Source organism: Candidatus Allofournierella excrementavium (genome assembly GCF_048526665.1).
Classification (GTDB): domain Bacteria; phylum Bacillota; class Clostridia; order Oscillospirales; family Ruminococcaceae; genus Allofournierella_A; species Allofournierella_A excrementavium.
Window position 1 is genome coordinate 1 of sequence record NZ_DBGFPE010000009.1, and the last position, 52,901, is coordinate 52,901.

Genomic DNA, 52,901 nt, shown 5'->3' on the forward strand with positions numbered 1-52,901 from the left:
TTCCTTGTTTTTTGTGCACCCCGGAACAGCAAAAGCCCCGTCTGGCGCAAACCAGATGGGGCTTTTGCTGAGGTTTATTTTTGAGATTCTTTTTCCCCGGGTGCCGGCAGCTGCTCCGGCAGGTCGATGTCCTCCAGTTCCCGCGCGCTTTCTGCCTGCACCCGCAGGCATTTATCCCCCAGGGCGCAAAGCACCGCCCGTCCGCCGGAATCGCCTTTCAGGGCCCGCAGGTCTTGCGCCAGCGACGCGGAGAAAAGGGTGGGGCTGCCCACCTTTTCGCCAAAGCAGAGGGTGGCCCCGCGGGTGGGCGGCGCGGCCTTTTCCAGCAGGGCCGCCACGCTGGCGGCGGTGAGGTACGGCTGGTCCGCCACCGCGAAGAGCAGATAATCGCCCTCGGCCAGCGGCTCCAATGCGTCCAGCGCCGCCTTGATGGTGAAGGAAAGGCCCTGCTCACTGAGCGGGCTCTCCACCGCCCTGGCCCCGGCGGCGCGGGCCGCCGCCAGAATTTCCGGCGTGCGGCTGACCACCGTCACGTCGGCAGCCGGGCGCATCTTTGCCGCCGCCAGCAGGGCGGCGAGGCCGTGGGCGTAGAGGGGTTTGCCGTTCAGCGGGCGCAGCAGCTTGTTGGAGCCGAAGCGGCGGGCGCTGCCCGCCGCCAGCAAAATCAGATGTTCAGCCATTTTTCTTCATGCCCAGCAGCACCTTTTCCGGGGTGATGGGCAGACTGCGGTGCCACGCGCCGGTGGCCCGGTAGACGGCATGGGCGATGGCCGGCGAGGGGGTGTTGATGACGATCTCGCCGATGGACTTTGCGCCGAAGGGGCCGCTGGGCTCGTAGCCGGCCTCGAAGGTCACGTCCAGCTTGCCCATGTCCAGTCGGGTGGGAATTTTGTACTGCATAAACGAGTTTTCCGCCAGATGGCCGGTCTCATTGTAGGTGATGCTCTCGAACAGGGCCATGCCGATGCCCTGCACAAGGCCGCCCTCGGTCTGCACCCGGGCGAGGTTCGGGTTGATGGGGGTGCCGCAGTCCACCACGGCGGTGTAGTCCAGCACCTTCACGCCGCCGGTCTTGGTGTCCACCTCCGCCTCGGCCATGCCCGCCATGAAGGGAGGCGGCGAGGTGGGCGAAGAGTGGGAGCAGGTGACCTGCAGGGTGGGGCCGCTGCCGCACATGGCACGGCCCGCCACGTCGGTGATGCTCACCTCGCCCTTGCCGTCCAGCCGGCGCACGGAGCGGCCGGCGAACTCCACCGCTTCGGGGGCGCAGTCCAGCATTTCGGCCGCCAGGGCGCAGATGCGTCTTTTGAGCTGGGCGCAGGCCTTTTCCACCGCCTTGCCGGTGACGTAGGTGGTGGAGGAGGCGTAGGAGCCGGAGTCGTAGGGGGAGGCGTCGGTGTCCGCGCCGAAGACGGCGATGTTGTCCACGTCGCAGTCCAGGCAGTCGGCGGCAATTTGCGCCAGGATGGTGTCGCAGCCGGTGCCCATGTCCGCCGCGCCGATGGTGAGGTTATAGCAGCCCTCGTCCCCCAGCTTGATGGTGGCGCTGCCCACGTCCACCCCGGAGATGCCGGAGCCCTGCATGGCGATGGCCACGCCGGCGGCGCGCACCCTGCCGTCGCCCATGTCCCGCACGGGGTACTTTTCCGCCCAGCCGAACCGCTCGGCGCATTGGGCAAGGCACCGGTCCAGGGCGCAGGCGGAGGCCGGCTCGTTATAGTAGGCGGGCATGGTCTGGCCCTCCCGCACGATGTTCTTCATCCGCAGTTCCACCGGGTCCAGCCCCAGCCGCTCGGCCAGCTCGTTCACCGCGCTTTCCACGGCGAAGATGCCTTGCGTTGCGCCGTAGCCCCGGTAGGCCCCGGAGGACTGGTGGTTGGTGTAGACCACGTCCCAGGCGAAGCGGAAGGCCTCCAGATTGCCGGTGTAAAGGGGGATGGACTTGTGGCCGGAGAGGCCCACGGTGGTGGGGCCGTGCTCGCCGTAGGCCCCGGTGTCGGACAGGGTGTACACATCCAGGGCTCGGATGACGCCCTCTTTGGTCGCGCCCAGGCGCACCTTCACCTCCATGGGGTGGCGGGGGCTGGAGGCGATGAGGCTCTCTTCCCGGGAGTAGATCATCCGGGCGGCGCGGCCGGTCTTCCAGGTGACGAAGGCGGGGTACACTTCCGCCACCACCGTCTGCTTTGCGCCGAAGCCGCCGCCGATGCGGGGCTTTTCCACGTGAATTTTGGATTTGGGGATGTCCAGGGCGTTGGCCAGGATGCGCCGCACATGGAACACGATCTGGGTGGAGGACACCACATGCAGCCGCCCGTAGGCGTCCAGCTCGGTGTAGGTGCGGAAGGTCTCCATCATGGCCTGGTTGCAGGCCTGGGTGTTATAGGTATGCTCCACCACCACATCGCAGTCCGCCAGCACCTGCTCCACGTCACCGTCGGCATCCGCGCCGGAGGCGCAGAGGTTACGGCGGTTATCCGCCCCCACGGGGCAGAGGGCCTTCCAGCTCTCCTCCGGGTGCACCAGCACCGGGCCGTCCAGCGCTTCGTGAACGTCCAGCACCGCGGGCAGCACCTGATACTTCACCTTGATGCGCTTCAGGGCCTGCCGGGCGGCCTCCTCGGTCTCGGCGGCCACGATGGCCACCGCGTCCCCCACAAAGCGGACGTGTTTATCCAGAATGAGCCGGTCATAAGGCGAAGGCTCGGGCCAGGTCTGGCCCGCCATGGTGAACCGCTTTTGGGGCACGTCCTGCCAAGTGTAGACGGCCACCACCCCCGGCGTGCGCAGGGCGGCGGCGGGGTCGATGGACTCGATGAGGGCGTTGGCGTGGGGGCTGCGCAGCACCTTGACCACAAGGCAGTCCGCCGGGGTCACGTCCTCGGTGTAGACGGGCTTGCCCAGCAGGAGGGCCATGGCGTCCTTTTTGCGCACGGGCGCGCCCACGGCGCGGCGTTCGGCTTCACTCACGGCCCTCACCCCCTTTGCGGCTGTTCAAAAAGGCGCGGATGCCCCGCAGCTGCCCCTCGTAGCCGGAGCAGCGGCAGAGGTTGCCCGCCAGGAAGGACCGGATGTCGTCGTCGGTGGGGTCGGGGTCCTCCCGCAGCAGGGCGATGGTGTTCATCACGAAGCCGGGGTTGCAGAAGCCGCACTGCTCCGCGCCCTGGGCGGCGATGAACTCGGCGAAGGGGCGGGCCTCCTCCTGCAAACCTTCCAGGGTGTCCACCCGGCGGCCGTCGGCCCGCGCCGCCAGCACCGAGCAGGAGAGCACCGGCGCGCCGTCCAAAAGGACGGTGCACAGGCCGCAGTTGGAGGTCTCACAGCCCCGCTTGACGCTGAGGCACCCTTTTTCCCGCACAAGGTCAATGAGCAGGGTGTCGGGCCGCACGGCGGCGGTGACCGGCCGGCCGTTCAAAACAAAATTTATCTCCATGGCTCACTTCTCCTCCAGTTTCAGCGCCACGCGGCGCACCAGCGCCCGGCAGACTTCTCTGCGGTACTCCGCCGAGCCCCGGGTGTTGGAGCCGAACACTGCCCGCCGGGCAACGTCCTCGGCAAAGGCGGCAGCGCTTTCCTCATTCACGCCGCCCGCCAGCAGCCCTGCCTCGTCGTCAAAGCGGGCCGCCCGGGCGGGGCGGGCCCCCACGGCGCAGGCCACCTTGCCCTCCCGGCGCACCACTGCGCAGGTGAGGACGGGGAAATCGGTGGCGGAATTGCGCTGGGAGAGGTACGCCGCTTCCAGCTTGCCGCCGGGGATGAAGATATGGGTCAGAATGTCCTTGCGGATGCCGGAGGCGGCAAAGTCTTTCAGGCTCATCCGCCCGGCTTCGGCCAGCTCAACGCGAGCGTCCAGCGCCAGCAGCAGAGTGAGCGGGTCGGAGAAGCCGAACCGCCCGAAAACGCTGCCGCCGATGGTGGCGAGGTTCCGGAACTGCACGCCCACGATGTGTTTGACGCTCTCGGCCATGGCCCCGCCGGTGAAGGCGGCAAGGCCTTCGTGGGTCTCCAGCTGCCGCAGGGTCACCATGGCCCCGATGCGCCAGCCCTCCTCCGTCTCCTCGATGGCGTCAAGGCCCAGACCGGAGAGATCCACGACGGTGTCCACATTTTTATCCTGCAGTTTCAGCCAGAGCATGCCCCCCAGGGCCGTGTTGCTCTTTTTCGCCCGAAGCAGGCCCAGAGCCTCCTCCACGGTGGCGGGCCGGGCGTAGTTTTTGATGGTCAGCGCAGCGTTTCCTCCCTGTGACGATTTTTCAGTTTCATTGTAGCACAACCTCCGGCCGCAAAAAAGCCCCCGGCTTTTGGCCGAGGGCTGTAAAAAACATTTTTACGCCTCTTTTTCCTTGGGCAGCAGCAGGTTCATCACGATGGCCACGAAGGCGGCGGGCACAATGCCGGAGCCGCCGAACACCAGCTGCACCCACTGGGGCAGGCCCACCAGCACGGCGCTGTTCGCGCCGAGGCCGTAGCCCAGGCCCAGAGCCACCGCCACGATGGACATGCTGCGGGGGGTGAGGGGCTTGCTGGTGATGAGCTGGATGCCGCTCATCACGATGGAGGAGAACATGATGACCGCCGCGCCGCCCAGCACGCTCTGGGGCATGATGGACACCAGCGCCGCCAGCTTGGGCAGCAGGCCGCAGAGCACCAGGAACACCGCGCCGCAGGCCAGGGCCATGCGGTTGACGATGCGGGTCATGGTGACAAGGCCCACGTTCTGGCTGAAGGAGGTGTTGGGCAGCACGCCGAAGAGCGCCGCGAAGGAGGAGCCCAGGCCGTCGCAGATGACGCCGCCGGAAAGCTCCGTGTCGGTGGCCTCCCGGCCCATGCCGCCCTCGGTGACGCCGGAGATGTCGCCCACTGTCTCCACGGCGGTGACGATGAACATCACCATCACCGGCAGGATGGCCCGCAGGTCAAACACCGGCTTCACCGGCATCAGCTGGGGCACGGCGAACCAGTCGGCCTGGAGCACTTTATCCCAGTTGAGCACCCAGGCCTTGGTGTACTCCACGCCATCGGCGGTCACGCCGGTGGTGGGCAGCACCAGACCCAGCACCCCGCAGATGACGTAGCCGCAGATGATGCCGATGAGGATGCAGGAAGAGCTGGCCATGCCCTTGGCCCCGTGCTTGAGGGCCAGCACGATGACCATGACCGCAAGGCCGATGAGCAGGTTTTCCAGCGAGCCGTAGTCCGCGGCGGAGGTGCCGCCGCCGAAGGAGCCCACGCCCACGCTGATGAGGGACAGGCCGATGGACAGCACCACCGTGCCGGTGACCACCGCGGGGAAGAAGCGGCGCAGGGGCTTGAGGAACGCGCCCAGCACCGTCTCGAACAGACCGCCCAGGATGGACGCGCCCATGATGGCCGCGTAGGCGGCCACGCCGCCGCCCATCACGTTGACCACGCTCTGGAACACGCCGATGAAGCCGGAGCTGGTGCCCATGATGATGGGCACCTTGCCGCCCACGGGGCCCACGGCGTACAGCTGCACCAGGGTGACGATGCCCGCCACCAGCATGGCGTTCTGCAGCAGGCTCACCTGGATGGCGGCAAAGTCCGCCCCGCCGCCCAGGGCGGCGCAGAGATTGGTGATGATGAGGATGGGGGTCAGGTTGCCCACGAACATGGCCAGCACATGCTGCAGGCCCAGAGGGATGGCCTGGGCCAGGGGCAGCCGGCCTTCAAAATCATAGGGGGTGACGTACTGTTTTGTCTTTTCCATCGTGCTCCTCCTCGCTGTTTTCAAAGCGAACAAAACAATTATACCGCCCGTTCACAAAAAAAACACATTTTCCGTGAGCGGGCGGCAAAAATCTCCCTTTTATTCAATTGTGCAGAGCAAATGCCCCGTCTCCTTGTCCTCTTTGACTCGGATGCCGGGGTAGAGAAGGCCCAGCGCCCGCTCCGTCTGCGGGGCCGTGCAGGCCCTTGGCTCGAGGCGCTCCACGATGCGGCCCTCCTTCAAAAGCAGCACCGGGCTGCAATAGCGCAGGGCCAGCGCCGGGTCGTGGAGCACCGCCGCGGCGCACCGCCCGCCCCGGGCCAGCTGTTCGCCCAGCAGGCGGAACAGCCGGTGGGTGTTGGAAAAATCCAGCGCGCTGCCCGGCTCGTCCAGCAGCAGCACCGGGGCGCTCTGCACCATGGCCCGGGCCAGATGCACCAGCTGCCGCTGGCCCTGGCTGAGGGCGGCGCAGTCGGCGTTCAAAAGTTCTTCCAGCCCGAAGGCCCGGGCCGCCTCGGCCACCGCCGCCTTCGCCCCCGGGTCGGCCCGCAGCGGCCCGCCCCAGGCATAGCGGCCCATCTCCAGAGCTTCTTCCACCCGCACGCCGGGCAGGAGGGGTATCTGCTGGCGCACCAGCGCCAGCCGCCTCGCCCGCTGCTTTGCCGCAAGAGGCAGGCAGTCCTGCCCCTTCACCAGCACCTGGCCGGAAGTTTTGCGCACCCCGCCGGCCATGGCGTTCAGCAGGGTGGATTTGCCCGCGCCGTTGGGGCCGAGGATGGCCGCCAGCTGGCCCTCCTTGATTTCAAAAGAGACGTTTCGCACCACCGGCGTTTGGTAGCCGGCACAGAGGTCCTTCACTTCAAGCGTCGTCCTCACCTCCCCTTCCCTGGCGCACCAGCAGCACCAGCAGCACCGGCACCGCCGCCGCCACCGTGAAGATGCTGAGGGGCAGGTTGAGCAGACGCGCGGGCAGGTCCGCCGCCAGCAGCACCGCCGCGCCGCAAAGGCCGCAGAGGGCGAGATAGGGCCCGCCCCGCCGCCCGCCCAGGAAGAAGGCGATGTGGGGGGCGATGAGGCCCACAAAGGCCACCGCGCCGCACACCGACACCACCGCCGCCACCATCAGGGTGGTGAGGCTGAGCACCAAAGCCCGCCAGAGGGCCGGGTCAAGCCCCAAGCCGCGGGCGGTGCTCTCCCCCAGGCTGAGCATCAAAATGGGCTTTCGCACCAGCCACAGCAAAAAGGCGCACCCCGCCGCCAGCAGGGCGGGCAGGGCGATCTTTTCCGCCGTGACGGCGGAAAGGCTGCCCATGGTCCAGCTTTCGATGGCCCCCAGCTGGCCCTCCGGGTCCGCCAGGGTCTTGAGCACCATCAGCCCCGCCTCGGCCAGGGAGGACACGATGACCCCCGCCAGCAGGTAGCTGCCGGTGCGGGCGAGGCGCGCCGCGCTCACCAGCCCCAGCACCGCCGCCAGGGCGGCCATGCCGAAGGCGAAGGAGAACAGCGTCACCGAGAGCCGCCCGCCCGCGCCCAGCACGATGGCCGCCGCCGCGCCGAGGCTCGCCCCGCTGGACACGCCGGTGAGGTCCGGGGAGGCCAGGGGGTTCGCGAACACCGTTTGATACACGCCGCCCGCCATGCCCAGCGCCCAGCCCCCCGCGAGGCCCATCAGGGTGCGGGGCAGGCGCAGCTGCCAGAACACCCGGGCGGAAAGGCCGCCGGGGTCCCGCAGAATTTCAGAAAAAGAAAGGGGAAAGCTGCCGGTGAGCAGCCCCGCGGCGGCCAGCGCGGCCACCGCCAGAAGGCATCCGGCCAGGGCGGCACGGGTGCGGGTGCTGTTCATGGCGCTCTCCCCTTTCAGTCTATTTTACGGGAAATTTACTTGGTGATGAGGCTCTCGTCCACGGCAAAGCCGTAGAAGGCCTGGTAGAAGCCTGCCGCGTCGGCCACGAACTCCTCAAAGGGATACTCCTCCGGGTGCAGCACGCTGGTCAGCCACAGGCAGCCCAGGATGCCGGAGGGGATGGGCGAATCCCACTCCTCGAGACCCGCGGGCATCTGGTACACAGCGCCGTTCTCCACGGCGGGCACGCCTGCCAGCTGGCTGTCCGCCAGCACGTCGGCGGCGGTGTACTCCGCGCCGGAGGGCACCACGATGACTTTGGGGGCCATGGCCAGGATGTCCTCATAGGACACTTCGGTCCAGTAATCCCCTTCCAGAGAGGCGGCGGCATTCACACCGCCGGCGGTCTCCACCAGATAGTTCTGGTACATGCCGGCGGGAGCGCAGCTCATGTAGCTGGAATTGGAGGCCATGTAGACGGTGGGCTTGTCCGCCCCTTCGGTGAGGGAGGCCATGCGCTCCAGCTGCTCGTCGTAGTAGCCGGTGAGGGCCGCGGCGGCGTCCTCCGCGCCCAGGGCCTTGCCCAGCAGCTCGATCATCTCCACCAGCGCCTCGTGGCTCTCAGGGGCCACCACCAGCGCGGGGATGCTCAAGCTCGCCAGGGTGTCGGCATAGTCGGTGAGGGCGGCGGGCAGGATGACCAGATCCGGCTCCAGGGCGGCCACGGCCTCCACGTCCATCTCCTTCATGGTGCCCACGCCGGGCTTTTCGATGAGCTCGGGGGCGGCCATCTGATAGAGGGAACGGGTGTCGGCCTTCTTTTCCAGGCCCACGATGGCGTCCGCCTTGCCCAGGGCCAGCACCGCGTAGGTGCTGATGTAGTAGCCGCTGACCACCGTCCCGGCGGGGGCGGCCAGCTCCACGGTGCGGCCCGCCTGGTCGGTGAGGGTCAGGCCCTCGGCCTCGCCGGCGGGCTCGCCGGCGGGCTGGGAGGCCGGCGCGGAGGCAGAGGCGGAACCGCTGCCGGACGCGGGCGCGGCGGCACAGCCGGCACAGCCCAGGGCCAGGGTCAGCGCCAGGGCCAGAGAGGTCAGGCGCAGAAACAGTTTCTTTTTCACGTTCATCCACTCCTTGTTGCGTGCGCGCCCGACGAGCGCTGCCCGCCGGCGTTCCGCTCCGCCGGGGCGGATGCAAAACAGTCGGCCATTCTTTTTAAGTATAGCGTGTCCGGCCGCCGTGCGCAATGCGCGGCGGCTTTTCTTTGATTTTATCCAAATTTCACCCTTGCACGATTGAGGCCCGGACGGGAATATAGTACAATCAGGCTGTATCCACCGGCACCGTGCCGGAAAAAAAGGAGCGAGGCCTCATGTTCACCGTCTATCACTTTGTCTGGCTGGCCATCTGCGCCGCCCTCATCGCCGGGGCGCTGGCCTTTTTGAAAAAGCGCCGCCCGCCGCTCAAAAACGTGCTCAGCGTCTGCTGCGTGCTGTGCGTCGCCTCGGAACTGGTGAAGGACCTGAGCGTCATCAAAATGGTCCCCTCCGCCGACGGCTCCATGCTGCTGCCCTACATGGAGATGCAGCATCTGCCCTTCCACCTTTGCAGCATCCAGATCCTGCTCATCTTCTTCGTGCGCTTCGCCCGGCCGGGCAAAGCGCGCACCACGGTGCTGGCCTTCATGTACCCCACCGCCCTCATCGGCGCGGCGCTGGCGCTGGCCATGCCCTCCATCTTTTCCTCCACCATCGAGGTGAGCCAGGCCTTCACCCATCCCCTGGCCTATCAGTTCTTCCTCTATCACTCCATGCTGGTGGTGCTGGGGGCCTACATCCCCCTTTGCGGCGAGGTGGAGCTGCGCCCGAAGCACTATTTCTCCACGCTGGGCATCCTGGGGGCGATGGCCATGGCCTCGCTCTATCTCAACTCCATGTTCGCCGCCGCCACCTATGTGGACGGCGAGCTCATCAGCGTGGAATACGCCACCAACTTCTTTTTCACCTACACCCCGCCCCTGCCCATCCCGCTGAACAGCGTGGGCCAGTGGCTGGCCTATCTCGCCGTCATCTGCCTGCTGGCGGCGGCGCTCATCGGCCTGTGCTATCTGCCGGTGCTGCGCAAAGCGCGCAAAAAGGCCGCCGCGGGGCGGTGAGCCCTCACGACGGCCAGCGCTGCCCCTGGGGCAGGCCCCAGACCTGCACCGTTTCCAAAAGGGGCGAGAGGGAGATGTCCCGGGGGGTGACCGGCCAGCCGCCATACCCGTCGATGTCCCAGCCGAAGGCGGCGCAGGCGCACCACACCAGATGGGCGCACTGGGTGGCGGGCGGGCCGGTGCTCTCCCCCAGCCATGCAAGGCCGGAAAAAAGCCCGTAGGGCAGGCCCACCAGATTTTCCCGCGCCCAGTCGGCCATCCGGGCCCGGCGCTCTTCGCTCACCCCTTTGAGGCGCAGCACCGCTACGGCGGCCTTGTCCTGCCAGGTGGAAAGGCTGCTCAGCTGGCTGGGGCAGCCCAGGCTGTAGGCCTCCAGCACCAGGCCCTCCTGCGCGTCCACCACCAGCGCCGCGTGGCCGTTGCGCCAGCCGCCGCACCGGCTGGAGGGGGTGAGCAGGATGTCCCCCTTTTCCAGCGGGGCGAATTCAAAGTCTTTTTCGGTGACCTCCAGCCGCACCACCGCCGCTCCCTTCACCGTTTTCCAGGCGCAGGGGGCAAAGTACCGGGCCTGAAAGTCCTCCAGTTCCCCGCCCCGGCCCTCTTCCAGCAGCGCGTCCACCGCCGGGGCCCCGAGGCCCGTCTGGGCGAAGAGCAGCCGGTAGTCGGCCTTTCCCTCCTCGGCCCGCTCCACCACGCCCGTCAGGTCCACCATGGGATAGTCCGGCGAGGCGTGGGCGAAGCGGGGCGCGCGGCCCACCCACACCGCCGCCGCTGCCGCCAGACCCAGGGCCAAAACGGATGCCGCCAGCCTCTTTTTCATGCCGCCGCCCCCCTTTTCTGCTGATAGCATACCGCCCCGGCGGCGAAAAAATGCGGCGGGCCTTGACAGGAAGCGGCGAAAGGGGTACACTGATTCCACAAAAGCTGTGAAAAAGAGCAGTACGCCGGCAAACGGCGGCCCAGCGAGCGGGGGACGGTGCGAGCCCCGCCCGGCGCCCGGCGGAAGGAACACTTTGGAGCTGCACGTCCCAACCCGTTTTGAAAACGGCAGTAGGGCGCGACGTGGGCGGCGCGTTAAGCCGCGACGCTTAATTTTGAGCGGAAAAGGGGCCGTGAAAACGGCAAGTTAGGTGGCACCGCGGATCCGGCAGCGATTCGTCCTAATGAAAGGGACGAACCAGGCTGCCGGTCTTTTTTTACCGTTTCACCGCAAAGCAAACGGGAACACACCTTAATAAAAAGGAGAGGGAACAATGGAACGCATCATCATCAAGAACCTGCTTTCCTGCCCCCCTGCCGACGGCACCGTGGTGACCGTTTGCGGCTGGGCAAAGACCGTGCGGGACTCCAAAAACATCGGCTTCATCGAGCTGAGCGACGGCTCCTGCTTCAAAAACCTGCAGGTGGTGTTCGAGGCCGCCAAGCTGGCCAACTACAAGGACGTGGCCAAGGCGGGCGTGGGCACCAGCATGCGGGTGGTGGGCCGCGTGGTGCTGACCCCCGGCGCGAAGCAACCCCTGGAAGTGAACGCCGACAGCGTGGAGCTGCTGGGCAGCTGCCCGCCGGAGTATCCGCTGCAGAAAAAACGCCACACCGTGGAATTCCTGCGCACCATGCCCCATCTGCGCCCCCGCACCAACACCTTCGCGGCGGCCTTCCGGGTGCGCAGCACCGCGGCCTGGGCCATCCACCGCTTCTTCCAGGAGCAGGGCTTCGTCTACGTGCACACCCCCCTCATCACCGGCTCTGACTGCGAGGGCGCGGGCGAGATGTTCCGGGTGACCACCCTGGACCTGAACGACCTGCCCCGCACCGAGGACGGCAAGGTGGACAGCTCCAAGGACTTCTTCGGCCGGCCCACCAACCTGACGGTCTCGGGCCAGTTGGAGGGCGAGGCCATGGCCATGGCCTTCGGCAACATCTACACCTTCGGCCCCACCTTCCGGGCGGAGAACTCCAACACCCCGCGCCACGCGGCGGAGTTCTGGATGATCGAGCCGGAGATGGCCTTCGCGGACCTTGGCGACTACATGGACAACGCCGAGGCGATGGTGAAGTACGTCATCGGCTATGTGCTGGAAAAGTGCCCCGACGAGCTGGCCTTCTTCAACCAGTTCTTCGACAAGGGCCTCTTGGAGCGGCTGAACGCCCTGGTGAAGGCCGACTTCGCCCGGGTGAGCTACACCGAGGCGGTGGAGATCCTGGAAAAGCACAACGACCAGTTCCAGTACAAGGTGGAGTGGGGCACCGACCTGCAGACCGAGCACGAGCGGTTCCTCACCGAGAAGGTGTACGGCAAGCCGGTGTTCGTGACCGACTACCCCGCCGCCATCAAGAGCTTCTACATGCGGGCCAACGACGACGGCCGCACCGTGGCCGCCGCCGACATGCTGGTGCCCGGCGTGGGCGAGCTGGTGGGCGGCAGCCAGCGTGAGGAGCGGCTGGACCTGCTGCTGGCCAAGATGGAGCAGCTGGGCATGCACATGGAGGACTACCAGCAGTATCTGGACCTGCGGCGCTTCGGCAGCGTGCAGCACGCGGGCTACGGCCTGGGGTTCGAGCGGCTCATCATGTACCTCACCGGCATCCCCAACATCCGGGACGTCATCCCCTACCCCCGCACCGCCGGCGGCTTCTGAGCAAAAACAAGAGCGGCCCTGCATTTTGCAGGGCCGCTCTTTTGTTTTGTTTTTTACTGCGCCACGGGAGTGATGGAGGCGATGGCGTCCACAAAGAACTGGCCCCAGTCGCCGGTCATGTCGGTGAAGGTGAAGGTATAGGCCCGGTCAGCGTTGATGCCCATCATCGTCTGGCCCATGACCACGTCGTTCAGCACCACGGTGTAGTCGATGCGGTAGTAGGGGCACACATCCCCCAGCTTGCCGGTCTCAAACACCGGGTTCAGCACTTCGACCTCCAAGCCCATCTGCTGCATGCTCTCCTCCAGCAGGGAAACAAGGTCCTCCTGCTTCACGTCGCTGGCCAGGGAGCCGTCGTTTTCGTAGATCACCAGGTTGATGCTGGAGCCGTCCGCCGCCTGGAACATGGCGCTCACGCCCTCGGGGGGTTCCTCCAGCTGGGCAAATTCCTCGGGCACGTCGAACTGCAGGGTATAAGCGGTGTAGTCCGCCTCTGCGGGCTCGGAGGCGGACTCTGAGGCGGGTTCCGAGCCGGGCTGGGAAGCCGGCTCCGAGGCAGGCTGCGAAGCCGAAGCGGGCTGGGATGCAGGCGCGGACCCGGAGGCAGGCGCGCTGCCGCAGGCGGCCAGCGCGAGGGCCAGCGTCACTGCGCAAACACCAAGAATTGCCTTTTTCATGATATTTCCCTCTTCCTTTTGCGCCCGGCCCGTCAGCCGGGCTTTTTTCATTATACTCCCCCGCGTGCCCCTGTACAGGCCGCGCGCCGCCTTTTACAGACGGTATTTCTTTTTCAGCTGCTGCAAAAACTCTTCCAGCTCCCGCGCGGCGGCGGGCGGCAGGTCTTTTATGTATAAAAAGGCCGCGCCCTGGCGCTCCTGCGGCTTCTGCCTGTCCGTAAGGCCCATCAGATAATCCATCGATACTTCAAACCGCCTTGCAAACAAAATTTTTGTCTCGTCGTCCGGGTCGGCAAGGCCCCGCTCCCAGCCGGACACGGTGTTCAGCGAAACGTGCAGCTGCTGCGCGAACTGGCGTTGGGTCAGCCCGGCGTCCTTTCGCAGCTCTGCCAAACGATCTCCGCGCATGGTTTCGTCTCTCCCTTCTCTCCCCCGCGGCATGCCGCGCACACTGTTTTTGTGTTCACTTCCTAAAAAACATAACATTATTTTGTTTTTATACTTGAAATACACATTATAACTGTGTATAATTTTGCTTGACACACATGATTATTGTGTGCTTGTATCAAACAAAAACTGCAAAAACGGGAGGAACTTATGAAACGGAAGCTTCTGACGCTGGCGCTGTGTGCGGCGCTGGCGCTCTGCGCGCTGCCCATGGCGGCGTTCGCGGAGGGAAAAGACCTGAATGACTCCGGCGCATGGATCACCGATCGCACCGAGCCGGAAAACTTCGCCGTGGAAAACGGCAGGATCAGCTTCGGCGTTGCCGAGCAGCCCGGGGCCGACAGCTGGTACGGCTGGCAGGGCCGCAAGGCCTACACCGAGGCCGGCCCCTCTTCCTACTGGAAGGTGAGCTACACCATGGACGTGACCGAGACCATGACCTCCACCGACAAGGTGAACGCCTCCGTCTGGGTCCAGGTGGACAAGGAGGGCGGCAATGGCGCCGCCAGCCAGCAGGACACCGTGGACTGGGCCATCGTTCAGTTCATCAACGACGGCGGCGCCAAGTGGCAGGCCTGGAACTCCACGGGCAGCGGCTCCTGGGCCGACCTTGCGGGCGTGAGCGCCGCGCCGGGCAGCTACACCATCGAGGTGGAGTTTTTCAACGGCACCCTCACCCAGTATGTCAACGGCGCGAAGGTCAACAGCTATACCCTGAGCGAGACCAAGACCGCCCCCGCCGCCCTCATCGCCCAGGGCCGCTCCTACGGCGCGGCCTTTGAGGTGAGCCTGGGCGTGCCCGCCGTCGCCACCACCGCCAGCGCCCTCACCGCCAACAGTGCCGAGGAGCTGCAGGCCGCGGTGAACGCCGTGGCCGACGGCGGCACCGTCACCCTGGGGGCGGACATCTCCCTGGCCGCCCCGGTGCAGGTGCCCGCGGGCAAGACCGTCATCGTGAACGGCGGCGGCCACGGCATCGCCCTGACCGCGGCGGGCGCGGCCTTCAACGAGTCCGCCAGCGTGGAGGGCCTCAAGGCCGGCACCAGCCTGACCGTGAACAACGTCAGCTTCACCGGCCACACCGCCGGCCAGGCGGACCACGCGGTGGTGGTGGGCAGCCAGGGCGGCGTAAACGTGGCGCTGAACGGCTGCTCCTTCACCAACATGTATGACGCTGTGTACTGCAACCAGGTCACCGACGCCGCGGCCCCGGTCAGCACCGTGACCATCAGCGGCTGCACCTTCAGCAACGTGGCCCACAGCTACGGCGTGGACGACGGCGCCACCGCCGGCGCCCGGGTGGACAAGCACGCCTTTGCCCTGAGCGGCAACACCGGCGAGCCCGCCCCTGAGACCTTTGCCGTGGCGGAAGTGGACGGCGTGGGCTACACCAGCCTGGAAGCCGCCGTGGCCGCCGCCGCGTCCTCGGCCTCCAAGACCGTGACCCTGCGCTGCGACGTGGCGCTGGACAAGATGCTCACCATCGACGCCGACGGTCTGGTGCTTGACCTGAACGGCAAGACCATCACCGCCTCGGACGCCTTCCAGTCCAGCTATCCCAACGACAGCCACCTCATCAACATCGGCAGCGAGACCGCCACCGTGACCGGCGTCACCGTGAAGAACGGCACCGTCAGGACCACCGCCGCCAACAAGCATGCGGTGAACGTCTACAAGAGCGCCCAGGTCACCCTGAAAGACCTGACCCTGGACCACACCACCGCCTCCACCGGCGCGCCGCTGGTGGTGAACTCCTCCTCCGTGAAGGTGGAAGGCAAGCTGGACCTGAAGCTGGGCTCCAAGTCCTGGTACGGCATCAACGTGGACGGCAAATACGGCGCCGCCGGCCTGGACTTTGCCGCCGGCTCCGCCGTGACCATGACCGGCCGGGAGGGCCTGCCGGTCATCACCACCGGCAACAACGGCTCGGTGACCGGCGCTGAGGCCGCCGGCCTGCAGGACAACGGCGACGGCACCTTCGGCTTCAAGCCCGCGCCCGAGTCCCCCGACGAGCCCTCCGGCAACGGCGGCTCCGCCCCTGCCGCCACCCCGGCCCCCGCACCGGTGCTGGACTCCACCCCCAAGACCGGGGCCGTGAGTCTGTCGCTGCTGCCCCTGGCGGGCTTCGGCTTTGCCGCCCTGGGCACCGTGAGCCGCAAGCGCCGCTGATGCGGCCCCCGGCCTGAATTCTTTGACCCGAGAGGGGCCGCCCGCCGGGCGGCCCCTCTTTCCATTTTCCCGTTTTTCACCCTGCAAAGGAGCGTTTTCATGGGTTTCGATCTCTCCAGGCTCAAAAGCCTTCTTTCCCGCCGCCTGCCGCTGGTGTGCTTTGCCGCGGCGCTGCTGCTGTTCCTTGTGTTTGGCGGCCTGCTGCTGCGCCAGGCCCTGGGCGGCGGCCAGCCCGAACCGCCCTCCCTGCCCGCCTCCTCCGCCTCTTTCCCCGCCGCCTCCGCCGCCTCCGCCGACCCCTGGGCGCTGAACGAGGAAGGCATCCTGAACGCCTACGCCCCCTACTACGAGCAGAACCCGGACATGATCGGCTGGCTCTCCATCGAGGGCACCGTCATCGACTACCCGGTGGTGCGCACCCCCGGCGACAACGAAAAATACCTGCGCCTGGGCTTTGACGGCGCCTACGCCACCGGCGGCACCCTGTTCCTGGACGAGCGGTGCGACCCCGGCGTGGAAAAGGTCACCGCCAACCAGATGATCTACGGCCACGACATGCACGACGGCACCATGTTCGGCAAGCTGCACCTTTATGCCGGCGAGGACTACGGCAAAGAGCACTCCCTCATCCGCTTCGACACCCTGCATGAGGTGGGGGAATACCAGCTTCTGGCCGCCTTTTACACCCAGGTCTACTACACCACCGACACCTGCTTCAAGTACTACCAGTTCTTCGACGCGGAAAACGAAGAGGAATTCAACGATTATGTGGAGAACGTGAAGGCGCTGGCGGAGTACGACACCGGGGTGAGCGCCGAGTTCGGCGACACCCTGCTCACCCTCTCCACCTGCTCCGACCACGTGGAAAACGGGCGGTTCGTGGTGGTGGCCAAAAAAGTGAACTGATGCCTGCGCAAGAAATCGGGCGGAACGCCAGCGCAAGAAAATACAAATTTTACCAAAAACCGCCCTTTTTCCAGCTTTTACTTGCAAAGAAATCCATCCGGTGTTACTTTATATACTAGATATTATACTAGGGTAGTTATCTGCAAAAAAGCCCCCGCGGGCGGAAAGGAGGGACCGCGCAACATGAAAGAAAAAGCCCTGTCGCTTTTGCTGGCTCTGGCCATGGCGCTGGCGGTCCTGCCCCTCTCTGCCTCGGCGGACGATGCGGCACAGGCGCCGGACGCCCGCGCCCGCTCCTGCGAGCGGGAAGAGAACGCGGCGGTGCGCAGCGCCGCCACCGGCCAGGACTTCGCGGACCTGGCCAGCGCCGCGGCGCAGGCCGCCGAGGGCGACACCCTCGTGCTGCAAAGCGACCTGCTTTTGTATGAGCCTCTGGTGCTGGAAAAAACCATCACCATCGACGGCGGCGGCCACGCCATTTACGGCACCGGCCTGCCCGCCGGCAGCGAGGCGGGCATCCAGGTGAAGGACGGCGCTGTCACCCTGAAAAACATGACCCTGACGGATTTCAGCTCCGCCAGCGTGGACTCGGTGGTCCGCATCGACAGCGGCTCCACCGGCGCGGTGCTGGTGGCCGACGGGCTGACCGTGCTGGACTTCTCCCGGGAGGCCTTCACCTTCAAGGCGGGCGCCTTTGAGGTGCGCAATTCCGTCATCGACTGCCGCGCGGACCGCTTTTCCGGCAGCTGGCTGACGAAGGGATTTCAGATCGGCTCCGGCGACGACCCGGTGACCGGCCGGATCGAGAACACCACCATTTACAACGACGCCTCTCTGGGCGGCTGGTCCGCCTTCTCCGTCGAAATCGGCAGCAACGCGGACGTCACCATGAAGGGCGGCCTCATCAGCGGTGGCGCCAACGGCATCCTGGTGGACACCTACTGGGCCGGAAACGGCGGCGACACCACGCTGGTGGTGGACGGCACCGTCATCGACTGCTTCGGCTACGCCCTGTCCACCTACGGCGGGGAGGACCCGTCCGTTTGCACCACCGTGACCATCGAGGACGGCCGCTTCATTGGCACCATCGCCCATTTCTCCCCCCTGGAAGGGGACAGTCTGGTCATCCGGGGCGGCAGCTTCGCCGCCGATGTGAGCGAATTTCTGGCCCCCGGCCTGATCCTGGTGCAGGGCGGGGACGGCATGTACACCGTGCAGTCCCGGACCCCGGCGGCCATGGTGGACGGCCGGGAATATTACAGCCTGGATGAGGCGCTGGCCGCCCTGCCCTCTGCCGCCGACAAGACCGTCACCCTGCTGGCGGACGCGAAACTGGAGCGGATGCTGGACCTGAACGTGGAGGGCATGACCCTGGACCTGAACGGCCGCACGGTCAGCGCCGCCGCCGGCTTCTCCTCTGACGACGAGCGGGCGGGCGCGCATCTCATCAACATCAGCGCCGACGATGTGACGCTGAAAAACGGCGTGGTGAAGACCGGCGCCGCCAACCGCCACGGGGTGAATCTCTACCAGGTGAGCGGCGCGGTGCTGCAGGACCTGACCCTGGACCACACCGACTCCGCCGCCGGCGCGCCGCTGACGGTGAACGCCTCGGCGGTGACGGTGAAGGGCGGGCTTGCCCTGATGACCGGCCCCGCCTCCTGGTACGGCATCGGCCTTGATCCGGGCGGCAAAAGCGCCGCCCTCACCTTTGCCGAAAACGCCGCCGTCACCATGACCGGCGAGAGCACCGCCGGGCTGGACGTCATCCGGCTGGACGGCGACAGAACGCTCATCACCGTTGCGGGCGCGGAGGAAGCCGGGCTGGTGCGCACCGGCGAAAACAGCTACGGCTTCGCCCCCGCTCCCACGCCCACCCCCTCTGCGACCCCCGCGCCTTCCGCGAGCCCTGCGCCTTCTCCCACGCCCAGCCCCTCGGCGACGGCAACGCCCCGGCCGGACACGGCCCCGGCCCCCTCGGCAAGCTCCGCGCCCGCGCCCGAAACAGCGGCAACGCCCCAGCCCACCGGCGCACCCCAACCCACGGCGGCTCCCGGCCCGGTGACCGCCTCGGTGGAGGCCCAGGTGGAGGACGGCAAGGCCGTGGCCCAGGTGGACCGGAAAGCCTTTGCCAGCGCGGTGAGCCGGGCGATCGCCCGGGCCGTGGAAGGCGAAGGCCCCGCCGTGACCCTGGAACTGGAGGCGGAAGGAGCCAGCGCCCTGGAGGTGAGCATGCCCTCCGGCCCGCTGGCCGAACTGGCGGCCCAGGAGGGCGCCAGCCTCACGGTGGCCAGCCCGGTGGCGGACGTCACCTTTGATTCCGCCGCCCTCAGCTCCATCGCGCAGCAGGCCGGCGAAGACCTGGTGCTGGCGGTGAGCCCGGTGGAAGGCGGCTCCATGAACAAGGCCCAGGCCGAGACCGCCGGCGACTTTGCGGTGACCGAACTGACCCTGGAAAGCGAGGGCGCGGCCATCTCCGATTTCAGCGGCGGCTGCGCCAGCGTCACCCTGCCCCACGACCTGGACTTCGGCCTCAACCCGGACTGCGTGGTGGTCTGGTATCTGGACGAAGAGGGCGGCGTGACCCCCTGCGACACCCTCTACAACGCGGCCACCGACGAGGTGACCTTCTCCACCGGCCACTTCTCCAAATACGTCGTCGCCTACGACGAATCCCTGCTGCCCGAAACGCCCCAGCGCCCCTCCTGCTCGCTGCCCGAGGACAAGACCCTTCGGCTCATGCCCTTCATCACCCTGGCCGGGGTGGCGGTGGTGGTGCTGGTGTTCCTTTCGCTGCTGGTGCAGCTGCTGCTCACCGGCCGCAGGGACAAATGGCGCCGCTGACCCCTTTTACTTATCATCATCGATCCTTATTTTACATATGTGCGGCGGCCTGCCCGGGTTTTCGGGCGGGCCGCTGTTTTTGTTTTTTCGGGCAGGGCGCGGAGATTTTTGTCTTTCTTTGGGCATTTTTTCGGAATGGTTACAGCAAAATGACAGCCTTCGGGGCACTTCTGCGTCAATTTGCACAAGAATTTTTCCTTTGGCGCTTGCATACTGATGAAAATGACTTGAACGCCTTGAAAACCGCCGCCGGGCAAGCTATAATAAACTTGCTTGGAAACGTTTCCGGCAACGTTTTTTTGCAGTGATAACGCCGGGGGAAGCGAGGGCGAGCCGGTTTGACCATCAAGGACATTGCCCGGGAAAGCGGCTACGCCATCAGCACCGTCTCCCGGGCGCTGAACGACCACCCGGACGTGAGCGAAGAGGCCAAGCGCCGCATCGCCGCCATCGTGGCGGCAAAGGGCTTTGTGCCCAACTCCAACGCCCGGCAGCTCAAGCGCCAGCAGGCCAAAAGCGTGGCCTTCATCGTGCGCGGCACCTCCAACCTGTTCTTTGCGGACATGCTGGTGGAGCTGCAGCGGCTGGTGGGCGAAGCGGGCTATGAGGGCGTTGTGGAGTATGTGGGCGAGACCGCCGACGAGGTGGCCGCCGCCCAGCGGGTGTGCCGGGAGCTGAAGCCCCGGGGCATCATCTTCCTGGGAGGCGACAGCCGCAACTTCCGCAAGGGGTTCGACAAGATCGACCTGCCCTGTGTGCTGGCCACCACCGTGAGCGACGAACTGCGGTTCGAGAATCTCTCCATGGTGGGCGTGGACGACAAGGCCGCCGGCAGAGCGGCCATCGACTATCTGGTGGAGCGGGGCCACCGGGACATCCTGGTACTGGGCACCGACCCCGAGCGCTCCAGCCCCGGCAAGATGCGCCTGGAGGGCGCGCGCCAGAGCTTTGAGGAGCACGGCATCCCCTTTGACCCGTCCCGCTTTTTGCAGGCGGAGTTCAGCATGGCGGGCGGCTACGCCGCCATGAAGGCCTTTCTGGAGACGGGCGGCCGGGTGAGCGCGGTGTTCGCCATGAGCGACGTGACCGCCATCGGCGCGGTGCGGGCCATCCTGGACGCGGGCCTCACGGTGCCGGGAGACATCTCGGTGCTGGGCTTCGACGGCATCCCCATGGCCCGGTTCTACAACCCCCAGCTGGCCACCATGCGCCAGCCCGCCGCCGAGATCGCGGGCCAGAGCGTGAAGCTGCTTTTGCGCTGCATCGAAAAGCGCCAGCCGGCGCGCACGGTGCTCCTGCAGGCGGCGCCCGCCCCGGGCGGCTCGGTGAGAGCCATCTGATTTTTTGGTAAGCAGAGCGGAAGGTCCGCTTTTGTTTTAAACCGTCCCCGCAAGGGGGCAAAAGAAAAAGGAGAACACATATGAAAAAGGCACTTGCACTTGTGCTGGCCGGCGCCATGGCTCTGAGCCTGGCCGCTTGCGGCAGCACTCCCAGCAGCACCGCCACCTCCGGCAGCACTCCCGCCTCCGGCGCTTCCACCGCTTCCGGCAAAGTTTACTACCTGAACTTCAAGCCCGAGCAGGATCAGCAGTGGCAGGACCTGGCCAAGGTCTACACCGAGCAGACCGGTGTGCCCGTGGAGGTCGTGACCGCCGCCTCCGGCAACTACGAGACCACCCTGATGGCCGAGATGGGCAAATCCGACGCCCCCACCCTGTTCCAGGTGAACGGCCCCGTGGGTCTGGCCAACTGGAAGGACTACTGCTATGACCTGTCCGGCAGCGACATCTACAGCCAGCTGACCAGCGACGCCTACGCTCTGAAAGAGGGCGACACCGTCTACGGCATCGGCTACGTGATCGAGAGCTACGGCCTGATCGTGAACAAGACCCTGCTGGCCGAAGCGGGCTACACCGTGGAGGACATCCAGAGCTTTGAGGACCTGAAGGCTGTGGCCGAGGACATCACCGCCCGCAAGGACGAGCTGGGCTTCGCCGCCTTCACCTCCGCCGGCATGGACGGCTCTTCCGACTGGCGCTACAAGACCCACCTGGCCAACCTGCCCATCTACTTCGAGTACCAGGATGAGGGCATCACCAGCACCGACGCCATCAAGGGCACCTACCTGGACAACTACAAGAACATCTGGGATCTGTACATCAACAACTCCACCTGCGATCCTTCCGAGCTGGCCGCCAAGACCGGCGACGACAGCCGCAACGAGTTCCTGGCCGGCGAGGCCGTGTTCTTCCAGAACGGTTCCTGGGAGTACGCCAACCTGACCGGCGAAGGCAAGTTCACCGATGACGACCTGGCCATGATCCCCATCTACATCGGCGTGGGCGACGAGGCCAACCAGGGCCTGTGCACCGGCACCGAGAACTACTGGTGCGTGAACAACATGGCTTCTGAGGAAGACATCCAGGCCACCCTGGACTTCATCAACTGGTGCGTCACCAGCGAGGAAGGCACCACCGCCATGGCCAACGAGATGGGCTTTGTCATCCCCTTCAAGGGCGCTGCCGAGTCTCCCAACCTGTTCGTGAAGCAGGACGCCGAGATGACCGCCGCGGGCAAGACCCCTGTGTCCTGGAACTTCACCACCATGCCTTCTGAGGAGTGGAAGAACGTTCTGGGCACCGCCCTGACCGCCTACGCCGCCGGCACCGGCAGCTGGGACGACGTTGTCACCGCCTTCGTGGACAACTGGGCCGCCGAGTATCAGCTGGCCAACGGCTGAACCCTGCACTGACCTTAAAAATGGGGGAGCCTCTCGCTCCCCCATTTTTCGGTCGGGGCCCCATTGCAAGGAGGGATAAAACGCGGCATGCAAAAAACATTGAAAAAATACTTCCCGATCTTTGTGCTGCCCACGCTGGCGGCCTTCACCATCGGGTTCATCGTGCCCTTCGTCGAGGGCATCTATCTGTCCTTCTGCAAGTTCACCACGGTGAACAACGCCAAATGGGTGGGCATTTCCAACTATGTCACCGCCCTGAAGGACGAGGCCTTCCTGCACTCGTTCTGGTTCACGGTGGCCTTCACCGTGGTCAGCACCATCACCATCAACCTGCTGGCCTTCGCCGTGGCGCTGGTGCTCACAAGGGGCATCAAGGGCACCAACATCTTCCGCACGGTGTTCTTCATGCCCAACCTCATCGGCGGCATCGTGCTGGGCTACATCTGGCAGATCCTCATCAACTGCGTGCTCAGCATCGTGGAACAGCCCCTGCTGGGCCTGAACACCCCCGCCGGCTACTGGGGCCTCATCGTCCTGATGGCCTGGCAGCAGGTGGGCTATATGATGATCATCTACATCGCCGGGCTGCAGAACGTCTCGCCCGACCTTCTGGAGGCCGCCGCCATCGACGGCGCCAACAGCTGGCAGACCCTTATCAAGATCAAGCTGCCCATGGTGATGAGCAGCGTGACCATCTGCCTGTTCCTGACCCTGACCAACAGCTTCAAGCTGTTTGACCAGAACCTCTCCCTCACCGCCGGCGAGCCCAACCACGCCACCGAAATGCTGGCGCTGAACATCTACAACACCTTCTACGCCCGCTCCGGGCCCCAGTGGAAGGGCATCGGCCAGGCCAAGGCCGTGATCTTCTTCGTGGTCGTGGTCATCATCGCGCTGGTGCAGCTCAAGGCCACCCGCTCCAAGGAGGTGCAGCAATGAACAATCTGAAAGCGAAACACGCCCTCAACATGGCGTTCACCGTGGTGTTCGCCGTGCTGGCGGTGCTGTATGTCTACCCGGTGTTCATGATCCTGATCAACTCCTTCAAGGTGGAGACCGCCATCAGCACCAGCACCGTGTTCCAGCTGCCCACCGCCGACACCTTTGCCGGCGCGGCCAACTTTGTGGCCGCCGTGGTCAGCCAGGGCTTTTTGCAGAGCTTTTTCTACAGCGCCTTCATCACCGTCACCTCGGTGGCGCTGATCCTTCTGTGCTGCTCCATGTGCGCCTGGTACATCACCCGCATCAACGGGCCCGTTTCCAAGGCCATCTACTACCTGTGCGTGTTCAGCATGGTGGTGCCCTTCCAGATGGTGATGTTCACCCTGGCCCAGACCGCCGACGGCCTCAAGCTGAACACCCCCTACAACATCTGCATCATCTACCTGGGCTTCGGCGCGGGTCTGGCGGTGTTCATGTTCTGCGGCTTCGTGAAGAGCATCCCGCTGGAGATCGAGGAGGCCGCCACCATCGACGGCTGCAACCCCCTGCAGACCTACGGCCTGGTGGTGCTGCCCATTTTGAAGCCCACCCTGATCTCGGTGGCCATCCTGCAGGCCATGTGGGTGTGGAACGACTACCTGCTGCCCACCCTGGTGCTGGACATCCGCAAATACCGCACCATCCCCATGCTCATCCAGTACTTCCGCGGCAGCTACGGCCGGGTGGAGATGGGCCCCATGATGGCCTGCATCCTGCTGACCATCGTGCCCATCATCATCTTCTACCTTGCCTGCCAGAAGTACATCATCGAGGGCGTCGTTGCCGGCGCGGTGAAGGGATGAGAGCCGCGGGCGTCCTGCTGCCCCTGTCCAGCCTGCCGGGGCCTTACGGCATCGGCACGCTGGGCGAAGAGGCAAAACATTTTGTGGATTTTCTCGCCGCCGCCGGCCAGAGCTACTGGCAGATTTTGCCCATCGGCCCCACCGGCTACGGCGACAGCCCCTATCAGAGTTTTTCCGCCTTTGCGGCAAACCCCTATTTCATCGACCCCGGCCTGCTGCTTGCCGACGGCCTTTTGGAAGAGGGAGAGGCCGAGGCCTATGACTGGGGCGGCGATGAGACCTCCGTGGACTACGGCGCGCTCTACCGGGGCCGCCACGCCCTTCTGAAGAAGGCGGTGGACCGGCTGGAGCCGGAGGACGAGGGCCTTGCGGCCTTCTGCGCCGGGAACGCCTTCTGGCTGGAGGACTACGCCCTGTTCATGGCCCTGAAGGGCGAGAACGGCCAGAAGAGCTGGTTTGACTGGCCCGACCCGGTGCGGCTGCGCCAGCCGGAAGCTCTGCGCCGGGCCGCCGAGCGGCTGGCGGGGCCGGTGCGCTACTGGAAGGGCGTGCAGTACCTCTTCCACCGTCAGTGGACCGCCCTCAAGGCCTACGCCAACGAAAAGGGCGTCTCCATCATCGGGGACATCCCCATCTACGTCTCCCCCGACTCGTCGGACATCTGGGCCGGGCCGGAGCTGTTCCAGCTCACCGCCGACCGGCGCATGGCCGCCGTGGCGGGCTGCCCGCCGGACGCCTTTGCCGCCGACGGCCAGCTGTGGGGCAACCCCCTCTATGACTGGGACTACCACTACACCACCGGCTACGCCTGGTGGGTGCGCCGGCTGGCCCACGCCTGCACGGTGTACGACGTGGTGCGCATCGACCACTTCCGGGGCTTCGAGAGCTATTTTGCCATCCCCGCGAAGGACACCACCGCCAAAAACGGCGTGTGGCGCAAGGGGCCGGGCATGGCGCTGATGCGCGCGCTGCACAAGGGCCTGCCCACAGCCCGCATCATCGCCGAGGACCTGGGCTATCTCACCCCCGAGGTGAAGGCCCTGCTGGAGGCCAGCGGCTATCCCGGCATGAAGGTGCTGCAATTCGCCTTCGACCGCCGGGAGGCCGGGGACTACATGCCCCATGGCTACATCCCCAATTCGGTGGTCTACACCGGCACCCACGACAACACCACCACCGCCGCGTGGCAGACCGAGGCCGACCCGGAGGACGTGGCGCTGGCCCGGGCCTACATGGCCTGCGGCGAAAGCGAGGCGCTGGTGGACGCCTTCATCCGCACCGCCTTTGCCAGCGTGAGCGACACCGCCGTCATCCCCATGCAGGACTGGCTGGCGCTGCCCGCCTCGGCCCGGATGAACACCCCCAGCAAGGCCGGGGGCAACTGGCAGTGGCGCATGGCCCCCGGCGCGGCAAGCCCCGCGCTGGCCGGGCGCATCCGCCGCCTGACCGAACTTTACGAGCGGCTGGGCCGCTGAACGAGCCGTTTTTGTATCCCTCCTCCGCCCCGGGCGGCGGGCAGAGCGCGCCTTTGCGCAGGCCCACCTGTCCGGGGTGGATTTTGTCTTTTTATTTTCACAATTCCGTGCTACAATAAGGTTTAACGGCCTTTCGGGGCCGAATCCCCTGTTTTCGGAGGCCCGTTTCATGCGCACACTGATCTGGTTCATTTACTTCTGGGGCTATATGCTGTTCCATCTGCCGGCGCTGCGCCGGGGCCTCAAGGCGCTGGACGCGGGCGACTGGGCCACGGCGGACGCCCTGGCCGCAAAGCACGTGCCCCACTGGGCCGGCCGCCTTTTGAAGCTGGCGGGCGTGACCGTGACGGTGGAGGGGCTGGAGAACATCCCCAAGGGCCGGCCCTGCGTTTTTGCCGGCAACCACCGCAGCTACTACGACATCCCGCTGGTGCTCACCCAGCTGGACGCGCCCCACGGCCTGGTGGCCAAAAAAGAGGTGGCGAAGCTCCCCCTGGTGCGCAGCTGGATGCGCCTTCTGCACTGCGTCTTTCTGGACCGGGAGGACCCCCGCAAGGCCATGACCGCTCTGAACGAGGCCATCGACCTTGTGAAAAAGGGCTACTCCCTGACCATCTTCCCCGAAGGCACCCGCAACAAGGGCGCGGAGGGCAGCCTTCTGGAATTCAAGAGCGGCGCCTTCCGGGTGGCCACCAAGGCGAAGGCCCCCATCGTGCCCCTGGCCATCACCGGCAGCCGGGACATCATGGAGAACCACCACATGTTCATGCACCCGGCCCATGTGACCATCCGGGTGCTGGAGCCCATCGAGACCGAGGGGCTCGCCAAAGAAGAGATCCGCGCCCTGCCCCAGCGCACCGCGGACGTCATCGCCCGGCATCTGCCCGCCGACAGCGGCAACCGCTGAAACGGGCGGTAATTTTTCGGAGGTATTTTCCATGGCAAGCGCCCGCTATACCCTGAACATCAAACCCGAGGACCTGAAGCCCGACGAGCCCCGCCAGCTGACCCGCAAGGAAAAGCTGGCCAACTGGTGGTATTACCACCGGCTGCACGTGGGCATCGGCGCGGCGGTGCTGGTCATCCTCATCTGGCTGGCGGCGGACATGCTGAACCGCACCCTGCCGGACTATCAGATCGCCCTGGTCACCGAGCAGTACATCCCCGAGACGGTGGTCACCGAGCTGGGCGACGCACTGAGCGCCTTCGGGCTGGACCTGAACGGCGACGGGCAGGCCCTGGTGCAGGTGAGCGGCTATCAGCTTTCGCTGGGCGGCGAGGAGGAGACCGGCGCTTCCGCCTCGTCCTCCTCCACCGTGACCACCACGGTGGACGCCTACACCCAGATGGCGGGCTTCACCACCCTTTCCGGCGACGTGACCACCCGCACCAGCCTCATCTTCCTCACCGACGACCCGGAGGCCTTCCAGAGTTCCTTCGAGCTGCTGGCCGCGGCGGACGGCAGCCTGCCGGAGGAGGGCGCGGGCCTTGAAGGGGTGGAGCTCTTCGCCTTTTCCGACTGCCCGGTGCTGGACAGCCTGGACCTGAGCGAAGAAGCCCGCGCCTATCTGGACGACTTTTACATCGCCCGCCGGGGCTTTGCCGAGGGGCAGACGCTGGCGGAATACCCGGAGGAGAACCAGGCGCTCTACGAGGTGCTCACCGCCGGGGCCGCCGCGCAATAAGTTCAACATAAAATAACGCGGCCTTCGGGCCGCGGCAAAGGGGTATGACCGATGGGATTTTTCAACCGCAACTTTGACCGGCCGGGGCCGGGCGTGGCCAAGGACGCCCCCCGCAAGACCGGCGCCGCCCGCTTCTTCGAGGTGCTGGGACGGGACTACGGCAGCTTTTTCAAGGCCAGCCTTCTGTGCATTCTGGGCTATCTGCCCTGGACGCTGCTGGTGGGCATCGGCGTGCTGGGCCAGAACATGATCTTCACCCTGGTGGGCGGCCTTGTGGGCGGCGTCATCGCCGGGCCTGCCCTGGCGGGCATGCACGACACGGTGCTGCGCTCGCTGCGGGACGAGCCGGGCTACTGGTGGCACGTCTACAAGCGGGCCTTCAAGAACAACTGGCGGGCCTCCATGGCCCCCGGCGCGCTGCTGGGCGTGCTCACCGCCGGGCAGCTGTTCATGTTCTGGTGCCTGACCATCGGCATCGTGTCGCTGGACCTTGTCAGCGCGGCGCTGCTGGCGCTGAACCTGCTCATCACCGGCATGTGCCTGCCCTTTGTGTTCGGCCAGCTGGTGCTGATGGACATGAACTTCCTCACCCTTTTGAAAAACAGCCTGTTCCTGGCGCTGGGCAACGCCCTGTGGTCCCTGCTGATGGCGGCGGTGCAGATCGTCTACTGGATGGCGATGCTGCTTTTGTTCCCCATGTCGGTGCTGGCGCTGGCGCTGCTGGGCTTTGTGCCGGTGACGGTGTTCTGCCAGCAGATCGCCTGGCGCATCATGGACAAGGTCTTCGGCCTGGAGGACCAGTTCCGCAAAAAGCGGGAGGCCGAACTGGCGGAGGGCATGCAGGAATGAAGCTGCCCGCCTTTCTGCGCCGGGGCGAAAAAAAGCCGGAGCGCCCCCTGAGCGCCCAGCTGGACAACCCCTACCGCCCCATCTTTGGCCGCGAGCGCCGCTTTGAGGAGCTGGCGCGGGGCAAAGAGGCGGACAAGCCAAAAAAGAAGCCGTGAACCCCTTCCCGGCGGGCAGTGCCCGCCGGGATTTTTTTGTGTCCTTTTTATTGTGCCATTGCCCCGTTTATGGTATACTTTACTGCGACAGAGCAAAAAAGGGGGTCCCCGGGATGAACGAACTGGAAGAGGCGCGCCGCACCATCGACGAGGTGGACCGGCAGATGGCCGCGCTGTTTGAAGCGCGGATGGCCGCGGTGGGGCGGGTGGCCGCCTACAAGGAGGCCCACGGCCTGCCGGTGCTGGACGCCGGCCGGGAGGCCCAGGTGGTGGAAAAAAACCTGGCCCTTTTGAAAAACAAGGACCTCGCCCCCTATTACACCGACTACATCAAGCATCAGATGGCCCTCTCCCGCCAGTACCAGACCAGGGTGCTGGGGCGGGACAAGGTGGCCTACCAGGGGGTGGAGGGGGCCTTTTCCCACATCGCGCTGACCAATCTCTTCCCCCGCGCCCGGGCCATCCCCTGCCCCACCTTCGGCGGGGTGTTCGAGGAGGTGGAAAGCGGCCGCGCCGCCTTCGGCGTGCTGCCCTTTGAGAACAGCCACGCCGGCGACGTGGCGGCGGTGCTGGACCTGTGCTACGCCCACCGGGACATCTTCGTCACGGCGGTGTACGATTTGCCGGTGCGCCAGAACCTGCTGGGCCTGCCAGGGGCACAGCTTTCGGACGTGCGCAAGGTGTTCAGCCACCCCCAGGCCATCGCCCAGAGCGAGCGCTTTTTGAAGAGCCTTTCCCTGCCCGCCGAGAGCTGCGCCAACACCGCCATGGCGGCAAAGCAGGTGGCCGAAGGGGGCGACAAGTCGCTGGCGGCCATCGCCAGCGCCGAGACCGCCGCGCTCTACGGCCTCAAAGTTCTGGCGGCGGACATCAACTCCGACGGCGACAACACCACCCGCTTCATCGTCATCAGCAAGACCCAGGCCGCCGCGGGCGACCGGTTCAGCCTTCTGTTCACCGTGGAGCACAAGGCGGGCATGCTGGCCCGGGTCATCCAGGCCATCGGCGCGGCGGGCTTCAACATGGAGAGCATCAAGAGCCGCCCCAAGCCCGGCGTGCCCTTTGAATATTATTTTTACGTGGAACTGGTGGGCCGCACCGACAGCGACGGCGCCCGCGCTTTGCTGAAAGAGCTGGGCGGCGTGTGCGACACGGTGCGGGTGCTGGGGGTCTATTCCCGCAGCGCAAAAGAGGAAAGGGAGTAAGCAGATGAAACTGACCATGCGCCTGGGCGCGCGAAGCTACGACATCATTTTGAAGCGCGGGGCGCTGAAAAACCTCTCCGCCCTCATCAACCTGAACCGCAAGGTGTTCATCGTCACCGACAGCGGCGTGCCCGCCCAGTACGCCGAGACGGTGCGCGCCCAGTGCAAAGAGGGCCTTGTCTACACCGTGCCCCAGGGCGAGGGCAGCAAGAGCCTCGCCGTGTATCAGAAGCTGCTGGAGGCCATGCTGGAGGCGGGCTTCGGCCGCGGCGACGCGGTGGTGGCCGTGGGCGGCGGCGTTGTGGGAGATCTTGCGGGCTTTGTGGCCGCCACCTACATGCGCGGGGTGGACTTCATCAACTGCCCCACCACCACCCTCTCCCAGATCGACTCCTCCATCGGCGGCAAGGTGGCGGTGGACCTGGGCCGCACCAAGAACATCGTGGGGGCCTTCTGGCAGCCGAAACTCGTGGTGGTGGACCCGGACACCCTGGCCACTCTGCCCCGCCGCCACTTTGTGAACGGCCTGGCCGAGAGCGTGAAGATGAGCCTCACCTGTGACGCGGAGCTGTTCCAGATGTTCGAGACCTGCGACGTGGACGCGGAGCTTGAGACCATCATCCGCCGCAGCCTGCTCATCAAAAAGAGCGTGGTGGAGCGGGACGAAACCGAGCAGGGCCTGCGGGCCATTCTGAACTTCGGCCACACCCTGGGCCACGGCATCGAGGCGGTGAAGGGCATCGGCGGCCGGCGCAAGACCGGGCTTTACCACGGCGAGTGCGTGGCGCTGGGCATGCTGCCCATGATCGAGGACCGCCAGCTGCAAAAGCGCACCCGGGCGGTGCTGCGCAGACTGGGCCTGCCCTGCCGCGCCAGCTACAACAAAGAAAAGGTGCTGAGCTACATGCTCCACGACAAAAAGGCCCGGGGCGGCTCCATCACCCTGGTGAAGGTGCCGGGCCTCGGCTGCTGGCGGCTGGACAAGGTGCCGGTGAGCGAGCTTGAGACCATTGTGATGGGGAAGTGACAAGATGAGCAACTCTTTCGGCGGCGCGGTGCGCCTGACCATCTTCGGCGAGAGCCACGGCGAAGCCATCGGCGCGGTGCTGGACGGCCTTGCCGCCGGGCACCCGGTGGACGAAGCCTACATCGCCTTTCAGATGGACAAGCGCCGGGCCAAAAAGGACGGCCTTTCCACCGCCCGCACCGAGGCGGACAAGGTGAAGATACTCAGCGGAGTGTATGGCGGCTTCACCACCGGCACGCCGGTGACGCTGGTCATCGAAAACCAGAACACCCGCTCGGGCGACTACGCCAGGACCGTGGGCCTTGCCCGGCCCGGCCACGCGGATTACACCGCCCATGTGAAATACGCCGGCTTTGAGGACCCGAGGGGCGGCGGGCATTTTTCCGGCCGCGTCACCGCCGCCCTCACCGCGGCGGGGGCGCTGTGCCAGAGCATCCTGGCGGCGAAGGGCGTCATCCTCGCCACCCACATCGCCCGGGTGGCGGACGCTTGTGACGCGCCCCTGGCCTTTGAGGAGAGCGCCCTGCGGGCCCAGCTGGAGGCGCTGGAACAGAACACCGGATTTCCGGTGCTGGACGAGGCCGCCGGGGCCGAAATGCAAACGCGCATCCGCGCCGCCGCCGCCGAGGGCGACAGCGTGGGGGGCGTTTTGGAAACGGCGGTGCTGGGCCTGCCGGCAGGCCTGGGCGAGCCCTTTTTTGACAGTGTGGAGAGCGTGCTCTCTCACCTGCTCTTTTCCATCCCGGCGGTGAAAGGGGTGGAGTTCGGGGCGGGCTTCGGCTTCGCAGACCTTCGGGGCAGCGAGGCCAACGATCCCCTCACCGTGAAGGACGGCCGGGTGACGGCCCTCTCCAACCATTCCGGCGGGGTGAACGGCGGCATCACGAACGGCATGCCCCTTGTGTTTCGCAGCTGTGTGCGGCCCACCCCCAGCATCTACAAGCAGCAGCAGACGGTGGACCTTGCCAAAAACGAGGCGGCCACCCTGCAGATTCAGGGCCGCCACGACCCCTGCATTTTGCACCGGGCGGCCATCGTGCAGACGGCGGCCACGGCCTTCGGCCTGCTGGACCTGCTCACCCAGAACGGCGGCGGCCAGCGGCAGGCCGGGCGGTAAGGGGGCGCGGAAGATGGAATACGGACTCATCGGCGCCACCCTCAAGCACAGCTATTCCAAGCTCATCCACGAGCAGCTGTACCCCTGCGACTACAAGCTCACCGAGCTGCCCACCGAGGCCGAGGCGCGGGAATTCCTGGAAAAACAGCCCTTCAAGGCCATCAACGTGACCATCCCCTACAAACAGCTGGTCATCCCCTACTGCGCCGTGCTGGACGAAAAGGCCAGGGCCATCGGCGCGGTGAACACGGTGGTGAACGTGAACGGGGTGCTCCACGGCTACAACACCGACTTCGACGGCTTCGCTTTTCTGGCGGCGGCCCACGGGGTGGAGTTCGCCGGCCGGCGGGTGCTGATTTTGGGCACCGGCGGCACCTCCAAAACCGTCACCGCGGTGGCCAAGGCGGCGGGCGCGGCCCAGGTGCTCTACGCCAGCCGCACCCCCGGCGAGGGGCGCATCTCCTACGAAGAGGCCCTTGCCTGCGGCGCGCAGGTGGTGGTGAACACCTCCCCCGCCGGCATGTATCCGAACAACGACGCGCTGGCCCTGGACGTAGCGAAGATGCCCGGCCTTGAGGCGGTGCTGGACGCGGTGTATAACCCCTTCTCCACCCGGCTGGTGCAGGCCGGGCGGGCGGCGGGGGCCAAGGCCGCCGGAGGCCTGGAAATGCTGGTGGCCCAGGCGGTGTACGCCGCGGCCCTCTTCACCGGCACCGAACCCCAAACCGACCGCATCGCCCCGCTGGCCAAGGCCATCTTTGCCGAAAAGGCCAACATCAGCCTTGTGGGCATGCCCAGCTGCGGCAAGACCACCATCGGCAAACAGATGGCCAAAGCCTTCGGCAAAAAATTCGTGGACCTGGACGCCGAGATCGTGAAGGCGGCGGGCAAGCCCATCCCGGACATCTTCGCCGAGAGCGGCGAAGCGGGCTTCAGAGATTTGGAACAGCGCATCACCGCCCGCTTTGCCAAGGAGGGCGGGCAGGTGCTCTCCACCGGCGGCGGCGCGGTGCTGCGCAGCGAGAACGTGGCCGCTTTGCGCCAGAACGGGCCGGTGGTGTTCATCGACCGGCCGCTGGAACTGCTCTGCACCGGGGGCGGCAGGCCCCTTTCCACCGACCGGGCGGCCCTGGCCGCCATGGAGCAAAAGCGCCGCCCGCTCTATGAGGCGGCGGCGGACATCCGCATCCCCAACAACACCGACGTGTTCCGCCGGGCGGCAAAGGCCGCAGAGGAGGCATTGCATGCGTATTTTGGTACTTAACGGCCCCAACCTCAACCTGCTTGGGGTGCGGGAACCGGGGCTTTACGGCACCGTGGACTACGACGGGCTCCTGGCCCTCATCCAGAAGGAGTGCGACGCACTGGGCGTGGAGGTGCGCTTTTACCAGTCCAACCACGAGGGGGACCTGGTGGACGCCATCCAGGCCGCGCGGCTGGACTGCGACGGCATCGTGCTGAACCCGGGAGCCTACACCCACACCAGCATCGCCATTCTGGACGCGCTGAAGGCGGTGGCCCTGCCCGCCGCCGAGGTGCACATCACCGACATCAATCAGCGGGAGGAATTCCGCAAGGTGAGCTACGCGGGCATGGCCTGCCAGGCCCACTTCATCGGCCAGGGCCTTGCCGGCTATCTGAACGCCGTGCGCTGGCTGGCCGAAAACTACAGCAAATAAGGGAAATCACAACATAAGGGAGAGAGAATCACATGATCATTTCCACCAAAAAAGGCACCCCCCAGGAGGAACTGCAAAAAATCATTTCCGGCTTCGAGGCCCAGGGCCTGGAGGTCACCCTCATCCGAGGCACCGACTACAACGTGTTCGGCCTTGTGGGCGACACCACCAAGATCAACGACAAGGTGGTGGCCGCGAACCCCTGGGTGGAGAGCGTCACCCGCGTGTCCGCCCCCTACAAGAAGGCCAACCGCCTGTTCCACGCCGCCGACACCATCGTGGACGTGGCCGGCGTGAAGGTGGGCGGCAAGGAGAACGTGGTGGTCATCGGCGGGCCCTGCAGCGTGGAGTGCGAGCAGCAGGCGGTGGACATCGCCAAGGCGGTGAAGGCCGCCGGCGGCAAAATGCTGCGGGGCGGCGCTTACAAGCCCCGCACCTCGCCCTACGCCTTCCAGGGCCTTGGCACCGAGGGCATCCTGGACCTGGTGAAGGCCCGGGAGGAGACCGGCCTGCCCATCGTGAGCGAACTGATGAGCGAGGACAAGATCGACGAGTTCGAGGAGTATGTGGACCTTGTGCAGATCGGCGCGCGGAACATGCAGAACTTCCAGCTGCTGAAAGCGGTCGGTAAGATGCACAAGCCGGTTCTGCTCAAGCGGGGCCTTGCCAACACCATCGAGGAGTGGATCATGAGCGCCGAGTACATCATGGCCGGCGGCAACGAGAACGTCATCTTCTGCGAGCGGGGCATCCGCACCTTCGAGCCCTACACCCGCAACACGCTGGACCTGTCGGTCATTCCCATCATCAAGGAAAAGACCCACCTGCCCATCATCATCGACCCCAGCCACGCCACCGGCAACTGGCGCTACGTGGAGGCCATGAGCCTCGCCGCCGTGGCCGCCGGGGCGGACGGCCTCATCATCGAGGTGCACACCGACCCCGAGCACGCCTGGAGCGACGGCGCCCAGACCCTCAAGCCCGAAAAGTTCCGTCAGGTCGTGGACAAGTGCCGCGCCGTGGCCCACGTGGTGGGCCGGGACCTGTGAGCGGCAGCGCCCCCAACACACACAAAAAAGGAAGCTGATACCATGCTGGCAACCATCCATCCCGGCCCCATCGGGGGCGCTGTGACCGTGCCCCCCTCCAAAAGCATCGCCCACCGCACGGTGCTGGCGGCGGGGCTGGCGAAGGGGCTCTCCCGCGTTTATAACCTGGACCCCAGCCAGGACATCGCCGCAACCCTGGCGGCGGTGCGCGCCTTCGGCGCAAAGGTGAAACTCACCGAAACCTACGCCGACATCGAGGGCCGGGGCGGCTTTGCCACCATCCTGCGCCCGGTGGACTGCGGCGAGAGCGGCAGCACCCTGCGCTTTCTGGTGCCGGTGCTCAGCCTCACCGGCCAGCAGGTGGAGTTCACCGGCCGGGGCCGCCTCTTCCAGCGGCCCATGGACGTTTACCGGGACATCTTTGCCGCCCAGGGGCTGCTTTTCTCCCAAAGCGACAAGGGCCTTGTCATCCGGGGCCGCCTTGCCCCCGGCGAATACCGGGTGCGGGGGGATGTGTCCAGCCAGTTCATCACCGGCCTTTTGTACGCCCTGCCCCTGCTCCACAAAGAAAGCCGCCTGGAGATCGTGCCCCCCTTCGAGAGCCGCAGCTATGTGCAGCTGACCCTGGACGTGCTGCACGATTTCGGCGTGGCGGTGGACTGGGACGAGGAGCGGGAGAACACCCTCTACATCCCCGGCGGCCAGCGGTACCACAACCGCAGCTGCACCGTGGAGGGAGATTACAGCCAGGCCGCTTTTTTGGCGGTGCTGGGCGCGCTGGTGGGCGGCGTCACGGTGAAGGGCCTGAAAGAGAATTCCGCCCAGGGCGACGCGGCCATTCTGGACATCCTGCAAGCCTGCGGCGCGCGCTTTAAGCGCGCCGGCGACGCGGTCACCTTTGAAAAGAGCGAGCTGCACGGGGTGGACATCGACCTTTCCGACTGCCCCGACCTCGGCCCCATCCTGATGGTGCTGGGCCTCTTCTGCGAGGGGGAGACGGTCATCCGCAACGCCGGGCGGCTGCGCATCAAGGAGAGCGACCGCATCGCCGCCATGGAGGAAGAACTGCGCAAATTCGGCGGCAAGCTGCAAAGCGACGAGAACACCGTCACCATCCAGGGCTCCGCCCTGGCGCTGCCGGGCCTGCTCCACAGCCACAACGACCACCGGGTGGTGATGGCCCTGTCCGTCGCGGCGCTGGGCGCGGGCTACACCGCCCGCATCTCCGGCGCCCAGGCGGTGGCCAAAAGCTGGCCGGGATTCTTCGCCGTTTTGCAGCAGCTGGGCGCTGGCATCGAGGTGGAAAAGGAATGAAGAAGGACAGCCGTTTCGTCATCGTGGGCCTGGGCCTTTTGGGCGGGGCCTACGCGCTGGGCCTGCGCAAGGCGGGCTTTGAGCATGTGGCCGCCATCGACCTGAAGGAAGAGGCCCTGGCCTTTGCCAAAGAGAAAAACTACATCGAAGAGGGCCGCACCGAGGGCTTCGAAGCCCTTCTGGCCCGGGCCGACTATGTGATTTTTTCGTTATATCCCACCGCATTTATACAGTGGGTAGAAAAATACGGCGCACTTTTGCCCGCAGGCTGCCTTTGCACCGATGTGTCCGGCGTGAAGGCGGGGCTGGTGGAAAAGGTGCAGGCGCTGCTGCCCGAGGGGGTGGAGTTCATCGCCAGCCACCCCATGGCGGGCAAGGAGCGCAGCGGGGTGGAGAACGCCCATCTGGTGGATTTTGCCCCGGCGAACTTCCTCATCACCCCCACCGAAAAGAACACCGAAGCGGGGGTGGAGTTTGCCCGCGGGCTGGCAAAGGCGCTGGGCTTTGCCCACATCCACGTCATCAGCCCCGAAGAGCACGACCGGATGATCGGCTATGTGAGCCAGCTGACCCACGCCATCGCGGTGAGTCTGATGTGCGCGCCAAACGCCGAGCGCTTTGCCGACTACACCGGCGACTCCTTCCGGGACCTGACCCGCATCGCCTATCTGAACGCCCCCATGTGGGCGGAGCTTTTCCTGTGGAACCGGGACTGCCTTGTGGAGGAGATAGACGCCTTCACCGCCCGGCTGCAGCAGCTGAAAGGCTATCTGCAAGCGGGGCAGCGGGAGGAACTGGAGGCGATGTTCCGGGCCTCCTCGGCGGCCCGCACCGCCTTTGACAAAAAAGAGAAGGAGGGGTGAACCATGCCCCGCGTGGAAGGGCAGAAGGGGAAGATCCTCCTTCTGCTGCGCATCCTTGAGCGATACACCGACGAGGAGCACCTCATCAGCGTGCCCCGCATCCTGGAGCTGCTGGAGGCCCAGGGCGTGCAGGCCGAGCGCAAAAGCGTTTATTCCGACATCCAGACGTTGCAGGAACTGGGCTACGACATCGTGCAGCAGCGGGGCCGGTCCGGCGGCTACTATCTGGCCAGCCGCCAGTTCCAGCTGCCGGAGCTGAAGCTGTTGGCGGACGCGGTGCAGGCCAGCCGGTTCATCACCCGCAAAAAGAGCGACCAGCTCATCCGCACCCTGGCCCAGTTCGCCAGCGACTGGCAGGCGGCGGACCTGAAGCGGCAGGTGTTCGCCTCCAGCCGCATCAAGACCATGAACGAGAGCATCTACTACAACGTGGACGCGCTGCACCGGGCCATCGCCGAGGACAGGCAGGTGCGCTTTGTCTACCAGGAGTGGGACCTCAACAAGCGCAAGGTGGCCCGCCGGGGCGGCAGCGCCTACGAGGTGAGCCCCTGGGCCCTTTTGTGGGAGGACGAGAACTACTATCTGGTGGCCTGGGCCAAGGGCCAGGGCCTGCGGCACTACCGGGTGGACAAGATGGCCTCCATCACCCTGCTGGACGCGCCCCGCCAGGGCGCGGAGGACTACGACCCCAAAAAGATGCAGGACTACGCAAAGCCCATGTTCCAGATGTACGCCGGGCCGGTGAAGCGGGTGCAGCTTGCCTGCGACAACGGCGTCATCGGCCCCATGCTGGATCGGTTCGGCACCGACGTGACGGTGGTGCCTCAGCCGGACGGCGCCACCTTCCATCTCTACGCCGACGTGGCGGTGAGCCCCACCTTCTACGGCTGGGTGTGCGGGTTTTCCGGCAAGGTGCGCATCGTGGCCCCCGCCGAGGTGAAAGAGGACTTCTGCCGGGCCCTGCGCAGCCTCACCGCCGCCGAGGAGGCGCTGTGAGCGGGCCCGGGCCCATCGCGCCGGCGCTGCTGGCGTGGTTTCGGCAAAACGCCCGGGCGCTGCCCTTCCGCCAGGACCCCACCCCCTACCACATCTGGGTCAGCGAGATCATGCTGCAGCAGACGCGGGTGGCGGCGGCGCTGGAGCACTACCGCCGCTTCATGGAGGCCCTGCCGGACGTGCCGGCCCTGGCCGGATGCCCCGACGAGGAGCTGTTCAAGCTGTGGGAGGGGCTGGGCTACTATTCCCGGGCGCGCAACCTGAAAAAGGCGGCGCAGCTGGTTTGCAGCGAGTACGGCGGGCAGCTGCCCGCAAGCTTTGAGGAACTGCAGAAGCTGCCGGGCGTCGGGGAATACACCGCCGGGGCCATCGCCTCCATCGCCTTCGGCCTGCCCGCCCCCGCGGTGGACGGCAACGTGCTGCGGGTGTTCGCCCGGCTTTACAACGACGGCAGCAACATCGCGGAGCCCGCCGCAAAGCGGCTGTTCACCCGCCGGGTGATGGACCAGCAGCCCGCCGACACGCCCGGCCCCTTCAACGAGGCGCTGATGGAGCTGGGGGCGCTGGTCTGCCTGCCGGGGGGCGCGCCGCTGTGCGGCGAGTGCCCGCTGGCGGACCGCTGCCTTGCAAAGGCGGCGGGCACCCAGCTGGAACTGCCGGTGAAAACGCCCCCCAAGGCCCGCCGGGTGCAGCCGGTGACAGTGCTGGTGGCACGAAACGCCCGGGGGCAGCACCTTTTGCAGAAGCGGCCGGAAATGGGGCTGCTGGCCGGCCTTTGGCAGCCCTTTCTCTTTGAGGAAAAGCTGACGCTGGACGAGGCGCTGGCAAGGCTCGCGGCCCTGGGCCTTTCGGTCAGCGCCGCCCCGCCCCGGCCCCTCAAACCCGCGAAGCACATCTTCAGCCACGTGGAGTGGCGGATGGCCGGCTGGCAGCTGGAAGCGGCGGGCGGCGCCCCCGCCGGGTGCCTTTGGGCTTCGCCGGAGGAGGCCGCCGGGCGCTATGCCCTGCCGGGGGCCTTCAAGGCCTATCGGCCGCTGCTCACCGGCGGGAGCTGACGCGCAATTTCTGGTTGTAATCTGGCCTTTCGCGGGCTATAATAAGGGTAAATCACATTGCATTCTGTGCCCCCGACGGGGCAGCCAAAATAAAGGAGGTATCTTCATGAAACAATCCACCTTTGTCGCGCTGGTGCTGATGCTGGCCGCCGCCGTGGGCGCTCTGACCGCCGCCTGGCTGTATGTGCGCCGCCGGGAGAAGGAGCTGGACGAGTACGAGCAGCTGCTGTTCAGCGAGGACCTGGACGAGGAGGAAGCGCCCGCCGAGGAGGCCGCCGCTCCTGCCGCCGAGCCCGACGCCGAATAAAGCCCACCGCCGTGAACGGGACCTCCGTTCACGGCTTTTTTGTTTTGCCCCGAGGATTTTGCCCTTTTCGCCCCTTTGTGGTATAATGCGGTTATACATGCCCCAAAACGGGGGCGGACCAGCCCGCGGGCCATTTTTCGGGCCCGCCGCGAAAGGAGGCGCAGGGCATGAAGCGCGCGCTGCTCTGGCTTTTGATGGTCCTTGTGTTCACCGCCCTGGTGCTGGGCGGGGCCCTGGGCTTTTTCTACTATTCCACCGATGAAGACCGCCTGCCCGCCGCCGGGGTGACCTTTGCGGGGCAGAGCCTTGCCAAGGCCGCCGGCTACCACTGGGAGCTGCCGGTGCTGGGGGGCGTTTTGTGGCGGGAGTTTTCCTTGAGCCCCAGCCTTGCCAACCTGGAGCTGGAGCCTGTGACCACCCCTTCGGCGGCGCTGGAACTGTCGGCTGACATGACCGCCGACGGCACCACCCTGACGCTCAAGACCGCCGGCGGCGTGACGGTGTTCGACAGCACCGCCGCCGAGTGGAAGAACTTCACCTTCCCCCAGAACGGCGAATACTACCTCACCATCCGGGCGGGGCGGCAGGCGTCCAGCCAGAAGCCCTCCAAGCCGGTGGGCTATTACCAGTATCAGTGCCACTTCTGGGTGGACGTGCAGCCCACTCTCACCCTGGCCTCCGACCAGGCGGCCCAGGGGGATGTGGCGGCCATCTATGTGTCCGGGGCGCTGGGTGCGGGCGGCACGCCCCCCACCGCCCAGTGCGAGCTGGGGCCGGTGTGGTTCCGGCCCACCCAAAACGGCTGGGTCGGCTATCTGCCGGTGACCTACAACGCCGAGGGCGGCGAGTGGCCCATCACCGTGACGCTGGGCGATGTGACCCTCTCCGCCACCCTCACGGTGCGCAGCACCGAGTATCCCTCCACCCAGACCTCCTCCGGCGAGGCGGCCACCGCCGAGGCCAACGAGGAGTTCCGCCGGGTGATCTGGAGCCTCTATGACCAGGGCTCCAACGAGGCGCTCTGGACCGGGGCATTCCAGTACCCCGCCCAGGGGGCCAGCATTTTTCAAAGCTACGGCGCATATCTCTACGACGGCGAAAGATCCGCCGGGCGGGCGGCCAACCTGACGCTGCTCACCCCGGAGAACGCCCTGGCGGTGAGCCCCGCCGCGGGCCGGGTGGCCTACGCGGGCGAGCTGCAGCTCACCGGCAACACGGTGGTCATCGACCACGGCTGCGGGGTGAAGAGCTATCTCTTCGGCCTTTCCAGCATTGCGGACATCAAGACCGGGGATGAGGTCACCGCCGGGCAGGGGCTGGGCGTGGCCGGGCGCAAGCTCATCTGGGAAGTGCGCATCGGCAACAAGAGCGTGGACCCCCAAAAGCTGACCCAGGGGGGCAGCAACGGCCTGTTCTACCGCCCGGTGGGCGATGAACTGCGCTGACGAAAAAGCAAAACCGGCCCTTGCCCCGCGCCGCGGGGCCGGGGCGAGAGCGGCCCGCCGCGGCGGGCCGCCGCTGATGTGAGGTGAACCATTTTGCAGGACATCCTGAAAGCCGTGGGCAAATGGCTGGCGCTGGTGGTGGTGCTGGTGGCGGTGCTGCTGGGCGCGGCCCTGGGCTTTATGTACACGCAGGTGAATGTGGGCGACCTGCCCGCCTACGCCGTGACCTTCGGTGGCGGCGAGCTGCCCCAGACCGGCTACCAGTGGAAGGTGCCCATCGCGGGCAACTGGCTGGCCCGCACCCTGAGCGAGGAGGGCGAGGCCGCCGACCTGGGCGAAGTGACCGACAGCCACCCCGCCCTGGAGCTGCCCGCCGGCACCGAGGGTCAGCTGACCATCCGCGACGAGGCGGAGGAAGTGGTGTTCGAGGGCACCGCCGACGAATACGCCGATTTTTCCTTTGGCAAAAACGGCAGCTATTCCGCCCGGCTGACGGTGAGCCCCCAGACGAACGAGCTGAACCCCTCCACCAAAATGGAGGGCTTCTGCCTTTATGACTTCACCTTCCAGCTGCGGGCCCAGCCCACCCTCACCCTCTCCCACACCAGCATGGTGCAGGGCGGCGTGATCGGGGTGAAGCTGACCGGCGTGGTGGGCGACGCCACCCCCACCCTTTCCTGCGAGCTGGCCCCGGCGGTGTTCACCTACCACGACAACGCCTGGATCAGCTACATACCCGTGGACTACAACCAGTTCGGCGGCGACTACGAGATCACCGCCACGGTGGACGGCCAGACGGTGAGCGCCTCGGTGTACATCTACGGCCGCGAAAACCGGGAGCTGGACACCTACACCATCGACGGCTCGGCGGCCATCCCCTACATGGCCTCCATCCCCAGCCAGCTGGAGGATGTGATGAGCATCTGCGACCCGGACATCTACTGGAACGGCGCCTTCACCCAGCCGGTGGACGGCAAGGTGGTGCGGGACTACGCCGTGCTGGAATACACCGACCGCATCGACGAGCTGACCCTCTCCATCTACCCGGAGCTGGCGGTGCTGAACGAGGCCATCGCGCCCCGGCGCAGCGTCAACGTGACCATGGCCGTGACCCCCGGCAAGAAGGTGCTGGCCCCCGCGGCGGGCCGCGTGGTCTACGCGGGCACCACCAGCGGCGGCGGGCGCACGGTGGTCATCGAGCACGGCTGCGGCCTCAAGAGCATCCTGTATCTGCTGGGCCGCATCGACGTGAGCGAGGGCGAGTATGTGGCCCAGAACGACGTGCTGGGCACCACCCAGGGCCACATCATCTGCGAGATGCGCCTTTATGACATCCCCATCAGCCCCTGGGAGGCCTGGCGCGGCCAGGGCGCCCTGATGTGGCAGGGCTGAGCGGAGCCTTTCTCCGGCCCGGGCGGGGCGCGCTTTGCGGCGCAAACCTGCGGGCTTTTCCCGCAGCCCAACCGCCTCACAACTGAAAAAAGCCCGGCGCGGTGGACCCACCGTGCCGGGCTTTTGTTCGTCTTATAGTTATACAATATGTATTTATCGGATGACATAATACAATATCATCAGCAGCGCCAGCAGTCCCGCGTTGGCCAGGGTGAACCAGAGCAGGTATCTGCCCTTTTGGGCGGGGTAGCGCCGGGCGAAGAACTTGTAGGAGATGAGGCTGGCCATGGAGGCGATGAGGGCGCCCAGGCCCCCCAGGTCGCAGCCGATGATGAGGGCGGGCCAGTTTTCGCTGTAACCCGCCAGCAGCAGGGCGGCGGGCACGTTGCTGATGACCTGGCTGGCGGCCACCGCCACCTCCACTTCCCGCCCGGCCAGCGCCCCGGCCAGAAAGGCGGAGAAGGCGGGCAGGCGGCCCATGTTGCCGATGAACACAAAGAACGCCACAAAGGTGGCCAGCAGGGCGTAGTCCAGCTTTTTTAAAAGGGGCCGGTCGGCGATGAGCAGCACCGCCAGGGTCAGCCCCGCCGCCGCCAGCGGGGGCAGCAGCTTTGCGATGCAGAGCAGGCACACCCCGCCCAGGGCGGCGAAGAGGGCGATGCGCCTGCCGCTGCCCTTTCCTTCCGGCTGCACCGCCGCGTGCATGGCCTCGCTTTTGGGCACAAGGGCCAGCAGGGCGATGGCCACCGCCGACAGCGCCGCATAGGGGGCCAGCAGGGCGCAGAACTCCAAAAAGCCCATCCCCGAGCGGTTGTAGAGGTAGAGGTTCTGGGGGTTGCCCATGGGGGTGAGCATGCTGCCCAGGTTCGCCGCCGCCGTTTGCAGCACCACCAGCGGGATGGCCAGCCGCTCGCACCCGGCCATTTCCAGCACCACCAGCCCAAAGGGCACAAAGGTGATGAGGGCCACGTCGTTGGTCACCAGCATGCTCACGAAGAAGGGCAGAAAGGTCAGCACCAGCAGCATCTGCCGGGTGGTGGAAAGCCGCCCCAGCAGCCCCGCGCCCAGCGCGTCGAACACGCCCTGCCCCTGCAGGCCCTTGCTCACCGCCATCAGGCTGAACAGCAGGGCCAGGGTGTCCCAGTCGATGTAGTCAAGATAGCCCTTGTCCGGCGGCACCGCCGCCATGGAACCCACCGCCAGCAGCGCGGCGATGCTGAGCACCGCTTCGCTTTTGGCAAAGCCGAGCGCTCTTTGAAAACACTGTTTCATCAAAATTCCTTCCCACTCTCTTTATTTTCGCAAAGAGGCGCCCCCGACGGGGCCGGGGCGCGGGCCGCGCCCGCGTTCCGCCCGAAAGGGGCGCTTGTTTGTTTTATTGGTCCAGTTCAAAATCTCCCAGCCGCAATTCGTCCAGCGCCGCGTCCGGCTCCGCAGCCAGCCGCCGCCCCTGGTTCAGGATGGCCGCCTCCAGGGTGTTGCGGGCAAGGCGGCCGTTGCCGTTTTCGGCGGCGTTTTCCGCCTGCTTGCGGTCGTAGAAGGCCAGCAGCGGCCCGTCGCAGTCCTGGGTCAGCTTGTAGCCCTTGCCCTTTGCGGTGAGCTTTGTGATGGCCAGCAGCTCGGCGCCGGTGTAGTCCGGGAATTCGATTTTGTTGGGGAAGCGGCTGCGCAGGCCGCTGTTCGCCTGCAAAAACTCCTCCATCTCCTTGGTGTAGCCCGCCAGGATGACCACCAGTTCGTCCCGGTGGTCCTCCATGCCCTTGACCAGCGTGTCGATGGCCTCCAGACCGAAGGTGTCCTGCTCGCCGCGGTAAAGGGAATAGGCTTCGTCGATGAAGAGCACGCCTCCCAGGGCCGACTGAATGACCTTCTGGGTCAGGGGCGCGGTGTGGCCCACATAGCGGCCCACCAGATCCGCCCGGCTCACCTCCACCAGCTGCCCGCCGGAGAGCGCCCCGATGGCCTTGAGGTACTTGCCCACCAGCCGGGCGATGGTGGTCTTGCCGGTGCCGGGGTTGCCGGTGAAGATCATGTGCATGGAAACGCCCGCAGTCTTCATGCCGGCGGCGGCCCGCCGCCGCTGGACGGCGATGGCGTCCTCCAGCCGCAGCACATAGTCCTTCACCTCGTCCAGGCCGATGATGCGGTCCATCTCGGCCTTCACTTCTTCCAGGTCGGCGGTGTATTCCCCGGGCAAAACAGCCAGCAGGTCGGTCTGTTCCCCGCCGTCGAAGGCGGCCATCACCTGCCCGCCCTCCCCCGCTTTCAGGGCGACGGCGGCGGCTTTGCGGCCCCGCAGCTTGTGCTCCGCCAGGGCGGCAAAGCACTTTTCGCAGAACTCCGCCAGACGGCCCACTCCCGCTTCGCCCTTTTGGGCCACAAGGGCCGCCAGGCCCTCGCCGGTCACGGTGAGGGTCCAGCCCAGCCGCTCTTTGGTCTTGCAGGCCAGCTCGTTCAGCTGCCGCCCGGCGATGGTCAGCAGCTCTTCCCGGCTGAAGGCCGGGGCTTCGCACTCGTCCCCCACCGCGGTGGCAAAGGCCGCGCCCAGCAGCCCCGCCAGCTTGTTTTTTCCGCCGGGGCAGAGGAACACGAGATACTTGCCCCCCGCGCTCAGAGAGCCCACCGCGCCGGGGGCCAGGGCGGTGCCGGTCTCCACCAGCAGGCCCTTTTGCAGCACATAGCGGCTGGCCAGCCGGGCGCTGCCGCTCACCGCCAGCTGGGCCAGCAGCGAGAGGCACCCCGGGTGGCACTGCTCCGCGTTTTCAAAGGCCAGCACCGGGTCGGGCCCGGCCAGCGCGGCGTAGAGGTCCTGCAAAAAAAGTTTTTCCTGGGCCGGGCTGCCGTAGAGGGCAAGGTCCATCCAGGCGACGCCCCCGGCCAGCAGGCCCTCGTCCTTCAGCGCCTGCACCGTCTGGGTGAGGGCGAAGTGCCGCCCCCGGCCCGCTTTGCCGGACAAAACGATGACGTTGCGGGGCTTTTCCCCCGCTTCGCCCAGCACGAAGGGCCGGCGGAAGGCCGCCAGCAGCGCGGCGGAAAGCTCCTGCCGCCCCACAAGCGCGGCCTGCTGGCGCTTTGCCGCCGCCTCAAAGGCGGCGTCGGTGTTTTTGGGCGCGGGGACCGCCGCCCGGCTTTGCGCCGGGGTGAGCAGGCCGTCCTGCTCCATTTCCCGGGCAAGGCCCTGGCCCAGGCGGCTTATCTCCCGGCTCTGGGCTTCCAGGCGCTTGGTCAGCTCCTCGCTGTTCTGCAAAAGGCGCGCGGCATCGGTTTTCCGGGCCGCCCCGGCGGCAGCCTGGGTGCGGCCCGCCGCTTCTTCCAGCTTCTTCTGGGCGGCGGCAAAGTCCTCGTCCACCGCCGGGCGTTTTTCAGCGCCCGCCCCGCCGCGAAAGCGCCCGCCGGGGCCGAACACCCCGTTCATCAGGTCTTCCCAATCGGTGCTGCCGGCCATGGGTCACTCCTCCTTGTCCTTTTTGAGAATGGCGCAAAGGGCCGCGGCGTCCACCGCGCCCTTGAAGTCCTTGGCGCTGCACCCGGCGCGCCCGCCGCCCGCGCAGGCACAGGCGCAGGCGCAGGAAACGCAGGCGCAGGCACAGGCGCATCCGCCGCCACTGCGCCGCCCCGCGCCGGAGCCGCGGCCCGAGCCGCCCCCAAAGCCGCCAAACCCGCCGGAGCCGCCGGAGGGGCCGCCATGGGGCGGGCGGGGCCCGCCGTGGTGGTGGGGGCCGTACCAGCCGCCGAAGCCGCCCAAAAAGTAGCGGCCGGAAAGCCGGCGCGAGAGGTTCCAGATCACCAGAGAGAGGAACAGCACCCACAAAAAGAGGCCCAGCGCATCGTTGCTGTCCTGGGAGTCTTCGCTCCAGCCGGTGTCGGCGCTGTTTCGGTCCATGCCCGGGTCCAGGGGGCCGGCGGCGAAGGCGGACTGGTCCGCGTAGTCGGCGGCAAAGGTAAGGCGCGCGCCCTCGGGCAGGTCGGTCCACTCGCCTTGCACCCCGTTGGGTGTTCCGGTGAGGTCGCCGGTCACCGGCGCGCCTTCCAGTTCGGCGGCGTAGCTGGCCCGGGCGTCTCCGTCCTCCCAGGTGAAGGTGAGCTGTTTTGTCTCGGCTTCGTCGAACCAGCCGGGGGTGAACTCAAAGTTCACCGAGCCGTCGTCGTACACTTCATAGAGATGGGTCACGTGGAGGGTGAACTCGAGGCGCACCGTCTCACCGGCGTAGTAGCGGCGGTCCAGGTCCAGCCGGACGTAGCTGCCTCCCTCGGGGTAGGAATAGAGGTCGGCGATGGTGTCGCTGTGGCTCACCGGCTCGATGTTATTATTGGGCACGCCCACCTTCACCCATTCCAGCGGGCCGGCGGTGGTGGAGTCCAGCACCTTCCAGTGGATGTCGTAGTCGATGTCGGCGCTGCCGTCCGGCTGGATGCGCACGGTGATGAAGTATTTTTCGATCTCGTCCAGGTTGGCGGCGCTCACCGCCGGGCAAAAGAGGGCCGCCGCGGCCAGCGCCAGCGCCGCGAAGGCCAGGGCGAAGCGTTTCAGTTTTTTCATCGGGCGCCCTCCTTTTCCCGCAGCTGGCAGATGTGCTCCATCTTGGCGCTCTCGGCCCGGATGGCCGCGCACCGGGGGCTGCGCCAGATGGCCTTCCAGTCATCGGTGAGGATGTTGCCCAGCCCGTCGCCGGAAAGCCAGCTCTGGCAGGGCACCACCGTGCCGTCGGGGGCCACCGCCATGTTGCTCAAACACGCCCCGCAGGTGGGGGCCATGGTCAGCCCCAGGCCCAGCAGCGTCTCGGGGGGCAGCCAGCCGGGGCTGGTGAAGTCAATTTCCATGCCGTTTTCGGCGCACCAGGCTGCCGCCTGCCGCAGAAGGGCCTCCAGCTCCTCCGGGGAAAGGCGGGTGGCGCGGCTGCCCTCGGCGAGGGCCGCCCCGGTGGGGATGAGCCCCGAGCAGGTGACGTACCGCACACCGAGGCCGTGGAGGAATTTAAGCGTTTCGGCGTAGCCGGCGTTCAGGCTGCACAGGGGGGTGTTCACGCTCACCGAGAGGCCCGCCGCCAGAGCGCTGCGGATGCCCGCCACCGTGTCGGCAAAGCCGGGCGCGCCCACAAGGCCGTTGTGAATGGCCTCGTCGGCGCTGTAAAGAGTAATTTGCACGCTGTCCAGACTGGCCTCATAGAGGGCTTTGCAAAGCTGGGGGGTGAGCAGGCGGCCGTTGGTGTTCAGCCGGGTGACGAACCAGCGGGCCGCGTCCACCAGCTCCACCAAATCGGCGCGCATGGTGGGCTCGCCGCCGGTGAAGGTGACCTGAGGCACGCCCGCCCTGCGCAGGGCGTCCAGCACCCGCTTCCAGCCGGCGGTGTCCAGCTCCTGCACCTCCGCCTCCGGCTGGCCGGCGGCGTAGCAGTGCAGGCACTTCTGGTTGCAGTTCCAGCGGCCCTCCTTTTCCATGGCGCTGACCATCAGGTCCATGCGGTGGGGAGCGGTCATCTGGGGGGCGTAGTCCCCCAGGCTGATGGGCTGCACCTCCTCCGGGGGCTCCTGGCCCCGGGCGATGGCGATGAAGCTTTGCAGCATCCGCTCCAGCTCGGCCCGCATGCGGTCCGGCTTCACGCCGGGGTAGACCCGCCGGGCGGCGGCCACGGCCTTTTCGCCCAGGCCTTCCAGGTCTTCGTCGGGCACCTCCCGGTCGGCGTAGGGGGCCAGCGCGTCCATCAAACAGGCCAGCAGGATGGCCCAGGAAATATTCAGCGGCAACACGTCGTGGCCGTTCAGGATGACCACATAGGGCACGCTGCGCCGCAGGCGGCTGGCGGGGGGCAGCATGTGAAGGCGCACCACCCCCGGCCCGCCGGGGTTCAGGGTGATGTGGCGCACCTGAGAGAGATATTTCCGGCGGAACAAAAACTCCCGCAGGGTCACGAGGTCGATCACGTTTTTCACTCCTTTTCGCCGCCGCTCCCGTGCCGTGCGGCGCTTTGCTCTATTGTATCACACCGGCCCCGGCAAAAAAAGACCGGGCCGCGGGCTTTTGCCCGGCCGAAAATGCAAGAAAATACGGCCACTTCATAGATATTTTACAAATTTGTCCACACAAGCGCCACACTTTTCTTTATAATATGTAATAAGAGACCGGGGCGCGCAAAGCGCCCTTCTTTCAACTTTTTCCGACGGGGTGATCTGTCAATGGACGGCCGGGACCATTTTGTGGTGTTCGACGGGGTGTGCAAGTATTATCAGATGGGCGAAACGCGCATCGCCGCCGCCGACCACATCACTTTTCACATCGACGAGGGGGAGTTCTGCGTCATCGTGGGGCCCTCCGGCGCGGGCAAGACCACCGTGCTGAACATGCTGGGCGGCATGGACGTGTGCGACGAGGGCCACATCTGGCTGGACGGCGCCGAGATCAGCGCCATGAACCAGCGCCAGCTCACCGGCTACCGCCGGCATGACGTGGGCTTTGTGTTCCAGTTCTACAATCTGGTGCAGAACCTCACCGCCCTGGAGAACGTGGAGCTGGCCAGCGAGATCTGCCACGACCCCCTGCCCGCCGCCGAGACGCTGGAGCACGTGGGCCTGGGCCAGCGGATGGCCAACTTCCCGGCGCAGCTTTCGGGCGGCGAGCAGCAGCGGGTGTCCATCGCCCGGGCGCTGGCCAAGAACCCGAAGATCCTTCTGTGCGACGAGCCCACCGGCGCGCTGGACTACAACACCGGCAAACAGGTGCTGAAACTTTTGCAGGACACCTGCCGAAACACCCACCGCACGGTCATCGTCATCACCCACAACAGCGCCCTCACCGCCATGGCGGACCGGGTGATCCGCATCAAGAGCGGGCAGGCCATCTCCAACGAGACGAATCCCAACCCCACGCCGGTGGAACAGATCGAGTGGTGAACAAACGTTGCTGAACCGTACCTACTGGAAGTCCATCCTGCGCACCGTGCGCGCAAGCCTCTCCCGCTTTGTGGCCATCTTTGCCATCGTGGCGCTGGGCGTGGGCTTTCTCTCCGGCCTGCTGGCTTCGCCGGTGGACATGCGCCTTTCCACCGACACCTACTGCCGCGAGGCCAACCTCTATGACATCAAGATACAGTCCACCCAGGGCCTCACCGACGAGGACCTGGCCGCCGTGCGGGCGGTGGAAGGGGTGGAAGGGGTCATGCCCGCCCGGGACATGGACCTGGTGCTCACCAGCGAGAGCGGCGAGAGCCTGACCACCCGGCTGCAGAGCATCCCCGAAGAAAGCCTGCCCGAGGAGGAGCAGCTCAACCAGCTGACCCTTGTGGACGGGCGGATGCCCTCTGCCCCCGGCGAGATCGCCGTGGGCCTGACCAAGGATTTTTCCGGCACCATCCCCGCCATCGGGGACGTGCTGACGGTGAACCAGACCGAGAACGACGAGGACGTCACCGACGCGCTGCCCCAGACCTTCACCGTGGTGGGCACCGTGCGCTCGGCGGCCTATTTCTCGGTGGAGACCGAATACACCAACGCCGGCACCGGCACCATCGACCTGTTCGCCTATGCCCCCGAGTCCAGCTTTGACATGGACTACTACACCACCTTCTACCTCTCGGTGGAGGGCGCGCGGGAGCTGAACTCCTTCTCCGCGGCCTACGAGAACAAGGTGGGCGCGGTGATGGACGGCCTTGAGGCCATCAAGGACGAGCGGGTGCAGGCCCGCTACGACGAGATCATCGACGATGCCGAAGCCGAGCTGGACGACGCCTGGGCGGAATACAACGACAAGAAGGCCGAGGCCGAACAGGAACTGGCCGACGCGGAACAGGAGCTCAAGGACGGCTGGGCGGAACTGGCGGACGCGGAGCAGGAGCTGGCGGACGCCAAGGTGGAAATAGACAACGGTCAGGCGGAGCTGGACACCAACAAGAACCAGTTCTACCTTCTGCTGCCCGGCTACAAGCAGGAGATCGCCGACGCCAAGGAAAAGATCCTGGACACCCAGGACCAGCTGGACGACGCCCAGGAGCAGCTGGACGCGGGCCGCACCCAGCTGGACCAGCTGAGCGCGGGCAAGGCCGCCTTCTGGACCATGGTGGAGACCCAGATCAATCCCCTGCTCATCCAGTACGGTCTGCCCGCCATCGACACCTCCGACCAGTCGGACGAAGCCACCATCGCCGCCATCGGGCAGGTGCAGACGCTGGTGGGCCTTGCGCCCTCCCTGCCCGAGGGCTTCGACCCGGCGCAGCTGGAACAGCTGGACCAGCTGAAAGAGGGCCTGCAGACGCTGGCGGACCAGGGCGCCACCCTGGACGCGTCGCTGGCGGCGCTGAACGAGCAGCAGGCCCAGATCAACGCCGGGCGCAAGCAGCTTTCCGACGGCTGGGCCGAGCTCCAGGCCAAGGAGCAGGAACTGAACGACACCATCGCCTCCACCGAAAAGGCCTTCGCGGAGGCGGATGAAAAACTGCTGGACGCGCGCCGGCAGTATGAGGACGGGCTGGCCGAACTGGAGGAAGGCCGGCAGGAGCTCATCGACGGCGAACAGGAATACGAGGACGCCAAGGCCGAGGCCGAGCAGGAACTGGCCGACGGCAAGGAGGAAATTCTGGACGCCGAGAGCGAAGTGCGCCAGATCGAAAAGGGCAAGTGGGTGCTGGGCGACCGCAGCGACAACACCAGCTTTTCCAGCTACGGCGACAATGCCGACAAGATCGCCGCCATCGCCACGGTGTTCCCGGTGTTCTTCTTCCTGGTGGCGGCGCTGGTGGCGCTGACCACCATGACCCGCATGGTGGAGGAAGAGCGGGGCCAGGTGGGCACCATGAAGGCCCTGGGCTACACCCGCGGCCAGATCGCCGCCAAGTACATCCTCTACGCCCTGGCCGCCAGTCTGGCGGGCAGCGCGGCGGGCATGCTCATCGGCATGCAGCTGTTCCCCCGCATCATCCTCAGCGCCTACAACATCATGTACGACCTGCCCGAACTGCTCACCCCCTTCAACTGGGGCTACGGCCTGCTGGCCACGGGGGCGGCGGTGGCCTGCACCCTGCTGGCCACCCTGAACGCCTGCTGGGCCGAGCTGCGGGAGCAGCCCGCCAGCCTGATGCTGCCCAAGGCCCCCAAGGCCGGCAAGCGCATCCTGCTGGAGCACATCGGCCCGGTGTGGCGGCGGCTGAAGTTCACCCACAAGGTCACCGCCCGCAACCTGTTCCTCTACAAAAAGCGCTTCTTCATGACGGTGGTGGGCATCGCCGGCTGCACTGCCCTGCTGGTGACCGGCTTCGGTCTGCACGACTCCATCTCCGACATCGTGGAAAAGCAGTTCGACGAGCTGGCCCACTATCAGATGCTGGTCTCCCTGCAGGACGAAAGCGCCCTGGAAGGGCGGGACCTCGCGGCCATTCTGGAGGATGGCTCCAAGATCACCGGCTGGCTGGCCATGACCCAGGAGGACGCCACCGTGGTGCCCGAGGAGGGCAACGAGGCGGACAACGTCTACATCACCGTGCCCAGCGACACCGGGGCGCTGAACGACTACTTCACCTTCCGCCAGCGCACCACCGGTGAGGCGGTGCCCTTTGAGGAGGGCTCGGTGATCATCACCGAAAAGCTGGCCGAGCGCCAGGACGTGGGCGTGGGCGACGCCATCACGGTGGAGAACGCCGACGGCAAAGAGGCCGCTTTCACCATCACCGGCGTGTGCGAGAACTACGTCTACCACTACCTCTACATGAGCGCCGACGTTTACCGCGAGGCCTTTGGGGAGGACCCGGAGGTGAATCTGCTCTACTGCAGTCTGGCGGACGGGGTGGACACCCCCGAAGCGGAGGACGAACTTTCCACCGCGCTGCTGAAATGCCGGGACGTGGCGGGCGCCCAGTTCACCCACGAGATCACCGCCAGCTTCAGCCAGAGCCTGGGCAGCATCAACTACATCGTGGTGGTGCTCATCATCGCGGCGGGTGCGCTGGCCTTCGTGGTGCTGTACAACCTGACCAACATCAACATCACCGAGCGCTCGAAGGAGCTGGCCACCATCAAGGTGCTGGGCTTCTACGACAACGAGGTGGGGGCCTACATCTACCGCGAGACCTCCATCCTCGCCCTCATCGGCACGGCCTGCGGCCTTTTGTTCGGCATCGCGCTGCACACCTTCGTCATCCGCACCGCTGAGGTGGACATGGTGATGTTCGGCCGCTCCATCTACCCCATGAGCTTCGTCTGGTCGGCCCTGTTGACCATCCTGTTCAGCGTGCTGGTAAACCTTGTGATGTACCGCAAGCTGAAGAACATCAGCATGGTGGAGAGCATGAAGGCCCCCGAATAACCCCTTTGCAAAACAAGAAAGCGGCGTGACCCAAAAGGTCACGCCGCTTTTTCATGCCGTTTCTGCCTGGGCGGGCTGCCCGCCGCCCCGGGGCGCGCCGCCCCTGCCCAGGTCCTGCACCCGGTCGATGAGGAAGGAGGAGGCGGTGACGGTGATGAGGGAGAAGAGGATGCGCTGGAAGGGGATGTAGCTCAGCGACAGCGCCAGCACCGTCAGGTCGGTGAAGAGATAAGCGCCGGAGAGCCGCCAGCCGGTCACGTGGGAGATGGTGAGGGCCAGCGCGTCGTCGCCGCTGCCGGAGCCGCCCTGGCGGATGATGAGCCCCACGCCCACGCCCACGAACAGCGCGCCGGCCAGCGCCGCCGCCAGCGGATGGGCCGACAGGTCCGGCAGCATGGGCGGGAACTGCTCCCACACCTTGTACCAGCCGGACACCGCCAGCGTGGCGATGATGGAGTCGCGGATGAAGCCCCCGCCCAGAAAGCGGAAGGCCAGCAGATAGCACAAAAAGTCCAGCACCGGCGTGATGTAGGCCGGGGAGATGGAAAACCAGTGCTCGATGAGCAGCATCAGGCCGATGATGCCGCCCTCGGTGATGGCCGTGCGCTGGTGGATGTTGTGGATGCCGAAGGTGTAGATGGCCGCGCCCAGCACGATGATCAGCACTTTCTTCGTCATCCGCGCCGCGGCCTGCTTTTTGTTCGCTTTTTCGCCTGTTCTCATTCTATCCCGTTTCTTTTCAGTCGTTTGTTCTCTTCTATCATAAAGGATATAGCAGCTATATTGTCAAGGGGAGGACGCGCTGTTTTTCAAAAAAAGTGGGGCGCGGTTCCTTTGCCGGGGTGGCATAAGAAAACGGCGGTTCTGCCGTAGGATTTTGGCGCATAAAACACGCAGAGCGGCCCCACAAGCCACCAAGGCTTGCGGGGCCACTCTTTGTGCTTTTTTCACTCAAAATCCTGGGGCGTGGGCTGCGGGCGCAACAAAGATGCGCCCGCTCTGCTTTGCAGACCGCCCAGCCGGTCCAAGGCCCCACCGGGGCCTTGGCCGCTTCGCGGACCCGGACTGCAC

The 52,901-nt window shown here is 66.1% G+C and carries 46 protein-coding genes and 1 other annotated feature; of the genes, 30 read left to right on the forward strand and 16 right to left on the reverse strand.

Features of this window, described 5'->3' with window-relative positions:
- Positions 1 to 74: 74 nt before the first annotated feature.
- The 8 genes from ACMI1Q_RS03105 to ACMI1Q_RS03140 form a co-directional block, all read right to left on the reverse strand.
- Positions 75 to 680, reverse strand: coding sequence for a nucleotidyltransferase family protein (locus ACMI1Q_RS03105; RefSeq protein ID WP_419502767.1), 606 nt, complete (start codon positions 678 to 680; stop codon positions 75 to 77).
- Positions 673 to 2,916 carry a xanthine dehydrogenase family protein molybdopterin-binding subunit gene (locus ACMI1Q_RS03110; protein ID WP_419502805.1) on the reverse strand — a complete coding sequence of 748 codons (2,244 nt, stop codon included), beginning with the start codon at positions 2,914 to 2,916 and terminating at the stop codon, positions 673 to 675. The genes ACMI1Q_RS03105 and ACMI1Q_RS03110 overlap by 8 nt, the downstream gene beginning before the upstream one ends.
- A gap of 46 nt (positions 2,917 to 2,962) precedes the next feature.
- Complete coding sequence (locus ACMI1Q_RS03115; protein ID WP_419502768.1) at positions 2,963 to 3,433, reverse strand: (2Fe-2S)-binding protein; 471 nt, start codon at positions 3,431 to 3,433, stop codon at positions 2,963 to 2,965.
- A gap of 3 nt (positions 3,434 to 3,436) precedes the next feature.
- Complete coding sequence (locus ACMI1Q_RS03120; RefSeq protein WP_419502769.1) at positions 3,437 to 4,273, reverse strand: FAD binding domain-containing protein; 837 nt, start codon at positions 4,271 to 4,273, stop codon at positions 3,437 to 3,439.
- A 54-nt stretch (positions 4,274 to 4,327) separates the two neighbouring features.
- Complete coding sequence (locus tag ACMI1Q_RS03125; RefSeq protein WP_419502770.1) at positions 4,328 to 5,728, reverse strand: uracil-xanthine permease family protein; 1,401 nt, start codon at positions 5,726 to 5,728, stop codon at positions 4,328 to 4,330.
- A gap of 99 nt (positions 5,729 to 5,827) precedes the next feature.
- Positions 5,828 to 6,604, reverse strand: coding sequence for an ABC transporter ATP-binding protein (locus ACMI1Q_RS03130; RefSeq protein WP_419502771.1), 777 nt, complete (start codon positions 6,602 to 6,604; stop codon positions 5,828 to 5,830).
- Positions 6,588 to 7,571, reverse strand: coding sequence for a FecCD family ABC transporter permease (locus tag ACMI1Q_RS03135; protein WP_419502772.1), 984 nt, complete (start codon positions 7,569 to 7,571; stop codon positions 6,588 to 6,590). The genes ACMI1Q_RS03130 and ACMI1Q_RS03135 overlap by 17 nt, the downstream gene beginning before the upstream one ends.
- A 35-nt stretch (positions 7,572 to 7,606) precedes the next feature.
- A complete protein-coding gene (locus tag ACMI1Q_RS03140) occupies positions 7,607 to 8,689 on the reverse strand; it encodes an ABC transporter substrate-binding protein (protein WP_419502773.1) in 1,083 nt (360 codons plus the stop codon).
- A gap of 251 nt (positions 8,690 to 8,940) precedes the next feature.
- On the opposite strand from ACMI1Q_RS03140, the gene ACMI1Q_RS03145 reads away from it, so the two are divergent.
- Entirely contained in the window at positions 8,941 to 9,723 is a 783-nt protein-coding gene (locus ACMI1Q_RS03145) for a hypothetical protein (RefSeq protein WP_419502774.1), read from the forward strand.
- A gap of 4 nt (positions 9,724 to 9,727) precedes the next feature.
- On the opposite strand, the gene ACMI1Q_RS03150 is transcribed toward ACMI1Q_RS03145, so the two are convergent.
- Positions 9,728 to 10,543, reverse strand: a complete 816-nt coding sequence (locus ACMI1Q_RS03150) for a hypothetical protein (protein WP_419502775.1) — start codon at positions 10,541 to 10,543, stop codon at positions 9,728 to 9,730.
- A 97-nt stretch (positions 10,544 to 10,640) separates the two neighbouring features.
- Positions 10,641 to 10,889, forward strand: a binding site (T-box leader).
- An 87-nt stretch (positions 10,890 to 10,976) separates the two neighbouring features.
- Here ACMI1Q_RS03150 and asnS point away from each other — a divergent pair.
- Positions 10,977 to 12,362, forward strand: coding sequence for an asparagine--tRNA ligase (gene asnS, locus ACMI1Q_RS03155; protein ID WP_177522469.1), 1,386 nt, complete (start codon positions 10,977 to 10,979; stop codon positions 12,360 to 12,362).
- A gap of 53 nt (positions 12,363 to 12,415) precedes the next feature.
- On the opposite strand, the gene ACMI1Q_RS03160 is transcribed toward asnS, so the two are convergent.
- Together ACMI1Q_RS03160 and ACMI1Q_RS03165 are read right to left on the reverse strand one after the other, a co-directional pair.
- Positions 12,416 to 13,039, reverse strand: a complete 624-nt coding sequence (locus ACMI1Q_RS03160) for a hypothetical protein (RefSeq protein ID WP_419502776.1) — start codon at positions 13,037 to 13,039, stop codon at positions 12,416 to 12,418.
- Between the two features lie 93 nt (positions 13,040 to 13,132).
- Positions 13,133 to 13,447, reverse strand: a complete 315-nt coding sequence (locus ACMI1Q_RS03165; protein ID WP_417025596.1) for a helix-turn-helix domain-containing protein — start codon at positions 13,445 to 13,447, stop codon at positions 13,133 to 13,135.
- A gap of 189 nt (positions 13,448 to 13,636) precedes the next feature.
- Here ACMI1Q_RS03165 and ACMI1Q_RS03170 point away from each other — a divergent pair, with 189 nt between their 5' ends.
- The 26 genes from ACMI1Q_RS03170 to ACMI1Q_RS03295 all read left to right on the forward strand — a co-directional run bounded on the left by ACMI1Q_RS03170 (position 13,637) and on the right by ACMI1Q_RS03295 (position 41,542).
- Entirely contained in the window at positions 13,637 to 15,655 is a 2,019-nt protein-coding gene (locus tag ACMI1Q_RS03170) for a hypothetical protein (protein WP_419502777.1), read from the forward strand.
- A gap of 99 nt (positions 15,656 to 15,754) precedes the next feature.
- On the forward strand, positions 15,755 to 16,561 hold the full coding sequence (locus ACMI1Q_RS03175) for a class B sortase (RefSeq protein WP_419502778.1): 807 nt from the start codon (positions 15,755 to 15,757) through the stop codon (positions 16,559 to 16,561).
- A 183-nt stretch (positions 16,562 to 16,744) separates the two neighbouring features.
- Positions 16,745 to 19,405 carry a hypothetical protein gene (locus ACMI1Q_RS03180; protein ID WP_419502779.1) on the forward strand — a complete coding sequence of 887 codons (2,661 nt, stop codon included), beginning with the start codon at positions 16,745 to 16,747 and terminating at the stop codon, positions 19,403 to 19,405.
- Positions 19,393 to 19,713 carry a hypothetical protein gene (locus ACMI1Q_RS03185; protein ID WP_419502780.1) on the forward strand — a complete coding sequence of 107 codons (321 nt, stop codon included), beginning with the start codon at positions 19,393 to 19,395 and terminating at the stop codon, positions 19,711 to 19,713. The genes ACMI1Q_RS03180 and ACMI1Q_RS03185 overlap by 13 nt, the downstream gene beginning before the upstream one ends.
- Before the next feature lie 30 nt (positions 19,714 to 19,743).
- Positions 19,744 to 20,745: a LacI family DNA-binding transcriptional regulator gene (locus tag ACMI1Q_RS03190; protein WP_419502781.1), complete on the forward strand. Its 1,002-nt coding sequence runs from the start codon at positions 19,744 to 19,746 to the stop codon at positions 20,743 to 20,745.
- 80 nt (positions 20,746 to 20,825) lie between these two features.
- A complete protein-coding gene (locus tag ACMI1Q_RS03195) occupies positions 20,826 to 22,145 on the forward strand; it encodes an extracellular solute-binding protein (RefSeq protein ID WP_419502782.1) in 1,320 nt (439 codons plus the stop codon).
- An 87-nt stretch (positions 22,146 to 22,232) separates the two neighbouring features.
- Positions 22,233 to 23,084, forward strand: a complete 852-nt coding sequence (locus ACMI1Q_RS03200) for a carbohydrate ABC transporter permease (protein ID WP_419502783.1) — start codon at positions 22,233 to 22,235, stop codon at positions 23,082 to 23,084.
- Positions 23,081 to 23,929: a carbohydrate ABC transporter permease gene (locus tag ACMI1Q_RS03205; protein ID WP_419502784.1), complete on the forward strand. Its 849-nt coding sequence runs from the start codon at positions 23,081 to 23,083 to the stop codon at positions 23,927 to 23,929. Before ACMI1Q_RS03200 ends, ACMI1Q_RS03205 begins: the two co-directional genes overlap by 4 nt.
- On the forward strand, positions 23,926 to 25,404 hold the full coding sequence (gene malQ / locus ACMI1Q_RS03210; RefSeq protein ID WP_419502785.1) for a 4-alpha-glucanotransferase: 1,479 nt from the start codon (positions 23,926 to 23,928) through the stop codon (positions 25,402 to 25,404). The genes ACMI1Q_RS03205 and malQ overlap by 4 nt, the downstream gene beginning before the upstream one ends.
- 169 nt (positions 25,405 to 25,573) lie before the next feature.
- Positions 25,574 to 26,311 (forward strand): lysophospholipid acyltransferase family protein, encoded by a 738-nt coding sequence (locus tag ACMI1Q_RS03215; RefSeq protein ID WP_419502786.1) that lies wholly within the window; start codon positions 25,574 to 25,576, stop codon positions 26,309 to 26,311.
- Between the two features lie 31 nt (positions 26,312 to 26,342).
- Complete coding sequence (locus tag ACMI1Q_RS03220) at positions 26,343 to 27,089, forward strand: hypothetical protein (RefSeq protein WP_419502787.1); 747 nt, start codon at positions 26,343 to 26,345, stop codon at positions 27,087 to 27,089.
- Between the two features lie 51 nt (positions 27,090 to 27,140).
- Complete coding sequence (locus tag ACMI1Q_RS03225; protein ID WP_419502788.1) at positions 27,141 to 27,938, forward strand: hypothetical protein; 798 nt, start codon at positions 27,141 to 27,143, stop codon at positions 27,936 to 27,938.
- Positions 27,935 to 28,093 carry a hypothetical protein gene (locus tag ACMI1Q_RS03230; RefSeq protein ID WP_419502789.1) on the forward strand — a complete coding sequence of 53 codons (159 nt, stop codon included), beginning with the start codon at positions 27,935 to 27,937 and terminating at the stop codon, positions 28,091 to 28,093. Before ACMI1Q_RS03225 ends, ACMI1Q_RS03230 begins: the two co-directional genes overlap by 4 nt.
- Before the next feature lie 113 nt (positions 28,094 to 28,206).
- Positions 28,207 to 29,298 carry a bifunctional chorismate mutase/prephenate dehydratase gene (locus tag ACMI1Q_RS03235; protein ID WP_419502790.1) on the forward strand — a complete coding sequence of 364 codons (1,092 nt, stop codon included), beginning with the start codon at positions 28,207 to 28,209 and terminating at the stop codon, positions 29,296 to 29,298.
- A 4-nt stretch (positions 29,299 to 29,302) separates the two neighbouring features.
- Positions 29,303 to 30,325 carry a 3-dehydroquinate synthase gene (aroB, locus tag ACMI1Q_RS03240; protein ID WP_419502791.1) on the forward strand — a complete coding sequence of 341 codons (1,023 nt, stop codon included), beginning with the start codon at positions 29,303 to 29,305 and terminating at the stop codon, positions 30,323 to 30,325.
- 4 nt (positions 30,326 to 30,329) lie between these two features.
- A complete protein-coding gene (aroC, locus tag ACMI1Q_RS03245) occupies positions 30,330 to 31,442 on the forward strand; it encodes a chorismate synthase (RefSeq protein ID WP_419502792.1) in 1,113 nt (370 codons plus the stop codon).
- A gap of 13 nt (positions 31,443 to 31,455) precedes the next feature.
- Positions 31,456 to 32,706: a shikimate kinase gene (locus ACMI1Q_RS03250; RefSeq protein ID WP_419502793.1), complete on the forward strand. Its 1,251-nt coding sequence runs from the start codon at positions 31,456 to 31,458 to the stop codon at positions 32,704 to 32,706.
- Entirely contained in the window at positions 32,687 to 33,121 is a 435-nt protein-coding gene (locus ACMI1Q_RS03255; protein ID WP_419502794.1) for a type II 3-dehydroquinate dehydratase, read from the forward strand. The genes ACMI1Q_RS03250 and ACMI1Q_RS03255 overlap by 20 nt, the downstream gene beginning before the upstream one ends.
- 32 nt (positions 33,122 to 33,153) lie before the next feature.
- Positions 33,154 to 34,170 (forward strand): 3-deoxy-7-phosphoheptulonate synthase, encoded by a 1,017-nt coding sequence (gene aroF / locus ACMI1Q_RS03260; RefSeq protein ID WP_177521688.1) that lies wholly within the window; start codon positions 33,154 to 33,156, stop codon positions 34,168 to 34,170.
- Between the two features lie 42 nt (positions 34,171 to 34,212).
- Positions 34,213 to 35,484 carry a 3-phosphoshikimate 1-carboxyvinyltransferase gene (gene aroA, locus ACMI1Q_RS03265; protein ID WP_419502795.1) on the forward strand — a complete coding sequence of 424 codons (1,272 nt, stop codon included), beginning with the start codon at positions 34,213 to 34,215 and terminating at the stop codon, positions 35,482 to 35,484.
- Positions 35,481 to 36,347: a prephenate dehydrogenase gene (locus ACMI1Q_RS03270; RefSeq protein WP_419502796.1), complete on the forward strand. Its 867-nt coding sequence runs from the start codon at positions 35,481 to 35,483 to the stop codon at positions 36,345 to 36,347. The genes aroA and ACMI1Q_RS03270 overlap by 4 nt, the downstream gene beginning before the upstream one ends.
- 3 nt (positions 36,348 to 36,350) lie before the next feature.
- Positions 36,351 to 37,343 carry a WYL domain-containing protein gene (locus ACMI1Q_RS03275; RefSeq protein WP_177521691.1) on the forward strand — a complete coding sequence of 331 codons (993 nt, stop codon included), beginning with the start codon at positions 36,351 to 36,353 and terminating at the stop codon, positions 37,341 to 37,343.
- The gene (gene mutY / locus ACMI1Q_RS03280) at positions 37,340 to 38,398 is read left to right on the forward strand and encodes an A/G-specific adenine glycosylase (protein ID WP_419502797.1); all 1,059 of its coding nucleotides are present in this window, start codon (positions 37,340 to 37,342) and stop codon (positions 38,396 to 38,398) included. The genes ACMI1Q_RS03275 and mutY overlap by 4 nt, the downstream gene beginning before the upstream one ends.
- A gap of 106 nt (positions 38,399 to 38,504) precedes the next feature.
- Positions 38,505 to 38,705, forward strand: a complete 201-nt coding sequence (locus ACMI1Q_RS03285) for a phosphatase (protein ID WP_394979536.1) — start codon at positions 38,505 to 38,507, stop codon at positions 38,703 to 38,705.
- A 167-nt stretch (positions 38,706 to 38,872) separates the two neighbouring features.
- Positions 38,873 to 40,150 carry a murein hydrolase activator EnvC family protein gene (locus ACMI1Q_RS03290; RefSeq protein ID WP_419502798.1) on the forward strand — a complete coding sequence of 426 codons (1,278 nt, stop codon included), beginning with the start codon at positions 38,873 to 38,875 and terminating at the stop codon, positions 40,148 to 40,150.
- A 93-nt stretch (positions 40,151 to 40,243) separates the two neighbouring features.
- Positions 40,244 to 41,542: a M23 family metallopeptidase gene (locus tag ACMI1Q_RS03295; RefSeq protein ID WP_330057215.1), complete on the forward strand. Its 1,299-nt coding sequence runs from the start codon at positions 40,244 to 40,246 to the stop codon at positions 41,540 to 41,542.
- 153 nt (positions 41,543 to 41,695) lie between these two features.
- Here the strand turns inward: ACMI1Q_RS03295 and ACMI1Q_RS03300 are convergent, their stop codons facing one another.
- The 4 genes from ACMI1Q_RS03300 to ACMI1Q_RS03315 all read right to left on the reverse strand — a co-directional run bounded on the left by ACMI1Q_RS03300 (position 41,696) and on the right by ACMI1Q_RS03315 (position 47,464).
- The gene (locus tag ACMI1Q_RS03300) at positions 41,696 to 42,814 is read right to left on the reverse strand and encodes an SLC13 family permease (protein WP_419502799.1); all 1,119 of its coding nucleotides are present in this window, start codon (positions 42,812 to 42,814) and stop codon (positions 41,696 to 41,698) included.
- A gap of 103 nt (positions 42,815 to 42,917) precedes the next feature.
- A complete protein-coding gene (locus ACMI1Q_RS03305) occupies positions 42,918 to 44,987 on the reverse strand; it encodes an AAA family ATPase (RefSeq protein WP_419502800.1) in 2,070 nt (689 codons plus the stop codon).
- Positions 44,988 to 44,990: 3 nt separating this feature from the next.
- Complete coding sequence (locus tag ACMI1Q_RS03310; RefSeq protein WP_419502801.1) at positions 44,991 to 46,082, reverse strand: hypothetical protein; 1,092 nt, start codon at positions 46,080 to 46,082, stop codon at positions 44,991 to 44,993.
- The gene (locus ACMI1Q_RS03315; RefSeq protein ID WP_419502802.1) at positions 46,079 to 47,464 is read right to left on the reverse strand and encodes a radical SAM/SPASM domain-containing protein; all 1,386 of its coding nucleotides are present in this window, start codon (positions 47,462 to 47,464) and stop codon (positions 46,079 to 46,081) included. Before ACMI1Q_RS03315 ends, ACMI1Q_RS03310 begins: the two co-directional genes overlap by 4 nt.
- 252 nt (positions 47,465 to 47,716) lie before the next feature.
- On the opposite strand from ACMI1Q_RS03315, the gene ACMI1Q_RS03320 reads away from it, so the two are divergent.
- Positions 47,717 to 48,430: an ABC transporter ATP-binding protein gene (locus ACMI1Q_RS03320; protein ID WP_419502803.1), complete on the forward strand. Its 714-nt coding sequence runs from the start codon at positions 47,717 to 47,719 to the stop codon at positions 48,428 to 48,430.
- Positions 48,431 to 48,437: 7 nt separating this feature from the next.
- Positions 48,438 to 51,830, forward strand: a complete 3,393-nt coding sequence (locus ACMI1Q_RS03325; RefSeq protein WP_419502804.1) for an FtsX-like permease family protein — start codon at positions 48,438 to 48,440, stop codon at positions 51,828 to 51,830.
- A 51-nt stretch (positions 51,831 to 51,881) separates the two neighbouring features.
- Here ACMI1Q_RS03325 and ACMI1Q_RS03330 read toward each other — a convergent pair whose 3' ends face one another.
- Positions 51,882 to 52,508, reverse strand: a complete 627-nt coding sequence (locus ACMI1Q_RS03330) for a YitT family protein (protein ID WP_394979521.1) — start codon at positions 52,506 to 52,508, stop codon at positions 51,882 to 51,884.
- Positions 52,509 to 52,901 lie beyond the last annotated feature (393 nt).

Coding starts and splice junctions, on each gene's coding strand:
- ACMI1Q_RS03175 (WP_419502778.1), top strand. CDS start 15,755: ATGGGTTTCGATCTCTCCAGGCTCAAAAGCCTTCTTTCCCGCCGCCTG.
- aroF (WP_177521688.1), top strand. CDS start 33,154: ATGATCATTTCCACCAAAAAAGGCACCCCCCAGGAGGAACTGCAAAAA.
- asnS (WP_177522469.1), top strand. CDS start 10,977: ATGGAACGCATCATCATCAAGAACCTGCTTTCCTGCCCCCCTGCCGAC.
- ACMI1Q_RS03180 (WP_419502779.1), top strand. CDS start 16,745: ATGAAAGAAAAAGCCCTGTCGCTTTTGCTGGCTCTGGCCATGGCGCTG.
- ACMI1Q_RS03185 (WP_419502780.1), top strand. CDS start 19,393: ATGGCGCCGCTGACCCCTTTTACTTATCATCATCGATCCTTATTTTAC.
- ACMI1Q_RS03275 (WP_177521691.1), top strand. CDS start 36,351: ATGCCCCGCGTGGAAGGGCAGAAGGGGAAGATCCTCCTTCTGCTGCGC.
- ACMI1Q_RS03195 (WP_419502782.1), top strand. CDS start 20,826: ATGAAAAAGGCACTTGCACTTGTGCTGGCCGGCGCCATGGCTCTGAGC.
- ACMI1Q_RS03255 (WP_419502794.1), top strand. CDS start 32,687: ATGCGTATTTTGGTACTTAACGGCCCCAACCTCAACCTGCTTGGGGTG.
- ACMI1Q_RS03200 (WP_419502783.1), top strand. CDS start 22,233: ATGCAAAAAACATTGAAAAAATACTTCCCGATCTTTGTGCTGCCCACG.
- ACMI1Q_RS03285 (WP_394979536.1), top strand. CDS start 38,505: ATGAAACAATCCACCTTTGTCGCGCTGGTGCTGATGCTGGCCGCCGCC.
- ACMI1Q_RS03205 (WP_419502784.1), top strand. CDS start 23,081: ATGAACAATCTGAAAGCGAAACACGCCCTCAACATGGCGTTCACCGTG.
- ACMI1Q_RS03305 (WP_419502800.1), bottom strand. CDS start 44,987: ATGGCCGGCAGCACCGATTGGGAAGACCTGATGAACGGGGTGTTCGGC.
- ACMI1Q_RS03230 (WP_419502789.1), top strand. CDS start 27,935: ATGAAGCTGCCCGCCTTTCTGCGCCGGGGCGAAAAAAAGCCGGAGCGC.
- aroB (WP_419502791.1), top strand. CDS start 29,303: ATGAAACTGACCATGCGCCTGGGCGCGCGAAGCTACGACATCATTTTG.
- ACMI1Q_RS03145 (WP_419502774.1), top strand. CDS start 8,941: ATGTTCACCGTCTATCACTTTGTCTGGCTGGCCATCTGCGCCGCCCTC.
- ACMI1Q_RS03225 (WP_419502788.1), top strand. CDS start 27,141: ATGGGATTTTTCAACCGCAACTTTGACCGGCCGGGGCCGGGCGTGGCC.
- ACMI1Q_RS03115 (WP_419502768.1), bottom strand. CDS start 3,433: ATGGAGATAAATTTTGTTTTGAACGGCCGGCCGGTCACCGCCGCCGTG.
- ACMI1Q_RS03215 (WP_419502786.1), top strand. CDS start 25,574: ATGCGCACACTGATCTGGTTCATTTACTTCTGGGGCTATATGCTGTTC.
- ACMI1Q_RS03105 (WP_419502767.1), bottom strand. CDS start 680: ATGGCTGAACATCTGATTTTGCTGGCGGCGGGCAGCGCCCGCCGCTTC.
- ACMI1Q_RS03310 (WP_419502801.1), bottom strand. CDS start 46,082: ATGAAAAAACTGAAACGCTTCGCCCTGGCCTTCGCGGCGCTGGCGCTG.
- ACMI1Q_RS03165 (WP_417025596.1), bottom strand. CDS start 13,447: ATGCGCGGAGATCGTTTGGCAGAGCTGCGAAAGGACGCCGGGCTGACC.
- ACMI1Q_RS03290 (WP_419502798.1), top strand. CDS start 38,873: ATGAAGCGCGCGCTGCTCTGGCTTTTGATGGTCCTTGTGTTCACCGCC.
- aroA (WP_419502795.1), top strand. CDS start 34,213: ATGCTGGCAACCATCCATCCCGGCCCCATCGGGGGCGCTGTGACCGTG.
- ACMI1Q_RS03300 (WP_419502799.1), bottom strand. CDS start 42,814: ATGAAACAGTGTTTTCAAAGAGCGCTCGGCTTTGCCAAAAGCGAAGCG.
- ACMI1Q_RS03250 (WP_419502793.1), top strand. CDS start 31,456: ATGGAATACGGACTCATCGGCGCCACCCTCAAGCACAGCTATTCCAAG.
- ACMI1Q_RS03150 (WP_419502775.1), bottom strand. CDS start 10,543: ATGAAAAAGAGGCTGGCGGCATCCGTTTTGGCCCTGGGTCTGGCGGCA.
- ACMI1Q_RS03235 (WP_419502790.1), top strand. CDS start 28,207: ATGAACGAACTGGAAGAGGCGCGCCGCACCATCGACGAGGTGGACCGG.
- malQ (WP_419502785.1), top strand. CDS start 23,926: ATGAGAGCCGCGGGCGTCCTGCTGCCCCTGTCCAGCCTGCCGGGGCCT.
- ACMI1Q_RS03170 (WP_419502777.1), top strand. CDS start 13,637: ATGAAACGGAAGCTTCTGACGCTGGCGCTGTGTGCGGCGCTGGCGCTC.
- ACMI1Q_RS03320 (WP_419502803.1), top strand. CDS start 47,717: ATGGACGGCCGGGACCATTTTGTGGTGTTCGACGGGGTGTGCAAGTAT.
- ACMI1Q_RS03110 (WP_419502805.1), bottom strand. CDS start 2,916: ATGGCCCTCCTGCTGGGCAAGCCCGTCTACACCGAGGACGTGACCCCG.
- ACMI1Q_RS03125 (WP_419502770.1), bottom strand. CDS start 5,728: ATGGAAAAGACAAAACAGTACGTCACCCCCTATGATTTTGAAGGCCGG.
- aroC (WP_419502792.1), top strand. CDS start 30,330: ATGAGCAACTCTTTCGGCGGCGCGGTGCGCCTGACCATCTTCGGCGAG.
- ACMI1Q_RS03270 (WP_419502796.1), top strand. CDS start 35,481: ATGAAGAAGGACAGCCGTTTCGTCATCGTGGGCCTGGGCCTTTTGGGC.
- ACMI1Q_RS03220 (WP_419502787.1), top strand. CDS start 26,343: ATGGCAAGCGCCCGCTATACCCTGAACATCAAACCCGAGGACCTGAAG.
- ACMI1Q_RS03135 (WP_419502772.1), bottom strand. CDS start 7,571: ATGAACAGCACCCGCACCCGTGCCGCCCTGGCCGGATGCCTTCTGGCG.
- ACMI1Q_RS03160 (WP_419502776.1), bottom strand. CDS start 13,039: ATGAAAAAGGCAATTCTTGGTGTTTGCGCAGTGACGCTGGCCCTCGCG.
- ACMI1Q_RS03330 (WP_394979521.1), bottom strand. CDS start 52,508: ATGACGAAGAAAGTGCTGATCATCGTGCTGGGCGCGGCCATCTACACC.